We start from the raw sequence: 43,018 nt of genomic DNA, 5'->3' as shown, positions 1-43,018 counted from the left end.
ACGGGAGTGTATTTCCAGGGGATGATATTTTTGGTAATTTTCCTCCAGGCTATTACATATTTCAAATAAGGGCAATTGGTGCTTGTGGCACATCTGATTGGGTGGAAACAGAAGTAGAATCTCTAGATTGTTCTATGAATAATTATCGTACAGGTAATTTTAATATTTATCCTAACCCTGCTAATAATGAGCTTAATTTAGAATTTCAAAATTACAGTAATACACGCGAGATAAAAATATTGAATGATAAGGGAGATATTTTAATTTCATCTCAAACTAAAAAGGGAGAGAAAACATTAAAATTGAATACCAAAGACCTTAAAAACGGTACTTATTACCTCCATATAACAGACGGAAAAGAAACCATCAAAAAGCAAATTATAATAGCGCACTAGTTATTCAAAATCAAAAACCAAATCCTGATGATGTAAAAATTATCAGGATTTTTTTAGGAAAGCAATTGCTGTTCCGTGTTCTTTGATGTTAAAATCATTAAGATTGAAGACTCAATGTAGGGATTTTTTGTTTTTACACACAAAAAATTTACAAAAGCGCTTATATAAATCATTTAAAACTGCTTAGATTTAGAAATTAATCCCTTTTTATGAAGAAAAAATTACTCACCATTTTATTTATAAGCGTTGGTCTTTTTGTTAAAGCACAAGAAACTTATCCTGTAAATGGGTCTAAAGATTACCGAAACGGTCAATTTGCTTTTACAAATGCCAATATTGTTATTAACTCGGTGCAAACCATTAAAAACGGTACACTAATTATTAAAGATCAAAAAATTGAACAAGTTGGTACAGCTTTAACCATTCCTAAAGGTTACGTGGTAATTGATTTAAAAGGGAAATACATTTACCCTTCTTTAATTGATGCTTTTAGTAATTATGGAGTGCCAGAAAGTTCTCGTCAGAGTTTTGGCAGAGGTGCTCAACCTGTATTTACTTCTACAAAAGGAGGTGCTTATTCTTGGAACGAAGCAATAAAACCAGAAATGAGCACAGCTTCGGTTTTTAATGTGGATGTTAAAAAAGCAGAGGAATTAAAAAAATTAGGTTTTGGGACTGTTAATACCTTAATAAAAGATGGTATTGCTAGAGGAACATCAGTAGTGGTTACATTAAATGATGATAGTCCTAATTTAGTGATATTGAAAGATAATGTATCTGCAAATTACTCTTTTAATAAAGGCACAGCTAAAACAGATTATCCAAGTTCTTTAATGGGTGCTATTGCCTTAATGCGTCAAACTTATTTAGATGCAAATTGGTACAAAAGCCAAAGTAAAGAGTTTAACATGTCTTTATCAGAATTTAACAAAACACAAAGTTTAACTCAGCTTTTTGAAGTGAATAGTTGGCAAGATGTTTTAAGAGCTGATAAGCTTGGCGACGAGTTTAATACCCAATATTTATTTAAATCTGGTGGAGACGAATACCAAAGAATTGCAGCTATTAAAGCAACAAATGGAAAATTTATTATTCCTTTAAACTTCCCTAAAGCCTACGATGTTGAAGATCCTGCAGATGCTAGGAGTGTAAGTTACGCACAAATGAAACATTGGGAATTAGCACCAACAAACCCTGCGGTAATGCAAAACGCTGGAGTTGAATTTGCAATCACTTCATCAGATTTAGAAAGTACTAAAGATTTCTGGACAAACCTACGTTTAGCTATAGATCATGGTTTAACACAGCAACAGGCTTTAAAATCGTTAACAGAGATACCAGCTAAATTTTTAGGAATTGATAATCAAGTAGGCACATTAAGTGCTGGTAAAGCAGCTAATTTTTTAATCACATCAGATTCCTTATTCAAAAAAGGCAATATCATTTACGAAAACTGGGTGCAAGGTAAAAGGTTTATTGTAGCGCAAAAAGATGTGAAAGATTTGAGAGGTAATTACGATTTGGTGATTGGCGGTATGGGTGCTTACACTATGAAAATTGGTGGAAGTTTAGGCGCTTATGATTTAAACTTAGAAAAAACTGGAGCTGATAGTTTAAAAGTAAAAGGTAATATTACCCGTAACGGCGATTTGGTAAGCATTTACTTTGATTTGAATAAGAACAAAACTGGCGATACGAGGTTAACCGGTTACTTAGACGCTGAAACACCTATTGTAATAAAAGGCGAGGCTATAGATGCAGATGGTGATAAAAGTAATTTTACAGCTACCTACGCTACTGCCTTTACAGAAAAAGTTAAAAAAGAAGAACCAAAGCCAGCGCTTAAAGTTGGAGATGTTATTTTTCCATTTATAGCTTTTGGTAATAAAGAAACCCCAAAACAAGAAAGTGTTTTATTTAAAAACGCCACCGTTTGGACCAACGAGAAAGATGGTATTTTGCAAAATACAGACGTTTTAATTGTTAACGGAAAAATAAAATCTATAGGTAAAAACCTAAACGCTGCGGGTGCAAAAATAATTGATGCTACTGGTAAACATTTAACTGCGGGTATTATTGACGAGCATTCGCACATTGCAATTAGCCGCGGTGTAAACGAAGGTACGCAAGCGGTAACTTCTGAAGTTAGAATTGGCGATGTTTTAGAGTCTGACGATATAAATATTTACCGTCAGTTAGGTGGTGGCGTAACAACTTCACATTTATTACATGGCTCTGCAAATCCAATTGGAGGGCAAACCCAATTAATTAAATTACGATGGGGTAAGACACCAGAAGAAATGAAATTTACTGGTTGGGAAGGTTTTATCAAGTTTGCCTTAGGCGAAAATGTGAAGCAAAGCAACTGGGGCGATTTTAATACCATCCGTTTTCCACAAACTCGTATGGGTGTTGAACAAGTTTTTGTTGATGCATTTGTTAGGGCTAAAGAATACAAAGCACAATGGGCAGCTTATAATGGTGCAAAAAATAAATCGGGCTTAAGCCAACCCCGTAAAGATTTAGAGTTGGATGCTTTGGTAGAAATTTTGGACGATAATCGTCATATCACTTGCCACTCTTATGTACAATCAGAAATAAATATGTTGATGCATGTTGCAGATAGTTTAGGCTTTAAGATAAACACGTTTACCCATATTTTAGAAGGCTATAAAGTTGCCGATAAAATGGCAGCCAGAGGAATTGCAGGTTCTACCTTTGCAGATTGGTGGGCTTATAAAATGGAGGTTTCAGAAGCAATTGCATATAATGGTAAATTAATGCACAGTGCCGGAGTGTTAACTGCCTTCAATTCTGATGATGCAGAAATGGCTCGTCGTTTAAACCAAGAAGCTGCAAAAGCAGTAAAGTATGGGAATGTGAGCGAAGAAGAGGCTTTTAAATTTGTAACGTTAAATCCGGCAAAGATGCTCCATATTGATGATAAAGTGGGTAGCATTAAAGTTGGTAAAGATGCCGATTTGGTAGTTTGGTCTGCAAACCCGTTATCTGTTTACGCTAAAGCCGAGAAAACTTTTGTTGATGGTATTAAGTATTGGGATATAGACCAAGATGCAGAAAAACAAAAAGCTATGGTTTCAGAAAAATCTCGCTTAATTCAAAAAATGATAGATTCTAAAAGTGGTGGTTCAAAAACTCAACGTCCGGTAACTACTAAGCCAGCCTTAGATACTTGCGATACCATGGAAGAAGATTACCAAACTGCAGCTCATTAATCTGTTATTTTAAAGAAAACAAAATGAAAAAATTAATATTTCAAATGATAGCATTAAGTTTTGCAAGTAGCTTAACTTTTGCACAAGCTGATATTGCACCTGCACCCAAGCAAAAAAACAACATAGCAATTGTAGGTGGCACCATACATATTGGTAATGGGAAGGTAATAGAAAACGGCACCATATTTTTCTCAGAAGGGAAAATAACAATGGTGAAAGAAGGTGATGCTGTTCCGCAAGATATTGCTGTTTACAAAGCAACCGGCAAACACATTTACCCTGGTTTTATAGCACCAGCAAATGGTTTAGGTTTGGTTGATGTAGAATCTGTTAGGGCAACCCGTGATATCTCGGAAACAGGAGACATAAACCCACATGTACGTTCTATCATTGCTTACAATACCGATTCTAAAATTATTGCCACCATCCGTTCTAACGGTATATTATTATCGCAACCTACTCCGCAAGGAGGGTTAATTTCTGGTACTTCATCTATAGTGCAATTAGATGCTTGGAATTGGGAAGATGCCGCTTACAAATTAGATATGGCAGTTCATTTTAATTGGCCAACATCAAAAACTAGAACCAGCAGAAGAGGAGGCGGAGCTTCAGAAGAACAACAAAAAGAACGTTACCAAAAGCAAATGGCGGAAATGCAAAGTTATTTAGCACAAGCCCAAGCTTATGCAAATTTAGGTAATCCACAAACGTTTAACGCAAGATTTGATGCTTTAAAAGGTTTGTTTAATGGCACTAAAAAAGCAATGGTAAATGTAAATGACCAAAAAGACATTATTATAGCTGTTAAGTTTTTTGAAAGCTTTAATATTAAACCTGTTTTGGTGGGTGCACAGGAGGCTTCAGAAATTACAAGTTTTTTAAAAGAGCATCAGATTGCTGTAATTATGCGTGAGAGCCAAGCTTTACCAAATAATGAAGATGATGATATTTATTTACCATATAAAAATGCTAAAATTTTGCATGATGCTGGCGTTCTAGTAGGGATGAGTATTGATGGTTATTGGCAACAACGTAACCTTCCGTTTATGGCAGGCACAGCGGCAGCTTATGGTTTAACCAAAGAAGAAGCTTTAGCTACAATTACTTTAAATAACGCTAAAATTTTAGGTATTGATGCGCAAACAGGAAGTTTAGAAGTTGGTAAAGATGCAAACATCATTATTTCTACTGGCGATGCTTTGGATATGAGAACAAACAATATAGAAACTGCTTTTATACAAGGCCGGTTAATTAATTTAGATAATTTACAGAAACAACTTTACAAGCGTTATGCTGATAAATATGGCATAAAAGCCGATTAAAATTTAAATTAATTTAATTTCTAAAAAGCCTGCATTCTACAAAAATGCAGGCATTTTATTTCTGCTTTGTTTCCGTTTTATAAATTAAATAAGCCTTAGCTAAAATTATTATCTTTGACGTACTAATCTATTAATTAAGATGGCTGAGAAGGGATATAAAACTATTAACTATAGATACATATTAATTGCAGTTTTTACTTTTTCCTTGGTGCAATTGGTATATGTAGCCATCCATCGTAAAGAAGTTTCTAAAAACTTGTCGGAGTCTGTTAATTTATTGAGCGAAAATAATTTAGCCATTCACGATATTAACAGCAGTTTCGAAAGCTTGTTTGATATCGAAAATAAGTTTAGGTTATATGTAAACACGCGTGAATCTGTTTATTATCAAGATTATAAATCTCAACTTTTATTATTAGGGGCTAAGCTTGATAGCCTTCAAGCATATCGTAATCTAAATTCAAAAAATCAGCAAACAAAAAACTTAACTGCATTAGTAAAAGATAAAAAAAGAAATACAGATTTGTTTATCAGGCTAAAAGCAATTAATGACTCTTTATTGTTGGCAACAGATAAGTTAAGTGAGATTGAAGAAAGTCGAGGTTTTTATTTCAAACCTTTTAAAATAACCGATATACAATCTATTTTATCGCAAAAAGCCGATACAGCTGTACAAGTAAATGACACGCCAAAGAAAGGGTTGCTTAAACGTATTGGTGCTGCATTAGTTAATAAAAATACAGCAACTGCCGATACAATTATTACCAAAAATAATAACCTAGTACAAAACACTAAAATTACACAGGATAGTTTAACACTGTTAAAGATGAACAGTTTGTTTAAGCAAAGTATCAAAAAGTTGGTTGCTAATCAAAATCTGGTTAAAGCTCGCGAAAATGAAATTATTGTAGCAAACATGACTTTGTTAAACGAACTTTTAACCATTCTAAAAGAATTAGAAACTCAAGAATACAATAAAAACATAGCAAACGCCAGTGTGTTAAAAGTTTATGCAACAAACAGCCTTAAATCTTTAAATAGTGATACTAGAATAGTTTTAATATTAGCTCTTGTTTTAGCTTTGGTTATCATATTTAATATATGGAGATTGTATAATTATGAGCATCAGCTTGTTGAAGCTAAAAATGATGCAGTTAAACAAACCAATCTTAAGCGAGATTATTTAGCACACCTTAGTCATGAAATTAGAACACCCCTAAATTCTATTGTTGGTTTTTCTTCGCAATTGTCTAAAAATCCGTCAGAAGAAGAAAGTAGGTCTTACATAGGTGCTATCACAGAATCTTCAAATATGTTGCTTTCTTTGGTAAATGATGTTTTAGATTTAACCAAACTAGAATCGGGTAAATTAAATTTAAATGCCACTAATTTTAACCCACAAAAGGCGGTTAAAGATGTGGTTAATACTTTGCAGGTTTTAGCACAAAGCAAAAAATTGGATTTAGTAGCAAATTTCTTTTTTGAAGACGGTACTATTTTGAAAGGAGATGAATATCGCTTTAAACAAGTACTTGTGAATTTAATTAACAACGCCATTAAATTTACCAGTACAGGTTCTGTAACAGTAAACTGCAAGTTAGTTTCTGCATCAAACATTACCTTAGAAATAATTGATACGGGTGTTGGCATCTCTAAACAAAATATTACTGTTTTGTTTGATGAGTTTACGCAGGTATTGGATAATAATTCTGAAAACCGAAAAGACGGAAGTGGTTTGGGCTTAAGTATCACTAAAAAAATTATTGAAGCGCAAAACGGAACTATAATTGTAGAAAGTGAATTTGGTAAAGGCTCTAGGTTTATCGTAAATATTCCTTATGCAGTTGCTGATGCGCCGGTTTGCGTGGTTGAAAGTACTTCGGAAAATGATAATGCTACAATTGCGTTACATAAACCTTTAAATTTAGACCCTAATAAAGTATTAATTGTTGATGATAATTTGTTGAATATTAAACTACTTACCATCATTCTAAAGAAATGGGGTATAGCTTGTGATGAGGCTGCAAACGGCGAAATTGCGTTTCAGTTATTTGAAGATAATGAATATGCTGCTGTATTAACTGATATACAAATGCCAGTAATGAATGGGGTTGAGCTCACTAAGAAAATTAGATTATATAGCAATTCCGAAAAAGCAAATATTCCTATTTTTGCCATCACAGCAAATGTGATTTCCGAAGAGTTGGCTGGTTATATTGCCGCCGGAATGAATGGGCATATTATTAAACCTTTTCAAGAGCAAACACTTTATCAAATATTGCAAAAATTAAGCCTGCAACAATCCACCGCATCATAATTTAATTCCTCAGAATCTGTTTTAGATTTCAATTTTACTTTTCTATAGCAAATAAAACTCTTTAGAATTATGAATTAACATCCATGGATGTTAATTTTGTCACATGAAATTAGAAGAAGAAATTAAACATGAATTTTTAAATCCTCAGCAAAGGGCTTTCACCAATGTGATATTTACTTCTAACTGGATATTGAACAAAATTGCCATTGCTTTAAAGCCCACAAGTTTATCTCTACAACAATTTAATGCTTTAAGTATTTTAGCTGGGCAGCCAAACCAAACGGCTACTGTTAATTTAATAAAAGAGAGATTGATTGATAGGATGCCAAATGTATCTAGGTTGTTAAATAAGTTAATGGATAAAGGTTTAATAGCGAAAGAGAGAAACCCAACAGACCAGAGAGAAGTGTTTGTTAAAATAACAGATGAAGGTCAGAAAATCCGTAAGCAAGGACGCATATTAATTGATGGTTTGGTTTTTGATTTAAGTAACGAACAATCTAATTCATTAAACGATTTATTAGAGAAAATTAGAAGTTAAAAAAAATTATTAAAATAAAGTCCATGGATGTTAATGTTGATGGCTTAAAAATGACGAAATGATGAATAGAGTAATTTTATTAGATAAAAGACCAATTGGAACGCCAACTTTAAATGATTTTAAATTTATTGAAGAAGAAAAACCTACCGCTAAAAACGGAGAAATATTATTGAAAGCATTGTTTGTTTCTGTTGATCCTTACTTAAGAGGAAGAATGAGCGATGCAAAATCTTACGTTCCGCCGTTTGAACTTCACAAACCTATAAGTTCTGGTATGATAGCAGAAGTTATTGCTTCTGAAAACGCTGATTTTAAAGTAGGAAGTCATGTTTCGGGTTTATTAGAATGGAAAGAATTTCAAGTGAGTACGGGCAAAGGACTTAATAAAGTAGATGGTACTAAAGTTGGATTATCTGCTTACTTAGGGATACTTGGGATGACCGGTTTAACAGCTTATTTAGGTTTAACAGAAATTGGAAAGCCTAAAGAAGGAGAAACATTGGTAGTTTCTGGTGCGGCTGGCGCTGTAGGTTCTGTAGTTGGGCAAATAGGTAAAGTATTAGGTTGCAGAGTTGTTGGTTTAGCCGGAACGGATGAAAAAGTTGAAATGCTTAAAAAAGATTTTGGTTATGATGAAGTAATCAATTACAAAACCACTAAAGATATTTCAAAAGCCATTAAAAATGCTGCTCCAAACGGAGTGGATGTTTATTTTGATAATGTAGGTGGCGAAATTTCTGATGCAGTTTTAGCTAACATAAACAATTTTGCAAGAGTGCCGGTTTGTGGTGCAATATCTTTATATAACGATACTGAAATTGCTAAAGGGCCAAGATTGCAACCAATTATTGTAAAAAACAGTGTGTTAATGCAAGGTTTTATTGTGTCAAATTACGCGGCTAAATTCCCAGAAGCTATTCAAAAAATGGCTACTTGGTTAAAAGATGGAAAATTGGCACATCAAGAAACCATAGTTGAAGGTTTTGATCAAATACCACAAGCTTTTTTAGACCTTTTTGAAGGAAAAAATAAAGGTAAAATGATTGTTAAAATATAAAATGATGGCCAGCAAAATTAAAATAGATATTGTTTCTGATTTGGTTTGTCCTTGGTGTTACATAGGTCAAAAAAGACTGAATGACGCTTTAAAACAAGGTAATTACGAGGCGGAAATAACCTGGAAACCTTTTCAGTTGCACCCAGAATTGCAAAAAGAGGGAATGGACAAAAATAAGTTCTTAACTCAAAAATTTGGAGAAAGAGGCGCAAATATGTTTAATCAGATTAAAGATGTTGCAGATAGCGAATCTTTAGCGATGAATCCGGAAAGTATCACAAATATCCCCAATACCATAAACATACACCGTTTAATGTGGTTTGCTAAACAAAAGGGCAAAGATTTAAGTTTAGCGGTAAAATTATTTGAAGCTTATTTTGCAGCCGGTAAAGATTTTTCTAACAATCAAACTTTAGTACAATTAGGAGAAGAGTGTGGCTTAGATAAACTTGAATTAGAACAATTTTTAGCTAGTGATGTTGCTAAAGAAGAAGTTTTAGCAGAAGAAGCGATGTACAGAAATGCTGGAATTAATGCGGTACCAACATTTATTATTAATGATAAATATATGATACAAGGTGCTCAACCACCTGCTGCTTTTTTAGAAGCATTTGAGCAATTAGAAATAAAAAAAGAAAGTAATGAATTCCAGTGTACTGGAGACGATTGTTAACTATAAGATAAAGAATATAAATTATGTTAAATTTTGAATTTAAAAACCCTACTAAAATAATTTTTGGTAAAGGACAAATAGCTAAAATTGCTACAGAAATACCAAAAAATGCTAAAGTTTTAATGCTTTATGGTGGTGGCAGTATCAAATCAAACGGTATTTATGAACAAGTGAAAACAGCATTAAAAGATTTTGAAGTTATAGAGTTTGGAGGTATTCCGGCTAATCCAGAATATGCTATTTTAATGGATGCATTAAAAATCATCAAAGAAGAAAATATAACTTATATGTTAGCTGTTGGCGGTGGTTCTGTTATTGATGGTACTAAATTTTTATCATCAGCAGCTTTATATGAAGGTAGCGAGCCTTGGGATATTTTAAAAAATGCCATCCCAACAAAAAAAGGTTTACCATTTGGAACTGTTTTAACTTTACCTGCAACAGGTTCGGAAATGAATTCTGGTTCGGTAATTACCAGAGCAGAAACACAAGAAAAATTGGCTATGGGTGGTCCTGGCTTATTTCCTGAATTTTCTATTCTGGACCCAGAAGTGGTACAATCTATCCCACAGCGCCAATTAGCAAACGGTATTACTGATGCTTTTACACATGTTTTAGAACAATACATGACTTACCCAATTGGTGCAGCATTGCAAGACAGATTTGCAGAAAGTATTATGCAAACTTTAATTGAAGTAGCTCCCAGAATAACAGCTAACCCTTCAGATTATGAGGCGGCTGCTAATTTTATGTGGAGTTGTACCATGGCTTTGAATGGATTAATACAAAAAGGAGTGCCAACAGATTGGGCTGTGCATGCTATTGGGCATGAGCTTACGGCACAATACGGAATAGACCATGCAAGAACTTTAGCTGTAATTGCACCTAGTCATTACCGTTACAACTTTGCATCAAAAAGAGAAAAACTAGCTCAATACGGAAAAAGAGTTTGGGGAATTACCGAAGGCGATACAGATGCTATTGCGAAAGCAGCCATCGTAAAAACAGAAGATTTTTTCCATTCTCTAGAAATCGACACCAAATTATCTGACTATACTAAAGATTATGAAGGAACTGCACAAAAAATTGCAGCAAGATTTACAGAAAGAGGTTGGTTAGGTTTAGGAGAACACAAAACATTAGCTCCGGCAGATGTTGAGAAAATTGTAGAAATGAGCTATTAGGTTGCTATTGTATTTACAGTAAAACTTAATAGAAAAAGCGTTAACGATGGTAGCGATACCCTTTTTTGTAATCTTGAACGAAGTCGAAGGACAGCAAAAAAGATTTATCCGCCAGCTGGAGTAGTGGTAAAATGTCCACAAAAAAATAAATTTTATTAAATTAAAAACAACAACAATGAAAGTATTAATTGTATTAACATCACACAGTGATTTAGGAAATACCGGCGAAAAAACCGGATTTTGGGTAGAAGAATTTGCTGCACCATATTATGTAATGGCAGATGCAGGAGTGGAACTTACTATTGCTTCGCCAAAAGGCGGGCAACCACCAATAGACCCTAAAAGCACAGCGCCAGATTCTCAGACACCAGCCACTAAACGTTTTTATGCAGACGAAGCTTTAAAAACAAAATTGGCTATTTCAGTTGTTTTAAGTGAGGTTAACCAAGCAGACTATGATGCTGTTTTTTACCCTGGAGGCCATGGCCCACTTTGGGATTTAGCAAATGATGAAAACTCTATTGCATTAATTCAAAACTTTTATAATAATGATAAGCCAGTAGCTTTTGTATGCCACGCACCAGGTGCTTTGGTAAATGTTAAAGATGCTAATGGCGAGCCTTTGGTAAAAGGTAAAGAAGTAACTGGTTTCTCAAATACAGAGGAAGAGGCAGTGCAATTAACAGATGTAGTTCCGTTTTTATTAGAAGACGAAATGAAAAAATTAGGTGCTACTTACAGCAAAGGTGCAGATTGGGGAGTGTATGTTAAACAAGATGGTTTGTTAATTACAGGTCAAAATCCGGCATCATCAGAAGAGGCTGCGAAATTACTTTTAAAAGCATTATTAGTAAAAAAAGCTAGTTAGTGATTTCGGAAAAGCAATGCAATTTTTGCTTTTGTAATTAAGAAGCATAGTAAAAAAGCCAGAAATAAATCTGGCTTTTTTGTTCATTAAAAAATGACTATTTTTTCGTAAATAGTTAAAGCATAATAAATTATTAAATAAACGTTTATCAATTATGATAATTTCAATTATAAAATTTTCTTTAGTTTTTCTTTTGGGCTTATTAGGCGCTGATGATCAACCTGTTTTTAAAGGAGGAGAAAGTGCTTTAGAACAATTTATAAATACCAATAAAGTTTATCCGGTTTATTCAAAACGTAATTGTATAGAAGGCGTTATTTATGTTTCTTTTAATTTAAATAAAGACGGACAAGTTTCAAACGTAAAAGCAAAACAAGGTTTAGGTGTTGATTTAGATGATGAAGCTATAAGATTGATTAAGCTAACTACCCATAAATGGGATATCCCGAAGAATTATAGCGAAAGATCTGAAATGGTGGTGCCTATAAAATTTACGCTGCAAAATTATAATTGTAGTAACCTTACAGCTAATGAAATAGCGAAATCAATTGAAGCATATAAAACAAGACAAGCTTTAGAAGATGCAATTATAAATTATTATAAGAATAAATACGCAGGTTTGGCAAACACTAAAAATGAACAAGAAATAATAAATCTGAAAGCAGATTTAGGCTACGATGCTGAATTAGTGGAAGAATTATTAGTGGAAGCAAAAAAGAAATTGAAACAAGGAGATAAGGATGGCGCTTGTGAAACTTTAAATTTTATTAAAAATATTGGCTTTACAGATGCCGATGATTTAATTGCCCAAAACTGTAAATAAGCTATATTAGCGCCATGAAATGGACACTTCGTTTTTTTGCGTTTTTAGATTTATTGTCTTTTTACTTAATGGCCCCAGAAGGGAGCTTACAATTGTTTTCGTTCTTTCAAGAAGAATCATTTACTATAAATGAGATTTTTTCGAGGTTTTTATATGTTCTGCTATGGTTTAGTTTATTAGCATCAGCATTTTTATTAGCTATTCCTAAAAAAGCAGGGATAATAATTTATTACTGCCAGTTATTACCCCGTTTTATTTTTTTAGCTTTTTCCATAGGTTTTGTTTCCTCCATCAGCTATTACGTTTCTTGGGTAGGATTAGAAAATTTATTATTCTCCTTATTTATCTTCGCAGAAATGCTAAGAATTTATTGGAGCTATAAATTTCAAAAAGATGTATAAATCCAACCAAGCAAATTATTTTATTCCATTCTCATATAAATTAGAATGAAATGTTTTTTCAATAATGTCTGATACCACAAAAAGTTTATATACCCTTCCTTTCCTTTTAGTTTGCTTTAGCTCTTTTCTTTTTTCTGCGAGTTTTAACATGTTAATTCCTGAGTTGCCTGCATATTTAACAAGTTTAGGTGGAGCAGAATATAAGGGTTTAATCATCGCTCTATTTACCATAACTGCTGGCATTTCTCGTCCGTTTAGTGGCAAGTTAACTGATAAAATTGGGCGAGTACCTATTATGGCTATCGGTTCTTTAGTTTGTTTTGTTTGTGGCTTTTTGTATCCAATACTCACCAGTATTTCAGGCTTTTTATTTTTAAGATTAATTCATGGGTTTTCTACGGGTTTTAAGCCAACTGCAACTGCTGCTTACGTTGCAGATATTGTACCTGCAGGTAGGTGGGGAGAAGCTATGGGCATACATAGCTTGTTTTTTAGTACAGGTATGGCAATTGGCCCAGCAATAGGAAGTGCAATTACTCAATATTTTTCTATCAATATTTTATTTTACTGCTCCTCATTGTTTGCATTGTTATCCATTGCCATCATATTTAATATGAAAGAAACTTTGGCAAACAAACAAACTTTTAAAGTGAGTTTATTAAAAATAAAGAGTAACGAATGGATGAATAAACAAGCTTTGCCAGCTTTTTGGGTAACCTTATTTAGCTATGTAAGTTACGGGGCAATTATAACCGTAATTCCCGATTGGACAGCGCATGTAGGTATAGCAAATAAGGGTGTGTTTTTTATGGTTTTCACCATCTCATCATTATTAATGCGTTTTTTGGCAGGCAAATCATCAGATAAGTTTGGGAGAGTACCAATTCTAAAAATTTCTTTATCAATACTTTGTATTGCCTTAATATGGATTGGTACTTGGCAAACCGTTACAGGTTTTTTAAGTGGAGCCTTACTTTATGGCGTTGCAACTGGTATGCTTTCGCCAGCTATTTCTGCCTGGACAATTGATTTAAGTGATTACGATAAAAGAGGACTTTCTGTTGCTACCATGTATATTGGCTTAGAAGTAGGGATTGGATTAGGAGCTTTCTTTTCGGGTTGGTTTGTACAAGACATTATTGGGCGTACGCCAACCGTTTTTTACGGTATTGCATCTGTAAATATGCTTGGCTTAGTTTATCTGTTTTGGCATAAAACTAAAAAAATACAGCCAAAAAAAAATCCTCTTACTAGTTAAAGCAAAAGGATTTTTAAAATTGTGTATTATTTAAAACTTTAAAGCCAAACCTGCTTGCCAAACTTGGTTTTTAAAAGCTGGAGTTTCAGTAGTTCCGTTTTCATTGTTTTTTTGGAAATCTAAAGCATACCTTCCGTTTAAGCTTATGTTTTTTGTAATATCAAAACCAGCTCCTAAAACACCGCCAGCTATACTTTTCTTAAACTTATCCGCATCGTCTTCATATTTTGTTTGTTGCGAACTATTAAAATCACCTTCGTATTTATTGGTAGTTTTAGTTAAAAATGAAATTTGTGGCCCTAAATACAAATTGAAACCACTAGCTACATTTATAGCCGCTAAAATTGGTACTTCAATCCAATTGGTTGTTTGAGTAAACGTACCATTATTTAATAATCCCGTTCTTTCAGATTTGTAACCCTTCTGAGAAAACATCACCTCCGGCTGAAAAGATAATCTATCAACAATAGGGATACTAATAAATACACCTGCATTATAACCAGTTAAATAATCTGTTTTAAAATCAGAATCATCGGTTTTAATAATATTACTAAAACTTACACCTCCTTTAATTCCAAAACTTAAACCACTTGATTTTTCTTGAGCATTGACTTTTCCTATCATTAGTAAAGCAAAAGCAGCTATAAATAATTTTTTCATAATTTTATTTTAATTAATTTAATGTGCTTAGGAAATAATGATGCCAAAAAATAATTTTGTCTAACATTTATTACATAATATATTGATTAATAAATATTTATGTTTTTATGATTTCAATTTATGATTTACTTAATTTTTGTTTCAGATAAAAACTGGGTGTAGTTTATGCACTACAAAATTAATTTTTCAATATCATTAAATAATAATTTCTTTAACCCGGATTATGCAGTAGAGATTAAAGCGAAACAAGATTATAAAAAAAGCTATTAGACACGGGTTTTTTCTAATTAAAAGAATAGTTTTTCTATTCTAATGTTAGAAAAAAGAGTATAGAAATAGATTTGCAGTAGAATTTTGTTGTGGCAAATTCTTATTGCGTAATCTTGGTTTAATGTATATCTTAGCCCTTGTCTTCTTCAATTATTAAATTGTTAATAAAGTAAAATATACCAAATCGTTTACATAGCTATTAATTTAGATATTGCGTTATTAAATTTGGTGGTTTATCAAATTAGCTAAAAAACACTTTAAAAAATTTGTAATGAAGAAATCTTTTTGGTTTGTATTAAGCCTAATCTGCTTTTCAATAGGTTTAAAAGCACAAACTCCTGTTCCTTTTGTTAAAACCTTAAATAATCCCAATCGCTGGGTCGATTCGGTATTTAAAAAAATGACCAGAAATCAAAAAATTGGTCAGCTATTTATGGTTCGAGCACATACAGATTTAGGTCAAAAATACGCCGATTCTGTAGGGAAAGTTATTGCAAAAGAACATTTAGGTGGAGTAGTTTTTTTTCAAGGCGGGCCTGCAAAGCAAGCTGCTTTAACTAATCAATATCAAAAGCTTTCAAAAATTCCGCTAATGGTAGCAATGGACGCCGAATGGGGTTTGGGTATGCGTTTAGATAGTACCATGTCTTATCCTTATCAAATGACGTTGGGGGCAATTCAAAACAACCAGCTGTTGTATAAAATGGGGCAAGAAGTTGCCAAAGACTTTAAAAGGTTAGGCATGCAAATAAATTTTGCGCCTGTAATGGATGTAAACAACAACCCAAAAAATCCGGTAATTAATTTCAGATCTTTTGGAGAAAATAAATACAACGTTGCAGAAAAAAGTATCGCATATATGCAAGGAATGCAAGAAAGTGGTATTTTAACAACAGCAAAACATTTTCCTGGCCATGGCGATACGGATGTTGATTCTCATTACGATTTACCAAAATTACCTTTTACTGCCGGGCGGTTAGATTCTTTAGAAATGTATCCTTTTAAAGAGGCTTTTAAAGCAAATTTAAGTGGTGTAATGGTAGCTCACATGAATATTCCATCTTTAGATAATACACCAAATTTGCCCTCCACTTTATCTAAACCAATAGTAACAGATATATTAAAAAACAAATTAGGTTTTGAAGGCTTAATATTTTCTGATGCCATGAATATGAAAGGTGTAGTTAAATTTTTCCCTAATGGCGAGGCAGATGTTAGAGGATTAATTGCCGGAAACGATGTTTTAGAACTTTCAGAAAACACACTGAGAGCTGAAAAACTGATTCGTAAATCTATCAGACAAAAAAGATTAACATGGGCAGATATTGATGCTAAAGTGCTTAAAATATTAAAAGCTAAATATTGGATGGGCTTAAATAAATTAGAGCCTGTAATTACCACAAATGTAGTTGCTGATTTGAACACGCCAGCAGCACAACAATTAAATCAAGAATTAAGTGATGCAGCCATCACCTTATTAAAAGGAGAAAGTCTTATACCGCTTAGAAACGATTTTGTACGCAAAACAGCAATTATAAACATAGGCCCAAAAGTACCTACTGTTTTTTCTGATGCTATAAGAAAGGAAATTCCAGATGCTACACTTTTTATCATCCCTAAAGATGTTACTTTAAAAGAGTTAGAAAGTGTAAAGCAAGAGTTGAAAAAGTTTGATATTTGTTTATTGAATATTTACGATACCAACAAAAGACCCGGTAGTAACATAGGCTACAGTATTGATTTAAAGTTGTTTATTGCAGATGTGGCTAAACAAAATACCATAACAACCGTTCTTGCTAACCCTTATACTATAGCTAGTTTACCCGGCATAGAAGGAAGTAAAACAATAATAATTGGTTATCAAAACTCACCACAAATGGAAAATGCAGCTGTTAAATTATTGCTAGGTAAAATTAAAGCTAACGGTAAATTACCAGTAACTATTAATAGCTTTTTTAAATATGGCGATGGTATTCAAATGAAATAGAATATTAAATAACGATATTATTACATATCAATAGCTAATGAGAAGTACTTGTTTTAAGGTGTTCTCATTAGCTATTTTTAGTTTTAAGGGTTTAAGATAATTCATAAAACTTTATTTTGTTTTATGCTGTGCTAAAGAATTGTATTTTTACACAGATTATAATTTAACCTTTTATGAGTAAAACGAGTAGAAAACAAGATGCCTTAGATTATCATTCTCAAGGTCGTCCGGGTAAGATAGAAGTTATACCAACCAAGCCAACAAATTCACAAGGAGATTTAACATTAGCGTATTCGCCAGGAGTAGCAGAACCTTGTTTAAAGATAGCAGAAAACGTTGAAGATGTTTATAAATATACTGCTAAAGGTAATTTAGTTGCTGTAATTAGTAACGGAACAGCAGTTTTAGGTTTAGGAGATATTGGCCCAGAAGCAGGTAAACCAGTGATGGAAGGCAAGGGCTTATTGTTTAAAATTTTTGCTGATATAGATGTTTTTGATCTTGAATTAGATGTTAAAAATGTTGATGATTTTGTAAAGATTGTAAAGGCACTAGAACCCACTTTTGGAGGCATAAATTTAGAAGATATTAAAGCACCAGAGTGTTTTGAAATTGAACGCAGACTAAAAGCCGAGATGAAAATTCCGGTAATGCATGATGATCAACACGGCACAGCTATCATATCTGCCGCAGCTTTAATTAACGCTTGTGAATTGCAAGAGAAAAAAATTGAAGAAATAACCATTGTGATAAACGGAGCTGGGGCAGCTGCAATTTCTTGTACTCGTTTATACGTTTCTTTAGGTGCTAGATTAGAAAACATTGTAATGTTAGATAGATCTGGTGTGATAAGAGCCGATCGTGATAACTTGGAAGGCACAAAAGCTGAATTTGCTACCAAAAGAAATATCAGCACTTTGGAAGATGCAATGATAAATGCCGATGTATTTATTGGTCTTTCTTCTGCCGATGTATTATCTGCTGAGGCTTTAAAAACGATGGCTCCAAATCCAATTGTTTTTGCAATGGCTAATCCAAATCCAGAGATCGCTTATGAATTAGCTGTAGCCACCAGAGATGATATTATTATGGCCACTGGCCGTTCAGATTATCCTAACCAAGTAAACAATGTACTGGGATTTCCATATATTTTTAGAGGTGCTTTAGATGTACGTTCAACTTCTATAAATGAAGAAATGAAGGTTGCTGCGGTTAAAGCAATTGCTGCTTTAGCAAAAGAAAATGTACCTGAAGCTGTAAATTTAGCATACAACGCTAAAAATCTTAAATACGGTAAAGACTATATTATCCCTAAACCAATAGACACCCGTTTAATTATTACTGTTGCGCCAGCAGTTGCAAAAGCCGCAATGGATTCGGGTATTGCAAGGCATCCAATTACAAATTGGGAACAGTATAGAGAAGAGTTGAAATTGCGTTTAGGAATGGATGATGCTTTAATGCGTAGCATCACTAACAAAGCACAATCTGCACCTAAAAGAGTTGTATTTGCCGAAGCCGATAATTACAAGATTTTAAAAGCTGCACAAATAGTTAAAGACGACGGAATAGCAATCCCAATTTTATTGGGCAATAAAGCTATCATCAATCAAATTATTGAAGAAAACGAGTTAGAACTTGATGGAGTAGCCATTATAGACCCCTTAGAAGAGGCAGAGATGACAGAAAAATTTGCTCAGTATCTTTATCAAAAGCGCCAAAGAAGAGGGGTTACGCTGTACGAAGCTAAGAAGTTAATGCGAGATAGGAATTATTTTGGAGCTTCAATGGTTCAGTTTGGGCATGCTGACGCTTTAATATCTGGTTTAACTAAAAACTATGCATCAACAGTAAAGCCTTCTTTACAAGTTATTGGTACAGAAGAAGGAGTAAACAGGGTTGCCGGTATGTATTTAATGCTTACCAAAAAAGGACCAGTGTTTTTTGCCGATACTACAATTAATATAAATCCAACCGTTGATGAATTAGTTGATATTACGGTATTGGTAAATAAATCTGTTAAACAATTTAATATTAAACCAAGGATAGCCATTTTATCTTACTCTAATTATGGCTCCAATGAAGGTGAAGTGCCTCACAAAACCAGAGAGGCAGTAAGAATTTTGCACCAAAAACATCCAAAAATTATGGTTGATGGAGAGATGCAAGCCAACTTTGCTTTAAACAAATCTTTGCTAAACGATAACTTTCCTTTTTCTAAATTAAAATCTGCACCAGCTAATACATTAGTTTTTCCTACTTTAGAGGCCGGAAACATTGCTTACAAATTATTGCAAGAACTAGGTGGTGCCGAAGCAGTTGGGCCTATATTATTAGGGATGAACAAACCGGTACATGTAGTGCAATTAGGAAGTTCTGTTAGAGAAATTGTTAACATGGTAACTATTGCTGTTGTTGATGCGCAAGCCAAAGAAAATGGCTAATGCAAATACAATAGCTAAAAAATTGAAATTAAAATGTACGAATATATTGATGGTAAACTGGCTTTTAAATGCCCAGCTTATGTAGTGATAGAAACAGGAGGCATAGGTTACCACATCCATATTTCATTAAATACTTACAGCGCTCTTAAAGACCAAGAGCGTTGTAAGTTATACACCTGGCTTGCTGTAAGGGAAGATTCGCATACACTTTATGGTTTTGCAGATGAAGGTGAAAGACGCTTGTTTTTATACTTAATATCTGTAAACGGAATAGGTGCAAATACAGGCAGAATGATGCTTTCTTCAATTACCCCAGCAGAAATTGAGCAAGCAATTATTAGTGGCGATATCAACGAAATAAAAAGAATTAAAGGAATTGGTCCTAAATCTGCCCAAAGACTAATTATTGAATTACAAGATAAATTAAAAAAAGATGGCACTGGGACATTAATTTCTATCCCAAAAAATAATACTTCAAGAGATGAAGCGTTAAGTGCACTGGTAATGTTGGGTTTTGTAAAAAATACCGCCGAAAAAGCTGTAGATGCAGCAGTAAAATCTACGTCAGAGATTTTAACTGTTGAAAACATCATAAAAATTGCTTTGAAAACCTTATAATTACAACTAATAAATCAGAACGCTTGAAAATTAATTTTACCAGATTTATCTTCTTGTTTGCTTTTTTAGGTGTTGTATTTTGCTTGCCTAAGTTTTCTGTTGCTCAAAAAATCACCACTCCAGATTCATTAAGACTTAAATATCCTGTAAAAGATAATTTTACCACCCCACTTTTTGGTAAAAACAATTTGTTTTTGGAAAACCCGCAAGGCATAAAAAAAACTGTAGAGTATGATCCAAAAACAAAAAAGTATTTAGTTAAAGAAACCATAGGCGGTAAATTAATTAAAACACCACAATACCTAACTTTTAAAGAATACCAACAATTAGAAGAAAAAAATATTATTAATGCTTACTGGAAAACTTTAGTTGCTACAGGTAGTGCACAGGAAGAGCAAGAGGGATTTATACCAGAAGTTAAGGTAAAAAGTAAAGCTTTTGAGCGAATATTTGGAGGTAATACCATCAATATTCAACCTCGTGGTTCGGCAGATTTAACTTTTTCTGGACGGATTAATAGAAACGAAAACCCCCTTTTTAACGAACGACAACGTAGGCAAGGTAATTTTGATTTTGACCAACGTATTCAAATGAATTTGATTGGTAACATTGGCGAAAAGTTAAAGATTAGCACCAATTACAATACAGAAGCGCAGTTTGATTTTGAAAATCAAGTAAAAATAGAATACACTGGTGGTAAAGATGAAATTATTAAAAAAATTGAAGCTGGTATTGTTAATTTCCCATTAAATACCACCTTAATAAGCGGTAGCCAAGCTTTATTTGGGGTAAAAACGCAGTTGCAATTTGGTCGTTTGGGTGTAACTACCATGTATTCCCAACAAAGATCGCAATCAAAAGAAATTAAGATTACCAACGGTGCGCAACAAAACGAGTTTAGGTTAAGTACCGATAATTACGAAGCCAATAAGCATTATTTTTTAGCACAATATTTCCGTAATAATTACAACAGGGCCTTAGCAAATTTACCCATCATAGCCTCAAATATTAATATTACAAATATCGAAGTTTGGGTAACCAATAGAAGCAATAGCACTACAGATTCTAGAGATGTTTTAGCGTTTTTAGATTTAGGAGAAAACCAACCCTATAATACTACCCAGTTTCAAGGTGGAGCAGGATTTTCTCCTTTCCCAGCCGGTTTTTCTGGTCCGGGGTTTCCGCAACAATCAAATAATTTATTACAACAAATACCCGCAGCAGCAAGGCAAACAAATTCTAATGAGATTGATACCTATTTCCAAAACTCGGGTAGGTTAGATAACTATAATAAGTTAACGTATGCTCGTAAATTAACAAATAGAGAATATTCTTTAAATCCAGCTTTAGGTTATATTTCTTTAAATAATTCGCTTAACGCCGATGAAATTTTATCCGTTGCATACAGATATACCGTTAACGGTGTAGAATATCAAGTAGGAGAGTTTTCTACAGATGTACAAGTTTTGCCAGATAATCCGCAAGTTTTGTACACCAAATTATTAAAAAATGAAACCATCAAAACAAATTTGCCACTGTGGGATTTGATGATGAAAAACATCTATTCTATTGGTGCATACCAAATTAGCCCTAACGATTTTAGGTTAAATATTTTTAGATTAGATGATAAAGCCGGTATAGAAAAACCTTTAATAGAAGAGGGCGCAAATTTAAGTGGAAAACTGTGGTTACAGGTTACAAATTTAGATAGGTTAAACCAGCAACGAGCTAAACAACCCGATGGTTTTTTCGATTTTTTAGAAGGATTAACTATTGATGCACAAAATGGCAGAATTATTTTTCCAACAATAGAGCCTTTTGGTAAAGATTTAGCCTCACAATTTGATGCCACTACAGAACAAGATTTAATTAATAAATATGTTTACCAACCGCTTTACGATTCTACAAAAGTATTAGCGCAGCAATTTTTCCCCGGTTTAAATAGGTACATCATTCAAGGTACTTACCAATCTCAAGTAAGTTCAGAGTTTCAATTAAATGCTATAAATGTACCAGAGGGTTCTGTAGTGGTTACTGCCGGTACACTTAGGTTAACAGAAGGTGCAGATTATACTGTTGATTATAATATCGGAAGAGTTAAAATTTTAAATGAAGCTTTGCTAAACTCTGGACAACCCATCACAATTAAATTAGAGAGTAATGAGTTGTTTGGTATTCAACAAAAATCTTTATTTGGTACCAGGTTAGATTACCGCGTTAACGAAAACTTTAATTTAGGGGCTACATTGTTAAACCTTAAAGAAACACCGCTAACACAAAAAATAAATTTTGGAGAAGAATCTATTTCAAATACCATTTACGGTTTTGATGTTAATTACAGCACAAATAGTCGTTTGTTAACTCGTTTGGTAGATAAAATTCCTTTTATATCAACCAAAGAAACATCGTCAATTACGTTTAATGGCGAGTTTGCAGGCTTTAAACCAGGACACCCCAAAGCGTTAGATTTTGCAGGAAATACCGGCGGAACAAGTTATTTAGACGATTTTGAAGGAACTAGGTCTATCATTGATTTAAAAAGCTCTTCAGTTTGGCAAATATCAGGCACACCGCAATTATTTCCCGAATCGCAATTATCTAATGATTTATCTTATGGTTTTAACAGGGCAAAATTAGCTTTCTTTAACATAGACCCTATATTTTACAGCAGGTCTAACAGTTTTACGCCAGATAATATCAGAAACAACAAAGTAGAACTTTCTAAACATGAAGTAAGAGAAGTTTTAGAAACAGAAGTTTTTCCGTTTAAACAAACAGCAACAGGTAGTTTATTAAGTTTAGCAACTTTAAATTTAGCCTATTATCCAACATTAAGAGGGCCGTATAATTTCACAACAACTGGTTTAAACCCAAACGGAACACTAAATAACCCAAGAAGCAGGTGGGGTGGTATTTTACGTAAAATTGAAACCAACGATTTTGAAGCTTTAAATATCGAATTTATTGAACTTTGGGTTTTAGATCCGTTTATTGATAAGCCAAATTCGCAAGGCGGAGATTTATACTTTAACATTGGTAATATCTCTGAAGATATTTTAAAAGATGGCAGAAAAAGTTTAGAAAACGGCTTACCACCAGATGCCGACCCAACAAAAACAGATGAAACCGTTTGGGGCCGCATACCTAAATTACAACCAGTGGTACAAGCTTTTGATAACCAGCCCAGTGCCCGTGTAGCACAAGATGTTGGTTTAGATGGATTAACCAGCACTGCAGAACAAGAAAAATATCAAGCAATTGTTAACCAAGTAACTACAATTTTAAATCCGCAGGCTGCAAATCAGTTCAGAAATGACCCTTCTACAGATGATTATGTGTATTACAGAGGCAACCAATTAGATGCTGAGAATGCCGGTATATTAAAAAGATACGAAAACTTTAACGGTACAGAAGGAAACTCAAAAACCCCAGAACAATCATTAGCTGCAACTGGTATTGAAAATTCTGCATCTACTTCTTTCCCTGACGGTGAGGATGTAAATAGAGACAATAACTCCTCAAAATCTGACGAATATTTCCAATACAGAATAAGCATGAGGCCACAAGATTTAGTGGTTGGAAATGGTTTTGTAACAGATAAAGTTACTGCAACTGTAAATTTGGCTGATGGAAATAAATCTACCGTTAATTGGTATCAAATAAAAATTCCTGTTGCGCAGTTTGAAAGCAGAGTTGGTGGCATTCAAGATTTTAAATCTATCAGGTTTATGCGAATGTTTATGACGGATTTTGCTGATACAACTGTATTGAGATTTGCCCGTTTACAACTGGTACGTGGAGAGTGGAGAAGATTTAATGCAGAAAATTCGCCAGCAAAAGCACTTACAGATCCAGCTTTAAATAATCCAGGTTTAGATAATTCAACGCTTGATGTTACCACTGTAAACTTAGATGAAAACGGATCACGTACACCCATTCCCTATGTCATTCCTCCTGGCATACCAACAGAAAAAGACATTTCTAATTTTAGAGGAGAAACTCGCCAAAACGAACAATCTTTAGCTATTGTGGTCAAAAACTTAAGAGACGGTTATGCAAGGGCAGCCTTTAAAACTACTGTAAATGATGTACGTTCTTATAAACGTTTGCAAATGTACATTCACGCAGAAGGGGAACAGCTTAGAGATGGAGACATTACTACTTTTATTAGAATAGGAACAGATTATCAAGACAATTTTTATGAGTATGAAATTCCTACAAAAATTACCAATCAGGGTGCAAGAGATCCGGAATTAATTTGGCCAGTAGAAAATAGAATTAACGTAGAGTTTAGGTTATTTCAATTGGCAAAAACAGCCAGAAATAATGATGTTTCAACAGGGCAACCTTGGCCAATTAATGTACCTTATGTATATTCTGACGGATTAAACAAGATTACAATAAAGGGGCAGCCAGATTTAAGCAAGCTTAGGGTAATGATGTTGGGTGTAAGAAATCCATTAAATACCAACGCATCTGTAGGCGATGATGGATTGGAAAAAAATGTAGAAGTTTGGTTTAATGAGTTACGACTTACAGACTTTGATGAACGTGGAGGTTGGGCAGCAACAGCAAGATTAAATGCAAAACTTGCAGATTTTGGAGACGTTACCATTGCAGCTAATAAAAGCACCATTGGTTTTGGTTCTTTAGAAAACAGAGTAAGTGAAGTTAACAGATCAGACGATCGCTTTTTTGACGTTTCATCTAGTTTAGAATTAGGTAAATTTTTCCCTCAAAGGTCTGGATTAAAAATACCAATGTTTGTCAATTATTCTAGCCAACTAAGTACGCCACAGTTTGATCCTCGAAACCCGGATATTGAATTAAAAAATGTTTTAAATAGTGTTTCAGCACAAACCCGGGATTCTATTTTAAATTATGCCCAAGATTTTACGCAACGCCGCAGCATCAACTTTACCAATGTTCGTAAAATTAAAACAGACCCTAATGCTAAAAACCACCTTTGGGATGTAGAAAATCTGAGCCTAACTTATGCTTACACAGAGTATGGACACAGAGATTTTATCAATAAAAACACAGAACAAAGAACCTACCGTGGTGCATTAGCTTATGATTTTAATAACCCAGCTAAGTTTTATAACCCGTTTGCTAAGGCCGTTAAATCAAAATATTTAGGTTTAATTAAAGATTTTAATTTTAGCTTACTGCCATCAGTTTTAAACTTTAGAATTGAGTTAAACAGGCTATATTCTGAAAATACTTTGCGTGATAACGACCCAAATAATTTTGTACCTATACAAACAACTTTTAACAAAAATTTCCAAATTAACAGGTTATACGGTGTAAGTTGGGATTTAACAAAATCTTTAAAATTAGATTTTAATGCCACCAATTTATCAATTGTTGATGAACCAGAAGGACGAATTACTGGATTAAAAAGAGATACCTTATGGCAAAACCTCAGAAAACTTGGTCGTAACACAAATTACAACCATACCATTAATTTATCTTACGCGGTGCCTTTGAATAAAATACCCGGCTTAGATTTTATCAGTATTTTAACACGTTACCAAACACAATTTACTTGGATTACCGAGCCACTTTTAACGCTTAACGACCCTACTATTGATTTTGGTAATAACATTCAAAATTCTAGAACAGTACAAGTAAACCCAACCTTAAATATGAACTTGTTGTACAATAAGTTTGGTATTTACAGGCGTTTAAATTCTCCAGATGCCGAACCTGGTTTTGGCAAAGCAGTATTTAGTTTATTAACCAGTGTTAAAAATTTAAGTGCCTCTTACATTAAAAACGATGGTACATTTTTACCTGGCTACCTTCCACAAACAGATGCTTTTGGTTACGATTTTAATGCTAGCGCACCTGGTTTAGGTTTTCTTTTGGGTTCTCAAAATGATATTAGGTTTACAGCATTGCAAAATGGCTGGCTTACACAAGACACCTTACAAAACCAGTTGTATGTGAATACCCTTAACGAAAAATTAAACTTAAGAGGAACTATAGAACCCATTAAAGATTTAAGAATTGAATTAACAGCCTTTAAAAATAGCAGTCAAAACTTCAGTACAAATTTCAGGTTTAACAATTCGGCACAAGGTTTTGAAAGTTTAAGTCCAATTACTACGGGAGATTATAGTGTTACCATGATATCTTTAGGAAGTGCTTTTAAAGACAATAGTGCAGACAGAAACTCAGTAGTTTTTCAACAGTTTTTAGCTAACAGAAACATAATATCACAAAGATTGGCTCGTGAAAACCCAAACAGCACAGGTGCTATAACCGATGGTTTTGCAGATGGTTACGGTAAAAATTCGCAAGAAGTGGTTGTGCCAGCTTTTATTGCCGCTTATAGAAACAAAGATGCAGGTGCAACTAGCTTATCTAAATTCCCCAAAATTCCTGTGCCTAATTGGCGTTTAACATATAATGGCTTGGTAAAAGTGGAAGCAATCAATAAAATATTTTCTGCTTTTGATTTATCTCATAGTTACAGTTCAACCTATAACGTTAACGGTTACACCTCTTTAATTAGATATGCAGAAACAGCAGGAGCAGTGAGCGTAAGAGATGCGCAAAGTGATTTCTTGCCATTTTACCAGTTCTCTCAAATCACTTTATTTGAACAATTTGTACCACTTTTAGGTATAGATATGCGTTTAAAAAATAACATGACGGCAAATGTTGAATATCGTAAATCGCGTTCAATGAGTTTAAGTTTAGCCAATAGTCAGTTAGCATCTCAAAAAGACCAAGCATTTGTAATTGGTTTTGGTTACCGTACTTCAGATTTTAGGTTTCCTTTTGGATTATTTAAAAGCGTTAACCTTAAAAATGATTTAAACTTTAAATTAGATGTTGCCGTTAGAGATAACAAAACTGTAATTTACCGAGCAGATGTGGAAGATGCCGAAATTTCTGCGGGTTCAAAAAATATCACTTTTAGACCAAGTATAGATTATGTTTTAAATCAAAGATTCAACATCAGATTATACTATGATTCTAACGTAACACAGCCTTACACATCGCAAACTTTTGTCACTGCATTTACCAATTTCGGCATTAATTTGAGGTTTACAATACAGTAACATTATGGAATTTGGTAAAGTAGAAAATCCTGGAGAAATAGACTTTACGCTTCCTGCGGATGCACCAGAAACTGAAAAACTTTGGGCCAGAATAAATAAAGCTGAATCTTTTGAAGCTTACATAGGTTGTACTATTTGGAATAAAGCAGATTTAAAAGGCTTTTATCCTAAAGGCACAAAAGACGAATTACGATATTATGGCACTCAATTTAACTCTATTGAACTTAATGCTACTTTTTATAATTTGCCAAGCAACCAACAAGTGCTAAAATGGAAAAATAAAACGCCTCATCATTTTAAGTTTCTTCCTAAAATTACAAATACCATAAGCCACTATAGAAGGTTAATTAATATTAATGAACCATTGCTGCAATACTGTGATGCTATAAGTAATTTTGAAGAGAAATTAGGGATGGTGTTTTTGCAGCTACATGATAATTTTAAACCTAAAGATTATGATAGGTTAGAAAATTTTGTAAAAGAGTTTCCAAAAGGAATTCCGTTAGGCATTGAGTTAAGAAATGAGGAATGGTTTGCCGATAAAGCAGTTTTTGATAAAGTTTATCAGCTTTTTAATAAGCATAAAATCACCAATATAATTGTTGATACTGCAGGGAGAAGAGATATGCTTCACATGGCTTTAACTACTTCAACAGCATTTATAAGATATGTTGGAGCCAACCACGAAAGCGATTACCAACGTTTAGATGAATGGGTGGAGAAAATTGCTGAGTGGAAAAAGTCTGGTCTGCAGAATTTGTACTTTTTTGTTCATCAAAATGTAGAGTTAGCCTCTCCACTTTTATCAGCTTATTTTATTGAAAAATTGAATAAAGCGGTTGGAACTAATTTAACTATCCCTAAGTTGGCATCGGAAAATCCTACTTTGTTTTAGTTTGGTTTAAATTTTAATTGATTAAATATAATTTTGCGATTTCAGGTTTTTAAATAGTTGTTTAGTTATTTTCTAAATATCCTATATTGACTTATTGTTCTAAAATATGAAAGAGAGCCAAAACCTTATAGATAGTAGTTTATTAGAAAGCATTAAGAACATTGTACTTAGTGCAAGAAAGAACATCTATCAAAAAGTTAATCAGGAACTTATATTAACTTACTGGCAAATTGGGAAAGAAATTGTTGAAACCGAAGAGAAAAACAATATTGATAATAAAACATCAAGACAAATCATATTAAATCTTTCTAAACAGCTCGCAAATGAGATAGGTAAAGGTTTTTCTCGTTCCAATCTATTCAATATGAGGAAGTTATTTCTTGAATACAAAAGTGTCCAGTCGCTGACTGGACACCTTTCTTGGACTCACATTTGTGAACTTTTAATTTTAGAGAATAAAGAAAAGCGAAGTTTTTACGAAAATGAGGCAATTAACTCATCTTGGTCAATAAGAGAATTAAAACGGCAAATAGACAGTTCACTTTACGAACGTTTATTACTATCCCAAGGAAAAGCAAACAAAGAAAAAGTTTTGGAACTTGCCAAAAAGGGGCAAGAATTAGTTAATGCTTACGACATTTTAAAGAATCCGTATGTTTTTGAATTTTTGGGTATTCCTGAAAATAAACCTTTGTTAGAAAAAGATTTAGAATTGAAACTTATAAAACATATTGAGTCTTTTTATTAGAGTTGGGAAAAGGATTTATGTTTGTTGGTTCACAACAAAGAATAACCATAAATAATACCCATTACTATGTTGATATGGTTTTTTACAATAAGATATTACGGAGTTATATTTTAATAGAACTTAAAACAACTAAACTTAATATTTCTGACGGTGGGCAGTTAAATACCTATTTAAATTATTATAAAACTGAAGTTAATGATATTGACGATAACCCACCAATAGGAATAATTCTTTGTACAGAAAAAGATGAGATTACAGCTGAATACATCCTTGGTGGATTTGAAAACAATGTTTTTGCATCAAAATATGTTACAATTTTACCAAATAAGCAAACATTAATAGAAGAGGTTGAAAATGCTTTAAGCGATTAATAGTAAATGGAAGATATTTTTAAAAATTTGTTGTGAACTCGATTGCTTGAGAATGATTTTGATATTTAATATATTATATAATTCTTTTAAAGAAAACATTTTTTTAATTTAAGACGATAGGATTTTTAAATCCTTATTCATCAAAATTTCACATTCTATTTAACAACAAACAATAATTTTCATATTTTTGACAAACTTTCCCAAAATGAAATGTAACAGTCACTATATCTTTAATACCACAAGAAAAGTCAGTTGCATTTTGTATAACCCAAAATTTTTTAGCTGAAAACATGAAATATAAGAGAATACTTTTGAAATTAAGTGGCGAGTCTTTAATGGGTGAGCAGTCTTACGGCATAGATAACGCAAGAGTTTTAGCTTATGCTCATCAAATAAAAGCAATTCAGTTGTTAGGAGTAGAGGTTGCAATTGTAGTTGGCGGAGGTAATATTTTCAGAGGTTTAAGTGCCGAAAAATCTGGTATGGATAGGGCACAAGCCGATTATATGGGAATGCTTGCCACAGTAATAAACTCTATGGCATTGCAAAATGCTTTAGAAACTTTAGGAGTTTATACCCGCTTACTTTCTGCAATTAAAATGGAGCAAATTTGCGAACCTTACGTACGCAGAAGAGCAATGAGACATTTAGAAAAAGGCAGAGTAGTAATTTTTGGTGCCGGTACGGGTAATCCGTATTTTACAACAGACTCTGCTGCTGCATTAAGAGCAATAGAAATTAAGGCAGATGTTGTTTTAAAAGGCACCAGAGTAGATGGTATTTACACTGCCGATCCTGAAAAAGACCCAACAGCTACTAAATTTGATACCTTAAGTTTTGATGAAGTTTACGACAGAGACTTAAACGTAATGGATATGACTGCATTTACACTTTGCGACGAAAATAACCTTCCAATTATTGTTTTTGATATGAACAAAGAAGGTAATTTAATGAAATTAATGGAAGGCGAAGCTATTGGAACTTTGGTTAAATAGTAAAAATATTAAAACAGAATAAGATGAACGAATTTATAAAAATGGAACTAGAAGATGCTAAAGTATCTATGGATAAAGCGATAGCTCATACTGATTCAGAGTTTTTAAAAATTAGAGCTGGCAAAGCAAGTCCGGCTATGTTGGATGGTATTGTAGTTGATTATTACGGCGCACCAACACCATTGGCTCAAGTAGCAAACGTAAATACGCCAGATGCGAGAACCATAGTTGTACAACCATGGGAAAAAGCAATGATAAGCCCAATTGAAAAAGCAATTATGGAAGCTAACATTGGTTTAAATCCGCAAAATGATGGTATTGTTGTTCGTTTAAATGTACCGCCATTAACAGAAGAGCGCAGAAGAGATTTGGTAAAAAAGGTTAAGGAAGAAGCAGAATCAGGAAGAATTGCCATCAGAAGTATCAGAAAAAACACAAATGAGGGCATCAAAAAGTTGAAAAATGATGGCGCTTCTGAAGACGAAATTAAAGTAGGCGAAGCAGAAGTTCAGAAATTAACCGATGCTTACATTATCAAAGTTGATCAATTAGTAGAAATTAAAGAAAAAGACGTAATGACTGTTTAATTCATTTAAGCGTCACATAAAAAGGGAATAAGCATTTAGCTTATTCCCTTTTGTATTTTTGCGCATTATTTAAAAAAATGAAAATTTTAAAAAGATATTTACAAAACTATAAAGGCTTAATTGGTTTGGCTTTATTGTTTGCCGCTATAAATCAGTGTTTTTCTTTAATAGATCCGCATATTACAGGTAGAATTGTTGATGAATTTATTGAAAAGAAAGATCAACTTAGCGAACAAGAATTCACCAACGGTGTTTTAAAGTTAATTGGCTTAGCTGTTGGTGCGGCTATGGTATCAAGGATAGCTAAAAACTTTCAAGATTATTTTGCAAACATCATTACTCAAAAATTAGGGGCTAAAATGTATGCAGATGGTTTAGAACATTCTTTAAAATTACCTTACCAAACATTTGAAGACCAACGCAGTGGCGAAACTTTAGGCATTTTACAAAAAGTACGTACAGACTCTGAAAAGTTTATCCTCTCATTCATCAATATTATATTTACAAGTTTAGTAGGGATGATTTTTGTAATTACTTATTCACTTACAGTGAGTTACAAAGTTACCCTAGTTTATTTTGCTTCTATCCCATTAATATTCATTGTAAGTTGGTTTTTAAGCAAAAAAATTAAAGTTATCCAAAAGAAAATAGTTAAAGAAACTACTTCTTTAGCAGGTTCAACCACAGAGTCTTTACGTAATATTGAACTGGTTAAAAGTTTAGGATTGGCCAATCAGGAAATTAAAAGACTAAACAATACCACCTATAAAATTTTAGATTTAGAACTTAAAAAGGTAAAATATGTAAGAAGTATGAGCTTTTTACAAGGTACTACAGTAAATTTAGTGCGTAGTAGCATGGTGGTTATTTTATTGTTACTGATATTCCAGAACGATATTTCTGCAGGACAATATTTTACTTTTTTGTTTTACTCTTTCTTTTTATTTGGACCATTACAAGAATTTGGAAACATTATTTTAACTTATCGTGAAGCGGAAGCTTCATTAAATAATTTCCAACGAATTTTAAGCACACCTATTGAAGTAAAACCTACAAACCCGGTAGCTACCGGAATAATTAAAGAATTAGTTTTTGATGATGTAAGCTTTAAGCATTTAACAGCAAACAGAAACGCACTTCATCAAGTAAATTTTAAAGTTAAACATGGCGAAACTATTGCTTTTGTTGGCCCATCTGGTTCGGGTAAAACTACTTTGGTAAAACTTTTGGTTGGTTTATATGCACCTATTTTTGGTAAAATTAAATATAATGGAGTAGATAGCTTAGCTATTGATTTAGACGATTTAAGAGAAAGAATAGGTTTTGTAACGCAAGATACGCAGCTTTTTTCTGGCAGTATAAGAGAGAATTTATTATTTGTTCGTCCAAATGCCACAGATGAAGAATGTATGGAAGTGTTGAGAAGAGCAGCTTGCGATAGTTTATTGACAAGAGCTTCACACGGATTAGATACAGTAATAGGAGAGGGAGGAGTTAAAGTTTCTGGTGGCGAAAAGCAAAGGTTGTCAATCGCTCGTTCGTTATTAAGAAAACCTAATATTTTAGTGTTTGATGAAGCTACATCTGCATTGGATTCAATTACCGAAGAAGAAATTACAGAAACCATACGTAATGTTTCTGATCAATCTGATAGGATTACCATTTTAATTGCTCACCGTTTATCAACCATTATGCATGCAGATAGGATTTTTGTATTAGAAAAAGGAAATATTGTTGAACAAGGGAAGCATCAAGAACTATTAGAAGAAAAAGGTTTGTACTTTGCCATGTGGCGTCAGCAAATTGGCGAACGCTTTCAGCAAGAAGTAGTAAATTAATTTTTGTAAATTTGAAATCAATAATCTACGTCAGTAAAGTATGAGTCAATTTGTGTTAATGGGACTTTTCTTTTTCCCATTAGTTGTAAGTGTATTAACCATTAAAGATGTTTTTGAGAACTCTTTATTAGATAACTCAAAAAAATTAATGTGGATTGCTACCATTATTTTATTGCCTTTATTAGGTGCAATCATTTACTTTTTCTTCGGAAAATCCAAACAATTATAAAAATTCAAATTCTTTTCCATCAAAACTTCGTTTATCTTAACTATAAAATCAAACATTATTTAAAGATATTTGTCGTAATTATTAATAAAGAATTTATTACTTTGTAGATTAAAACATCCTTATTTAAAATGGAAGTACAGGCGGGCGAGCTATTATCTAAAATCAATTATCCTTCAGACTTAAGAAAGCTGGATAGTAATAGATTAGAAGAGGTTTGTAATGAGTTAAGACAATATATAATTGATGTGGTTTCTGTAAATGGAGGTCATTTTGCTGCAAATTTGGGTGTTGTTGAACTTACTGTTGCCTTACATTATGTTTTAAATACACCTTATGATCAATTGGTTTGGGATGTAGGTCACCAAGCTTATGGGCACAAAATCTTAACCGGGCGTAGAGATGTTTTTCATACCAATAGAATTTATAAAGGAATTAGTGGTTTTCCTAAACGTTCTGAAAGTGAATATGATACTTTTGGAGTAGGTCATTCATCAACCTCCATATCTGCTGCTTTGGGTATGGCAGTTGCTTCTCAGTACAAAGGCGAAACAGATAGACAACATGTAGCTGTAATTGGTGATGGCTCTATGACTGCCGGAATGGCTTTTGAGGCTTTAAATCATGCTGGAATTGAGAATTCAAATCTTTTGGTTATTCTTAATGATAATTGCATGTCTATAGACCCAAATGTGGGGGCTTTAAAAGAATATTTAACAGATATTAGTACAAGTAAAGGCTACAATAGGTTTAGAGATGATGTTTCATCTGTTTTGATGAAAATATCGGAACTGGGACCTAATGCGCATGAGATTGTTAAAAAGATAGAAAAAAGTATTAAAGGTACTATTCTAAAAAAAAGTAACCTTTTCGAATCTTTAAAGTTCAGGTATTTTGGGCCTATTGATGGTCATGATATAAACCATTTAGTGAAGGTTTTAGAAGATTTAAAACATATACCAGGTCCAAAATTATTGCATTGCGTTACCGTAAAAGGTAAAGGTTATGCTTTGGCAGAAAAAGACCAAACTAAATGGCATGCACCAGGTTTGTTTGATAAAATTACCGGAGAAATTAAGAAAAGTTATTCTGATAAACCACAAGCACCAAAATATCAAGATGTTTTTGGACATACCTTGGTAGAGCTTGCCAAAATGAATGATAAAATTATGGGAGTAACACCGGCTATGCCATCAGGTTGTTCTCTAAATATTATGATGAAAGCCATGCCTAACCGAGCTTTTGATGTTGGAATAGCAGAACAACATGCCGTTACTTTTTCCGCTGGTTTAGCTTCACAAGGTTTAATTCCATTTTGCAATATTTATTCAAGCTTTATGCAAAGAGCTTTTGATCAGGTGGTGCATGATGCTGCCATTCAAAAGTTACCAGTAGTTTTTTGCTTAGATAGAGCAGGTATTGCTGGAGCAGATGGGCCTACACACCACGGAGCTTATGATATTGCATTTTTTAGATGCATTCCAAATATGATTGTTTCTGCTCCTATGAATGAAGAAGAGCTAAGAAACTTAATGTACACTGCGCAATTAAAGAATCATGGAGGACCTTTCTCTATCCGTTACCCAAGAGGCAAAGGTGTAATGGTAGATTGGCAACGTCCTTTTGCAGAAATAGAAGTAGGACAAGGACGTAAAATTTGTGACGGAGAAGACATTGCAATATTAACATTAGGCCATATTGGAAACGAAGCTGTAAAAGCTTGTCAAGAGTTAAATGCAGATGGTTACCACCCAGCCCATTTTGATATGCGTTTTGCGAAACCATTAGATCAGAATATGTTATTATCAATTTTCGCTAAATATGATCAAATCATTACCATAGAAGACGGATGTATACAAGGAGGCTTTGGAAGCGCTATACTTGAATTTGCTGCTGACAACCAATACAAAGGTCAGATAAAACGTTTAGGTATGCCAGATGACGTAATTGAGCATGGTGAGCAGCAAGAACTTTGGGAGGAATGCGGTTATGACAAAGTGAGTATTATAAATGCGGTTAAAGCTTTAGTGGTAGCTAGGCCTGTTAAGAGTTTGGTGGGTTAAGAACCATATTCACAAAGTCTTTAGCTATTTTTTCTCTAGAAATATTAAAATTATAAGTCTCAATTCTATTAAGATATAAATTTTCTTGGTTTTTAAATTTTGTCCAAATGCTTTCTAATGCTTTTAATACCTCAGATTGATTATTGCACACGAAACCAGCTTTATTTTTTAAAATACTTTCCGCTATATCTCCATTATCAGAAACAGGAAGTAAAATAGGACGATTAAACATCAAGTATTCTGCTTGTTTTGAACTGATGACATCTTTTTTATTTCCATATTTCAAGTGTAAAAATATGGAAGTATTATTCATTTGCAATAGAAATTCATCCCTTTTAAGACGATGAGTATATGATGTAATGTTTTTTAGGTTATACTTTTTGATTAGCTTTTTTAAACTTTTATTGTCCCCAACTCCTAAAAATTTTAATTTTATATTCTCTGTTTTTTTGTTTACGACAAAACCTTGTAAAGACTCAAAAAAAGTTTCATCCTGTAATTGTTCTCTATAAATAGTTCCCGCATAAACAATCTGGAATGTTTTTGTTTGAGTTTGTTTTTCAACCTCCTCTATTAAGAAATTGCTTCCGTTTGCGAAGATTTTAATTTTAGACTGATAGTGCAATGGAAAAAAACTTTTCAAAGATTCGGATACAGTTGTTATAAGAAATGCGCTATTTAATAATTTAATTTCTTTTTTCCTGCTAATTAAAATTTTCAAATAATGAATAACTGATAAACCATCTATAGGGTTATATCCTAAAGTCCAAGGGTCTCTGTAATCTAAAATTAGTTTCAAGCCAAATTTTTTAGATAGATTTTCAGCAATTTCAAATAAACTAAAATGACTACCTGAAGTAAAAATATAGTCATTATTTTTTAGCTCAATATTCAAATCATTTAAAGAAAAATTTGGGTAAAAAATATCTTTTTGATAGATAATGAGGTGCAAAAGTTGAAAAATGCGCCATAATTTCTTAAAATCATTATTCAAAAATCTGACTCCTAAACTTTGAATTAAATTTAATTTAACTTTTATGATTTGATAATTTTTAGGACTAAATGAGTCGGCGGGGGTAGTTTCTAAACCAAGGAAATAACTTTTTTTTATACCATAATCAAAAGTTATTACATTAGTATTAAGGCTGTTATTTAATTCGAAGGCTCTAATAAAACTTTTAAATCTTTCTGCTGATGTGGTATTGACATTTAAATATGGAAGAATTAAAACTATTTGTTTTTTAATAATTGTCATGGTAACAACTAAAAATCATCATAAAAATTCCTGAACGAACTTCTTAATCCAAACATAATGATATTGGTTTTAGAATTCATTTTGATGTTCTTTTCATTACGCAAAATGGCACTTGCCTCTAACCTTAAATTGTATTTAGGATTAATCAAATAAGAAATTTTTGACTTTGCAAAATATAAATCGGTTTTAATACCATTACCAACTTTACTATTATAATCTAAAGATCTACTATTATAAGACAAGAAAATATTCTTTCCAAAATTTTCTCCAGTAGGGTCTAATCCATAGTGAGCATACAATAATTGTCCACTAAAATCAAACCTTTTATAATTATAGTTTAAGAGACCTAAAAACTCTCTAAAATTTGCGCCAAATGGATGTGCAAGTGGTTGGTTGTATTGTGCATAATTTGATACCCTATCAAAATGGGCATAGGTGTAAGGACGGGCGGTGTTAAATTCACCTAAGTAGTTTAAATTCTTTATACCAAACAGTTGAGCGCCTCTAAATCCTAATTGTAAAGCCCATTTATTTGCCCAGTAGCCATTACCTGCAAAAAATTCTTTAGCAGTAAATTCATCAATCATAAACTGGCCATATAAAGTTGTGTGTTTTAAAACTTCATACTTAGCGTTTAATCCTAATCTCATTTTATCTGGAGAGGTAGAGTTAGCACTCTCAATGGGTCTTAAAAAAACAAATGGATGTACGAAATTAAAGTCAAATCCACGCTTTCCTTCCACTTCAGCATCAGACCATGTTATTGCTTGGAAAAAACCTAGTGATAACCTATGATTCACATTCCAATCTAAATAATGAAATGCGCCCCATTTCCCTCTATCTCCCAACCTTCTATCTGTTGTTAATCTTGGCGCACCAGGGTCTAACATATAAGCAAAAACAGTTTGGTATTGTACGGCTCCTAAACTTGCTTTAACCTTAAAGAATGAATAATTTGCCGACACATCAGATAATAACATCGATCGGTATCCATCTCCAATAAAGTTTTTATCGTATGCTAATGTGAAATTTAGGTATTTATTAGGAGTGTAGGACAAAAGGGCTGTTGAGTAAGCCCAGTCTTTTTCTAAATTCCCTAATTTACCGCCAACTTGGCCTGGTATAACCTTATTATCGTCGATAAAATTGGTAATGTATTTAGGGAAAACACCTTGATTTTCGTAACCACTAGTGTAAAAAGAAAATTTATTGCCCACTGTTAAACCAGCCTGAAAGCCTCTAGTGTTTAACCAAATATTATTGCCAGATTCTTGATCATAGCCTAACACTAAATCAGGAAGGTAATCGGCATAAAAGGTAAATTCTGATTTTTGGACTTGAATTAAATGTTCTTTTAACGCCTTACGATGTACCCAGCTTCTTTTTAATGTATCTAATCCATAGTTATTAAAAGAATCAATTGTGGTTTTTAAAACTTCGTGGTCCGCAAAATAAGGTTTTATAGCGCTATGAAAGCTTGTGTTTTTATCGTAAACTTTTGAATTTAGCTTCTGATAAAAATCGTATGAAAATGGCTGATATTGATTAGGAGTTTGCGCTTTAGCATGATATACCATAAAAAAACTTATGGTTAAAAGTAGGTATCTCTTCATTTTATACTGCTAATGGCTCTTGCTTATCTAATTCTTCGTAAATAGAATTATTACTTTTATATTCAGGTACTATTGCCTTCATTTGCCTTACAACTTCTTTATCATTGTAATAACAAGCCGTATCAATTAAGGTGTCCACTTTACGTTTAACATCCTCATAATCATATACCATTACTTTGGCTACCATAATTTTTTCGTGGTGAGTTGGGAGGTTGTTTTCTAAATCATTTAATAGTTCTTCGTAGAGCTTTTCACCTGGTCTTAGACCAGTAAATTCAATTTTAATATCCTGATTTGGGATTAAGCCCGATAAACGAATCATCTTTTTTGCCAATTCAACAATTTTAACTGATTGCCCCATGTCAAAAATATAAATCTCGCCGCCATTACCCATAGAACCAGCTTCTAATACTAAGCGGCAAGCTTCTGGGATAGTCATAAAGTACCTTGTAATATCTGGATGCGTTACGGTGATTGGGCCACCTTTTTGAATTTGTTCTTTAAATCTAGGAATTACCGATCCGTTAGAACCTAATACATTACCAAATCTGGTGGTTATAAATTTGGTTTTAATAACGGCTCCGTTTTTTGCCAAAACATTTTGTTTTTCAATATAATTATAGAAAGACTGTACATAAATTTCGGCAATTCTTTTTGATGCACCCATCACATTAGTAGGGTTTACCGCTTTATCAGTAGATACCATAACAAATTTATCTACTTTATATTTAACAGATAAATCGGCTATTAATTTAGTGCCCCCAACATTTGTGCAAATGGCTTCTGATGGATTGTTTTCCATCATAGGAACATGCTTGTAAGCTGCGGCATGATATACATAATGAGGTTTAAATGTTTCAAACATAAACTCCATCCTTGTTCTGTTCCTAACATCGCCAATAAAAGCAATAAAATTTTGAGAAATATTATTATCTTGTAGCTCTAACTGTAGTTCGTGTAATGCGCTTTCAGCCATATCATTTAAAACAATTAATTGGGGTTTAAACTTAATCAATTGTCTAACAATTTCACTACCAATAGAACCCGCAGCTCCTGTAACTAAAACTCTTTTACCTTTAATTTGTTGCTCTAAAACATCTTCTTCAATTACTATCGTTTTCCTTTCTAATAAATCCTCAATTTTAAGGGTTTTTATTTGGGTAGGACTAAACGTACCATTTACCCAAGTATTTAATGGGGGTACATTTAAAACTTTAACATTATTATCCAAACAAATATCAACAGCTCTATTTTTTCTAGCGCTAGTTAAGTTTTGCGAACTAAATATCAAGTCATCAATATTTTCTATTTCAATGATACGCTGTAGTTCATCTGTATGAAAAATTTTAACGCTATCTACAACTTTTCCTTTTTTCCTTACATCATCATCCACAAAAGCAACCACACTCATATTCACACTTGGATCTGAATCTAAAGTTCTTTTAATTGCTACTCCAGTTTCGCCCACGCCGTATATAATCACTCTGCGTTTATCTAGCTTCATGTTTTTGATATACATAAAGAAATATTTTACCAATACCCTGTACGTGATGAGTAAAACGAAGCTGGATAAGCCAGTAATAATAACCACCACATTTGGGATAATTTGTGGCTTATCAAAAGATAAAAGAAAAAGGTTTGCTAGAATAAAGAAAGCATTACTTACAGAAATGCTGAATAAAATACGAAATGAATCTTGTGCACTGGTGTATCTAACAATACCTGCATAAGTTTTTACATTAAAAAAAACAATGCAATTAATACCCATGAAAATTAGTGTATTTCTACTTAATTCATTAAAATCAATAGCAGAAGCTTCAAAATTATACCTTAAAAGATAGGATAGTAGTAGTGCAAAACCACAGAAAATTAAATCAATACAAAAAATTAACCATCTGGGTACAATGTTTATTTTTTTAAACATAGGAGTCTAATTTGTTACAATCCACAAATATAACATATAGTTTTGTTTGTATGTAACAAATCTGTTTTGATTGGCCTTTAAAAATCAGTATGATTTAAATAAACGATTTTTCCCTTCAAAATTTAGGCGAGTAATGATATAAACGATGATGATCAATAAGAACGAAGTATAACTCCAAGCATCGGAATAAAATATAATCATCAGATTTAAAACTGCTTGTGTAATTGCATATCCACTAGCAATTAAAACATGATTAATTTTTAGATCATTTGCTAAATATTGGTAAAAGTGGGAACGATGAGCATCAAATATATTTTCTTTTCTAATTATCCGGCAAAAAATAGTAGCTACTGCATCTAGGCCATAAACACCCAATAATAGAAGCCATTTTAAATCATTTGTTTTAACCATTAGCATGATTATTAAGTAACAGATAATTAAGGCTATACTTATACTACCAACGTCGCCTGCAAATGTTTTCGCTTTTTTACGAAGGTTAAAAAAGCCGAATACTATAAGTGCCGCTAATAAAACTATCCATATTTCATTTTGCAGTAAATTGAAGCCTAAACTTATTTGAACCATCCAAATACTAATTAAACTCACTATAGAATAAAGTACGGTAATTCCATTAATGCCGTCCATAAAATTATAAGCGTTGATGATCCCGATGATGAGAACTATAGAGACAAGAATTAAGAGACAGGAAACAAGATTGAATAAGGATAAAATTGGTATTTCTTGATTGATAAAAACTTGAAATAATATAAGCAACACGGATAATAAATGAACTCCTATCCTCAACTTATTATTCAATGTAATGATATCGTCCAAAAAGCTAATCGTTGCTATGGCAAAAACAGCAATCGCTAAATAATATTGATTGGGTTGAAAAAAAAGGATGCCTATGATTAGCGCAATTGGAAAAATGATGGCTCCACCTCTTAATGTAATTTGAGTATGAGAGCTTCTCTGATTTGGTTTATCAATGATGTTGAAATGGTTTGCAATTTTGAAATAGAGAATCTCTAAAAATAAGAATAGGAGTATAGATATAGAGAAAATTAAAACCATAGAATTGAATTTATGTTAGATAGAACTTATAAGAATTTTTAATACCATTAACTTTAAGAAGGTACACATTTTACGAACCTATTTAAATTATTTCAAACTTAAATATTTTCTCCCCCGGTCTGTTAATTTATATTTTTGCAGTCGGCTATTGGGTTTATCAGGCAAAGTTTGTGTAATTAAACCATTTTCTAAAGCGGGGTGAATATAGTTATCCCTAAAGGTTTGACGATGCTTAATTCCTAATCTAGAGCGCATTTCTCCAGAAGATAATTCTTCTTTAATTAATAGGTTTAAGAGCTGTATAACTGGGTCGGTGACTGGGTCGGTGACTGGGTCGGTGACTGGGTCGGTGACTGGGTCGGTGACTGGGTCGGTGAAAGCTAAATAATTTCTAGAAATGGGTATAATAACCTCAAATACAGTGATTTTTGAAAAATTAAAATGAGCTGTTCCATTTCCATTTAATATAAGCTCTTCTTTAACTCTAGTAACCCCTCTACTAAACCTATTTACATACCCCAACACCTTCATAGCTTCCGCTATAATTGGGTTTCTGTAATCGTTCACATTAGGAAAATTCTCTGGTCTGGCGTTTCCGTAAAGCCCCCCCGCATTCATTAATTCTATCTGATGATTGAATTCATAAAAACGAATAGGTGTATGGGCTTCATAATCTCGGTGCATAACGGCATTCATCAACAGCTCTCTTATTGCCCATTCGGCATAATTTTTTGCTGTTTCTTCTCGTAAAGCGCTTATAGGTATAGGTTGTTTTCTAATAAATGAAGTTTCAATAAATGTATCTAGTTTGGTAAGTAAATCATATAAATTTCCTGAAAATTTATGTTCATTGCTAATTTCGGCAGCAAGTGTAGTTCCTTTGAATTGTACATATTGTATATATGCCCCAAACATAAAGTATTCGGGATTTTTCCCAAACATTAATATACCAGCATGGGTAGGACAATTAAATCTGAGATCAAAAAAGCGTAAGGAAGCTAATTTTTCCTCAACACTTCTTGTGTCATTTTGTAAATCATCATACGAGATTGCCCTAGGTAAATAATAATTAAGGAAAGCATTCAAGTTTAAATCAGAAATGGTAGCCTCTAAACAGGGGCGAGAATCAAAGGTTGTTGCAGAAGAAATTCGTTTCTCTATTAACATTCGTTCTTCCGCTTCATTCGCAGTGGCTTTTCTTGGTCCTATCCTAACCCAAATTGTTCCTTTGTATCTTATAGGAGGAAACATAGAAGGTAAAACTTCTACAACCGCAACTTCTCCATCTTCAAAAGAAAAGTGAGCAATGTTGATTTGTGGCTGTGGAAGGATTAAACCATCAGACCTTAAACCGCCTAAATTTTTAAGCAATTCATCGCTAACTTTTAAACCAGAGAGCGTTCCATCATCATTTACACCAATTAATAGATAGCCTGGTTTTTGATGATGAGGTAAATCATTTGCAAAAGCACAAACAGCAATAGAAAATTTATCAGTATTACTAATTGTTACGGTACGTTCTACCCTATCAGATTCTAAATCGTTTAATAAAACTATTAATTGCTCTTTGTTTATCACACTATTTTATTGATTTGATAAAGGTAACAAGATTTAAAGATTGTTGAAAAGTAAATTTTTGTTAGATGACGCCTCGCCTCCGCTAGACATGGCAGAGGGCTAATATTTGGAAAAGTCAGTTTAACAAATAACTCAAAAAAAGTCTTTAATAGTGTGTGAAATCTCGCATTGAGCGGTGAAGATGTCACCCTGAACGGAGTCGAAGGGGAGCGAAGGGACCTTATGCTTCGACTCTGCTCAGCAGGACAAACGGATCTGGGTTTAATAATTTAATTAATATATAGTCATGAAAAACACCAATGTTAACGGAGTCGATAGTCATATCGAGGTCTAATATAATTCATACAAATCAGTATGAAATGGAGTTGAAACTCATAATTTACCACCATTACAAGTGGATGTCACCCTGAACGGAGTCGAAGGGGTGCGATGGGCTTAATGCTTCGACTCCGCTCAGCAGGACAAACGGATCTGGGTTTAATAATTTAATTAATAGATAGTCATGAAAAACACCAATGTTAACGGAGTGATAGTCATATCGAGGTCTAATATAATTCATACAAATCAGTATGAAATGGAGTTGAAACTCATAATTTACCACCATTACAAGTGGATGTCACCCTGAACGGAGTCGAAGGGGTGCGATGGGCTTTATGCTTCGACTCCGCTCAGCAGGACAAAACGGCTCTGCTTTTAGCAACCTAATTAATAGGTGATTATAAAA

30 protein-coding genes are annotated in these 43,018 nt (G+C 33.1%); 24 read left to right on the top strand and 6 right to left on the bottom strand.

Features of this window, described 5'->3' with window-relative positions; genetic code table 11:
- The 12 genes from ACFSSE_RS07605 to ACFSSE_RS07550 all read left to right on the top strand — a co-directional run.
- On the top strand, positions 1-395 hold a 395-nt coding region (locus ACFSSE_RS07605; protein ID WP_379100840.1), incomplete at its 5' end, for a T9SS type A sorting domain-containing protein.
- 209 nt (positions 396-604) lie between these two features.
- Positions 605-3,631 (top strand): amidohydrolase family protein, encoded by a 3,027-nt coding sequence (locus ACFSSE_RS07600; protein WP_379043168.1) that lies wholly within the window; start codon positions 605-607, stop codon positions 3,629-3,631.
- A gap of 23 nt (positions 3,632-3,654) precedes the next feature.
- The gene (locus tag ACFSSE_RS07595; protein ID WP_379043163.1) at positions 3,655-4,953 is read left to right on the top strand and encodes an amidohydrolase family protein; all 1,299 of its coding nucleotides are present in this window, start codon (positions 3,655-3,657) and stop codon (positions 4,951-4,953) included.
- Positions 4,954-5,092: 139 nt separating this feature from the next.
- Complete coding sequence (locus tag ACFSSE_RS07590; protein ID WP_379043161.1) at positions 5,093-7,270, top strand: ATP-binding protein; 2,178 nt, start codon at positions 5,093-5,095, stop codon at positions 7,268-7,270.
- 103 nt (positions 7,271-7,373) lie between these two features.
- Positions 7,374-7,811: a MarR family winged helix-turn-helix transcriptional regulator gene (locus tag ACFSSE_RS07585; RefSeq protein ID WP_379043159.1), complete on the top strand. Its 438-nt coding sequence runs from the start codon at positions 7,374-7,376 to the stop codon at positions 7,809-7,811.
- Between the two features lie 58 nt (positions 7,812-7,869).
- Positions 7,870-8,868: an NADP-dependent oxidoreductase gene (locus ACFSSE_RS07580; protein ID WP_379043157.1), complete on the top strand. Its 999-nt coding sequence runs from the start codon at positions 7,870-7,872 to the stop codon at positions 8,866-8,868.
- A 1-nt stretch (position 8,869) separates the two neighbouring features.
- Positions 8,870-9,541 (top strand): DsbA family oxidoreductase, encoded by a 672-nt coding sequence (locus ACFSSE_RS07575; protein WP_379100837.1) that lies wholly within the window; start codon positions 8,870-8,872, stop codon positions 9,539-9,541.
- A gap of 23 nt (positions 9,542-9,564) precedes the next feature.
- Complete coding sequence (locus tag ACFSSE_RS07570) at positions 9,565-10,725, top strand: iron-containing alcohol dehydrogenase (protein ID WP_379043152.1); 1,161 nt, start codon at positions 9,565-9,567, stop codon at positions 10,723-10,725.
- Positions 10,726-10,900: 175 nt separating this feature from the next.
- Positions 10,901-11,593, top strand: coding sequence for a type 1 glutamine amidotransferase domain-containing protein (locus ACFSSE_RS07565; protein WP_379043149.1), 693 nt, complete (start codon positions 10,901-10,903; stop codon positions 11,591-11,593).
- A gap of 154 nt (positions 11,594-11,747) precedes the next feature.
- A complete protein-coding gene (locus ACFSSE_RS07560) occupies positions 11,748-12,416 on the top strand; it encodes a TonB family protein (protein WP_379043146.1) in 669 nt (222 codons plus the stop codon).
- Between the two features lie 14 nt (positions 12,417-12,430).
- Positions 12,431-12,817, top strand: a complete 387-nt coding sequence (locus tag ACFSSE_RS07555) for a hypothetical protein (protein ID WP_379043143.1) — start codon at positions 12,431-12,433, stop codon at positions 12,815-12,817.
- A 64-nt stretch (positions 12,818-12,881) separates the two neighbouring features.
- Complete coding sequence (locus tag ACFSSE_RS07550) at positions 12,882-14,075, top strand: MFS transporter (RefSeq protein ID WP_379043140.1); 1,194 nt, start codon at positions 12,882-12,884, stop codon at positions 14,073-14,075.
- Positions 14,076-14,105: 30 nt separating this feature from the next.
- On the opposite strand, the gene ACFSSE_RS07545 is transcribed toward ACFSSE_RS07550, so the two are convergent.
- On the bottom strand, positions 14,106-14,735 hold the full coding sequence (locus ACFSSE_RS07545) for a porin family protein (RefSeq protein ID WP_379043137.1): 630 nt from the start codon (positions 14,733-14,735) through the stop codon (positions 14,106-14,108).
- A gap of 541 nt (positions 14,736-15,276) precedes the next feature.
- Between ACFSSE_RS07545 and ACFSSE_RS07540 the strand changes: the two genes are divergently transcribed.
- The 12 genes from ACFSSE_RS07540 to dxs all read left to right on the top strand — a co-directional run bounded on the left by ACFSSE_RS07540 (position 15,277) and on the right by dxs (position 34,850).
- Positions 15,277-16,992, top strand: a complete 1,716-nt coding sequence (locus ACFSSE_RS07540) for a glycoside hydrolase family 3 protein (protein WP_379043134.1) — start codon at positions 15,277-15,279, stop codon at positions 16,990-16,992.
- Between the two features lie 173 nt (positions 16,993-17,165).
- Positions 17,166-19,436 (top strand): NADP-dependent malic enzyme, encoded by a 2,271-nt coding sequence (locus ACFSSE_RS07535; protein ID WP_379043131.1) that lies wholly within the window; start codon positions 17,166-17,168, stop codon positions 19,434-19,436.
- A gap of 33 nt (positions 19,437-19,469) precedes the next feature.
- The gene (gene ruvA / locus ACFSSE_RS07530; RefSeq protein WP_379043128.1) at positions 19,470-20,054 is read left to right on the top strand and encodes a Holliday junction branch migration protein RuvA; all 585 of its coding nucleotides are present in this window, start codon (positions 19,470-19,472) and stop codon (positions 20,052-20,054) included.
- 23 nt (positions 20,055-20,077) lie between these two features.
- Positions 20,078-27,127, top strand: a complete 7,050-nt coding sequence (gene sov / locus ACFSSE_RS07525; RefSeq protein ID WP_379043125.1) for a T9SS outer membrane translocon Sov/SprA — start codon at positions 20,078-20,080, stop codon at positions 27,125-27,127.
- A 4-nt stretch (positions 27,128-27,131) separates the two neighbouring features.
- Positions 27,132-28,022, top strand: a complete 891-nt coding sequence (locus ACFSSE_RS07520) for a DUF72 domain-containing protein (RefSeq protein WP_379043122.1) — start codon at positions 27,132-27,134, stop codon at positions 28,020-28,022.
- A gap of 106 nt (positions 28,023-28,128) precedes the next feature.
- The gene (locus ACFSSE_RS07515; protein WP_379043119.1) at positions 28,129-28,770 is read left to right on the top strand and encodes a DUF1016 N-terminal domain-containing protein; all 642 of its coding nucleotides are present in this window, start codon (positions 28,129-28,131) and stop codon (positions 28,768-28,770) included.
- Between the two features lie 2 nt (positions 28,771-28,772).
- Entirely contained in the window at positions 28,773-29,141 is a 369-nt protein-coding gene (locus ACFSSE_RS07510; protein ID WP_379043116.1) for a PDDEXK nuclease domain-containing protein, read from the top strand.
- 290 nt (positions 29,142-29,431) lie between these two features.
- Complete coding sequence (gene pyrH / locus ACFSSE_RS07505) at positions 29,432-30,136, top strand: UMP kinase (RefSeq protein ID WP_379043113.1); 705 nt, start codon at positions 29,432-29,434, stop codon at positions 30,134-30,136.
- 23 nt (positions 30,137-30,159) lie between these two features.
- Complete coding sequence (gene frr / locus ACFSSE_RS07500) at positions 30,160-30,723, top strand: ribosome recycling factor (RefSeq protein ID WP_379043110.1); 564 nt, start codon at positions 30,160-30,162, stop codon at positions 30,721-30,723.
- Between the two features lie 77 nt (positions 30,724-30,800).
- The gene (locus tag ACFSSE_RS07495) at positions 30,801-32,561 is read left to right on the top strand and encodes an ABC transporter ATP-binding protein (protein ID WP_379043107.1); all 1,761 of its coding nucleotides are present in this window, start codon (positions 30,801-30,803) and stop codon (positions 32,559-32,561) included.
- Positions 32,562-32,601: 40 nt separating this feature from the next.
- A complete protein-coding gene (locus tag ACFSSE_RS07490) occupies positions 32,602-32,790 on the top strand; it encodes a PLDc N-terminal domain-containing protein (protein WP_379043104.1) in 189 nt (62 codons plus the stop codon).
- 128 nt (positions 32,791-32,918) lie between these two features.
- Positions 32,919-34,850 carry a 1-deoxy-D-xylulose-5-phosphate synthase gene (gene dxs / locus ACFSSE_RS07485; RefSeq protein ID WP_379043101.1) on the top strand — a complete coding sequence of 644 codons (1,932 nt, stop codon included), beginning with the start codon at positions 32,919-32,921 and terminating at the stop codon, positions 34,848-34,850.
- Here the strand turns inward: dxs and ACFSSE_RS07480 are convergent.
- From ACFSSE_RS07480 to ACFSSE_RS07460, 5 genes are all read right to left on the bottom strand, one after another.
- Positions 34,831-36,105: a hypothetical protein gene (locus tag ACFSSE_RS07480; protein ID WP_379043098.1), complete on the bottom strand. Its 1,275-nt coding sequence runs from the start codon at positions 36,103-36,105 to the stop codon at positions 34,831-34,833. The genes dxs and ACFSSE_RS07480 overlap by 20 nt on opposite strands.
- A gap of 8 nt (positions 36,106-36,113) precedes the next feature.
- Positions 36,114-37,718, bottom strand: a complete 1,605-nt coding sequence (locus tag ACFSSE_RS07475) for a gliding motility protein RemB (RefSeq protein ID WP_379043095.1) — start codon at positions 37,716-37,718, stop codon at positions 36,114-36,116.
- A 1-nt stretch (position 37,719) separates the two neighbouring features.
- A complete protein-coding gene (locus tag ACFSSE_RS07470; protein ID WP_379043092.1) occupies positions 37,720-39,642 on the bottom strand; it encodes a polysaccharide biosynthesis protein in 1,923 nt (640 codons plus the stop codon).
- Positions 39,643-39,726: 84 nt separating this feature from the next.
- A complete protein-coding gene (locus tag ACFSSE_RS07465; protein WP_379043090.1) occupies positions 39,727-40,716 on the bottom strand; it encodes a glycosyl transferase family 4 in 990 nt (329 codons plus the stop codon).
- A gap of 87 nt (positions 40,717-40,803) precedes the next feature.
- Positions 40,804-42,294 carry a Fic family protein gene (locus tag ACFSSE_RS07460; RefSeq protein WP_379043087.1) on the bottom strand — a complete coding sequence of 497 codons (1,491 nt, stop codon included), beginning with the start codon at positions 42,292-42,294 and terminating at the stop codon, positions 40,804-40,806.
- Positions 42,295-43,018 lie beyond the last annotated feature (724 nt).

The organism is Pedobacter alpinus (genome assembly GCF_042684645.1).
Classification (GTDB): Bacteria; Bacteroidota; Bacteroidia; order Sphingobacteriales; family Sphingobacteriaceae; genus Pseudopedobacter; species Pseudopedobacter alpinus.
This window is presented reverse-complemented; position numbering and strand designations above follow the sequence as displayed.

Bases quoted from the DNA above. Each gene is read 5' to 3' on its own strand.
- ACFSSE_RS07565 (WP_379043149.1), top strand. From the start codon at position 10,901: ATGAAAGTATTAATTGTATTAACATCACACAGTGATTTAGGAAATACC.
- ACFSSE_RS07600 (WP_379043168.1), top strand. From the start codon at position 605: ATGAAGAAAAAATTACTCACCATTTTATTTATAAGCGTTGGTCTTTTT.
- ACFSSE_RS07520 (WP_379043122.1), top strand. From the start codon at position 27,132: ATGGAATTTGGTAAAGTAGAAAATCCTGGAGAAATAGACTTTACGCTT.
- ACFSSE_RS07555 (WP_379043143.1), top strand. From the start codon at position 12,431: ATGAAATGGACACTTCGTTTTTTTGCGTTTTTAGATTTATTGTCTTTT.
- frr (WP_379043110.1), top strand. From the start codon at position 30,160: ATGAACGAATTTATAAAAATGGAACTAGAAGATGCTAAAGTATCTATG.
- ACFSSE_RS07470 (WP_379043092.1), bottom strand. From the start codon at position 39,642: ATGTTTAAAAAAATAAACATTGTACCCAGATGGTTAATTTTTTGTATT.
- ACFSSE_RS07575 (WP_379100837.1), top strand. From the start codon at position 8,870: ATGATGGCCAGCAAAATTAAAATAGATATTGTTTCTGATTTGGTTTGT.
- ACFSSE_RS07570 (WP_379043152.1), top strand. From the start codon at position 9,565: ATGTTAAATTTTGAATTTAAAAACCCTACTAAAATAATTTTTGGTAAA.
- ACFSSE_RS07580 (WP_379043157.1), top strand. From the start codon at position 7,870: ATGATGAATAGAGTAATTTTATTAGATAAAAGACCAATTGGAACGCCA.
- dxs (WP_379043101.1), top strand. From the start codon at position 32,919: ATGGAAGTACAGGCGGGCGAGCTATTATCTAAAATCAATTATCCTTCA.
- ACFSSE_RS07540 (WP_379043134.1), top strand. From the start codon at position 15,277: ATGAAGAAATCTTTTTGGTTTGTATTAAGCCTAATCTGCTTTTCAATA.
- ACFSSE_RS07595 (WP_379043163.1), top strand. From the start codon at position 3,655: ATGAAAAAATTAATATTTCAAATGATAGCATTAAGTTTTGCAAGTAGC.
- ACFSSE_RS07490 (WP_379043104.1), top strand. From the start codon at position 32,602: ATGAGTCAATTTGTGTTAATGGGACTTTTCTTTTTCCCATTAGTTGTA.
- ACFSSE_RS07545 (WP_379043137.1), bottom strand. From the start codon at position 14,735: ATGAAAAAATTATTTATAGCTGCTTTTGCTTTACTAATGATAGGAAAA.
- ACFSSE_RS07550 (WP_379043140.1), top strand. From the start codon at position 12,882: ATGTCTGATACCACAAAAAGTTTATATACCCTTCCTTTCCTTTTAGTT.
- ruvA (WP_379043128.1), top strand. From the start codon at position 19,470: ATGTACGAATATATTGATGGTAAACTGGCTTTTAAATGCCCAGCTTAT.
- pyrH (WP_379043113.1), top strand. From the start codon at position 29,432: ATGAAATATAAGAGAATACTTTTGAAATTAAGTGGCGAGTCTTTAATG.
- ACFSSE_RS07465 (WP_379043090.1), bottom strand. From the start codon at position 40,716: ATGGTTTTAATTTTCTCTATATCTATACTCCTATTCTTATTTTTAGAG.
- ACFSSE_RS07590 (WP_379043161.1), top strand. From the start codon at position 5,093: ATGGCTGAGAAGGGATATAAAACTATTAACTATAGATACATATTAATT.
- ACFSSE_RS07495 (WP_379043107.1), top strand. From the start codon at position 30,801: ATGAAAATTTTAAAAAGATATTTACAAAACTATAAAGGCTTAATTGGT.
- ACFSSE_RS07560 (WP_379043146.1), top strand. From the start codon at position 11,748: ATGATAATTTCAATTATAAAATTTTCTTTAGTTTTTCTTTTGGGCTTA.
- ACFSSE_RS07515 (WP_379043119.1), top strand. From the start codon at position 28,129: ATGAAAGAGAGCCAAAACCTTATAGATAGTAGTTTATTAGAAAGCATT.
- ACFSSE_RS07480 (WP_379043098.1), bottom strand. From the start codon at position 36,105: ATGACAATTATTAAAAAACAAATAGTTTTAATTCTTCCATATTTAAAT.
- ACFSSE_RS07535 (WP_379043131.1), top strand. From the start codon at position 17,166: ATGAGTAAAACGAGTAGAAAACAAGATGCCTTAGATTATCATTCTCAA.
- ACFSSE_RS07475 (WP_379043095.1), bottom strand. From the start codon at position 37,718: ATGAAGAGATACCTACTTTTAACCATAAGTTTTTTTATGGTATATCAT.
- ACFSSE_RS07585 (WP_379043159.1), top strand. From the start codon at position 7,374: ATGAAATTAGAAGAAGAAATTAAACATGAATTTTTAAATCCTCAGCAA.